The organism is Bacillus sp. DHT2 (assembly GCF_026241455.1).
GTDB classification, from domain to species: domain Bacteria; phylum Bacillota; class Bacilli; order Bacillales; family Bacillaceae_G; genus Bacillus_A; species Bacillus_A pseudomycoides.
On the sequence record NZ_JAPHWH010000015.1, the window covers coordinates 57,672 to 101,576 of the forward strand.

At 32.7% G+C, this 43,905-nt stretch carries 44 protein-coding genes and 7 pseudogenes; 24 read left to right on the forward strand and 27 right to left on the reverse strand.

All coding sequences use genetic code 11. The features are described 5' to 3' along the window. The first annotated feature begins 72 nt into the window (after positions 1-72). Positions 73-270, forward strand: a complete 198-nt coding sequence (locus ORL93_RS25820) for a DUF3955 domain-containing protein (RefSeq protein WP_016113424.1) — start codon at positions 73-75, stop codon at positions 268-270. Positions 271-565: 295 nt separating this feature from the next. Here ORL93_RS25820 and ORL93_RS25825 read toward each other — a convergent pair. Then, positions 566-655, reverse strand: a pseudogene (locus ORL93_RS25825) (AAA family ATPase); the annotation flags it as partial. Positions 656-719: 64 nt separating this feature from the next. Between ORL93_RS25825 and ORL93_RS25830 the strand changes: the two are divergent. Continuing rightward, positions 720-1,049 carry a recombinase family protein gene (locus tag ORL93_RS25830; protein WP_265959779.1) on the forward strand — a complete coding sequence of 110 codons (330 nt, stop codon included), beginning with the start codon at positions 720-722 and terminating at the stop codon, positions 1,047-1,049. Positions 1,050-1,218: 169 nt separating this feature from the next. On the opposite strand, the gene ORL93_RS25835 is transcribed toward ORL93_RS25830, so the two are convergent. Both ORL93_RS25835 and ORL93_RS25840 read right to left on the reverse strand, forming a co-directional pair. Then, positions 1,219-1,806, reverse strand: a complete 588-nt coding sequence (locus tag ORL93_RS25835; RefSeq protein ID WP_265959780.1) for a hypothetical protein — start codon at positions 1,804-1,806, stop codon at positions 1,219-1,221. A gap of 365 nt (positions 1,807-2,171) precedes the next feature. Beyond that, positions 2,172-2,384: an alpha/beta-type small acid-soluble spore protein gene (locus tag ORL93_RS25840; protein ID WP_265959781.1), complete on the reverse strand. Its 213-nt coding sequence runs from the start codon at positions 2,382-2,384 to the stop codon at positions 2,172-2,174. Positions 2,385-2,664: 280 nt separating this feature from the next. Between ORL93_RS25840 and ORL93_RS25845 the strand changes: the two genes are divergently transcribed. Then, the gene (locus tag ORL93_RS25845) at positions 2,665-3,159 is read left to right on the forward strand and encodes a YndM family protein (RefSeq protein ID WP_265959782.1); all 495 of its coding nucleotides are present in this window, start codon (positions 2,665-2,667) and stop codon (positions 3,157-3,159) included. Positions 3,160-3,186: 27 nt separating this feature from the next. Here the strand turns inward: ORL93_RS25845 and ORL93_RS25850 are convergent, their stop codons facing one another. Next, entirely contained in the window at positions 3,187-3,702 is a 516-nt protein-coding gene (locus tag ORL93_RS25850; protein WP_265959783.1) for a DUF3231 family protein, read from the reverse strand. A gap of 349 nt (positions 3,703-4,051) precedes the next feature. Then, entirely contained in the window at positions 4,052-4,264 is a 213-nt protein-coding gene (locus ORL93_RS25855) for an alpha/beta-type small acid-soluble spore protein (RefSeq protein ID WP_026591505.1), read from the reverse strand. Between the two features lie 284 nt (positions 4,265-4,548). Between ORL93_RS25855 and ORL93_RS25860 the strand changes: the two genes are divergently transcribed. The 4 genes from ORL93_RS25860 (at position 4,549) to ORL93_RS25875 (ending at position 7,802) form a co-directional block, all read left to right on the forward strand. Further along, the gene (locus ORL93_RS25860) at positions 4,549-4,710 is read left to right on the forward strand and encodes a spore coat protein (RefSeq protein WP_373926189.1); all 162 of its coding nucleotides are present in this window, start codon (positions 4,549-4,551) and stop codon (positions 4,708-4,710) included. Positions 4,711-4,769: 59 nt separating this feature from the next. Continuing rightward, positions 4,770-4,982 (forward strand): spore coat protein, encoded by a 213-nt coding sequence (locus ORL93_RS25865; protein WP_265959785.1) that lies wholly within the window; start codon positions 4,770-4,772, stop codon positions 4,980-4,982. Positions 4,983-5,165: 183 nt separating this feature from the next. Next, positions 5,166-6,020, forward strand: a complete 855-nt coding sequence (locus ORL93_RS25870) for a manganese catalase family protein (protein ID WP_265959786.1) — start codon at positions 5,166-5,168, stop codon at positions 6,018-6,020. An 81-nt stretch (positions 6,021-6,101) separates the two neighbouring features. Continuing rightward, positions 6,102-7,802, forward strand: a complete 1,701-nt coding sequence (locus ORL93_RS25875) for a ribonuclease J (RefSeq protein ID WP_483298360.1) — start codon at positions 6,102-6,104, stop codon at positions 7,800-7,802. Between the two features lie 101 nt (positions 7,803-7,903). Here the strand turns inward: ORL93_RS25875 and ORL93_RS25880 are convergent. The 5 genes and pseudogenes from ORL93_RS25880 to ORL93_RS25900 all read right to left on the reverse strand — a co-directional run. Then, a pseudogene (locus tag ORL93_RS25880) lies at positions 7,904-8,292 on the reverse strand (IS200/IS605 family element RNA-guided endonuclease TnpB); the annotation flags it as partial. A gap of 141 nt (positions 8,293-8,433) precedes the next feature. Next, on the reverse strand, positions 8,434-9,567 hold the full coding sequence (locus ORL93_RS25885; RefSeq protein ID WP_265959788.1) for a zinc-dependent alcohol dehydrogenase: 1,134 nt from the start codon (positions 9,565-9,567) through the stop codon (positions 8,434-8,436). A 347-nt stretch (positions 9,568-9,914) separates the two neighbouring features. Then, positions 9,915-10,760, reverse strand: a complete 846-nt coding sequence (locus ORL93_RS25890) for an MBL fold metallo-hydrolase (protein WP_373926190.1) — start codon at positions 10,758-10,760, stop codon at positions 9,915-9,917. A gap of 516 nt (positions 10,761-11,276) precedes the next feature. Beyond that, positions 11,277-11,645: pseudogene (locus ORL93_RS25895) on the reverse strand (DUF3888 domain-containing protein). A 461-nt stretch (positions 11,646-12,106) separates the two neighbouring features. Beyond that, positions 12,107-12,814 carry an IS6 family transposase gene (locus tag ORL93_RS25900; protein ID WP_040118712.1) on the reverse strand — a complete coding sequence of 236 codons (708 nt, stop codon included), beginning with the start codon at positions 12,812-12,814 and terminating at the stop codon, positions 12,107-12,109. A gap of 472 nt (positions 12,815-13,286) precedes the next feature. Between ORL93_RS25900 and ORL93_RS25905 the strand changes: the two genes are divergently transcribed. Beyond that, positions 13,287-13,514, forward strand: coding sequence for a helix-turn-helix domain-containing protein (locus tag ORL93_RS25905; protein WP_000454673.1), 228 nt, complete (start codon positions 13,287-13,289; stop codon positions 13,512-13,514). Between the two features lie 78 nt (positions 13,515-13,592). On the opposite strand, the gene ORL93_RS25910 is transcribed toward ORL93_RS25905, so the two are convergent. The 4 genes from ORL93_RS25910 to ORL93_RS25925 form a co-directional block, all read right to left on the reverse strand. Continuing rightward, entirely contained in the window at positions 13,593-14,210 is a 618-nt protein-coding gene (locus ORL93_RS25910) for a replication-relaxation family protein (protein ID WP_098217089.1), read from the reverse strand. Next, positions 14,149-15,330, reverse strand: coding sequence for an FtsK/SpoIIIE domain-containing protein (locus ORL93_RS25915; RefSeq protein ID WP_265959792.1), 1,182 nt, complete (start codon positions 15,328-15,330; stop codon positions 14,149-14,151). The genes ORL93_RS25910 and ORL93_RS25915 overlap by 62 nt, the downstream gene beginning before the upstream one ends. A 100-nt stretch (positions 15,331-15,430) precedes the next feature. Beyond that, positions 15,431-15,616 (reverse strand): hypothetical protein, encoded by a 186-nt coding sequence (locus ORL93_RS25920; protein WP_018783426.1) that lies wholly within the window; start codon positions 15,614-15,616, stop codon positions 15,431-15,433. 1 nt (position 15,617) lies between these two features. Then, a complete protein-coding gene (locus ORL93_RS25925; protein ID WP_040118717.1) occupies positions 15,618-15,914 on the reverse strand; it encodes a phage protein in 297 nt (98 codons plus the stop codon). 164 nt (positions 15,915-16,078) lie between these two features. Here ORL93_RS25925 and ORL93_RS25930 point away from each other — a divergent pair, with 164 nt between their 5' ends. Both ORL93_RS25930 and ORL93_RS25935 read left to right on the forward strand, forming a co-directional pair. Further along, on the forward strand, positions 16,079-16,453 hold the full coding sequence (locus ORL93_RS25930) for a hypothetical protein (protein ID WP_265959793.1): 375 nt from the start codon (positions 16,079-16,081) through the stop codon (positions 16,451-16,453). A gap of 121 nt (positions 16,454-16,574) precedes the next feature. Then, positions 16,575-16,733, forward strand: a complete 159-nt coding sequence (locus ORL93_RS25935) for a hypothetical protein (protein ID WP_018783429.1) — start codon at positions 16,575-16,577, stop codon at positions 16,731-16,733. Positions 16,734-16,942: 209 nt separating this feature from the next. On the opposite strand, the gene ORL93_RS25940 is transcribed toward ORL93_RS25935, so the two are convergent. After that, a complete protein-coding gene (locus ORL93_RS25940) occupies positions 16,943-17,347 on the reverse strand; it encodes a hypothetical protein (RefSeq protein ID WP_265959794.1) in 405 nt (134 codons plus the stop codon). A 1,220-nt stretch (positions 17,348-18,567) separates the two neighbouring features. Beyond that, positions 18,568-20,268, reverse strand: a complete 1,701-nt coding sequence (locus ORL93_RS25945; RefSeq protein WP_265959795.1) for a hypothetical protein — start codon at positions 20,266-20,268, stop codon at positions 18,568-18,570. 1,219 nt (positions 20,269-21,487) lie between these two features. On the opposite strand from ORL93_RS25945, the gene ORL93_RS25950 reads away from it, so the two are divergent. The 5 genes from ORL93_RS25950 (at position 21,488) to ORL93_RS25970 (ending at position 26,065) form a co-directional block, all read left to right on the forward strand. Next, positions 21,488-23,212, forward strand: a complete 1,725-nt coding sequence (locus ORL93_RS25950; RefSeq protein ID WP_265959797.1) for a helix-turn-helix domain-containing protein — start codon at positions 21,488-21,490, stop codon at positions 23,210-23,212. A gap of 878 nt (positions 23,213-24,090) precedes the next feature. Beyond that, entirely contained in the window at positions 24,091-24,453 is a 363-nt protein-coding gene (locus ORL93_RS25955; RefSeq protein WP_098927639.1) for a DUF3796 domain-containing protein, read from the forward strand. After that, positions 24,443-24,643, forward strand: coding sequence for a helix-turn-helix transcriptional regulator (locus ORL93_RS25960; RefSeq protein ID WP_018783661.1), 201 nt, complete (start codon positions 24,443-24,445; stop codon positions 24,641-24,643). The genes ORL93_RS25955 and ORL93_RS25960 overlap by 11 nt, the downstream gene beginning before the upstream one ends. A gap of 247 nt (positions 24,644-24,890) precedes the next feature. After that, positions 24,891-25,325: a GNAT family N-acetyltransferase gene (locus ORL93_RS25965; protein ID WP_033797907.1), complete on the forward strand. Its 435-nt coding sequence runs from the start codon at positions 24,891-24,893 to the stop codon at positions 25,323-25,325. Between the two features lie 182 nt (positions 25,326-25,507). Next, positions 25,508-26,065, forward strand: a complete 558-nt coding sequence (locus ORL93_RS25970) for an AAA family ATPase (RefSeq protein WP_265959801.1) — start codon at positions 25,508-25,510, stop codon at positions 26,063-26,065. 357 nt (positions 26,066-26,422) lie between these two features. On the opposite strand, the gene ORL93_RS25975 is transcribed toward ORL93_RS25970, so the two are convergent. Both ORL93_RS25975 and ORL93_RS25980 read right to left on the reverse strand, forming a co-directional pair. Beyond that, complete coding sequence (locus tag ORL93_RS25975) at positions 26,423-26,914, reverse strand: DinB family protein (protein WP_018783434.1); 492 nt, start codon at positions 26,912-26,914, stop codon at positions 26,423-26,425. A 128-nt stretch (positions 26,915-27,042) separates the two neighbouring features. Continuing rightward, positions 27,043-27,642, reverse strand: a pseudogene (locus ORL93_RS25980) (IS1595 family transposase); the annotation flags it as partial. 198 nt (positions 27,643-27,840) lie between these two features. Here ORL93_RS25980 and ORL93_RS25985 point away from each other — a divergent pair. Then, the gene (locus ORL93_RS25985; protein ID WP_265959802.1) at positions 27,841-28,311 is read left to right on the forward strand and encodes a DinB family protein; all 471 of its coding nucleotides are present in this window, start codon (positions 27,841-27,843) and stop codon (positions 28,309-28,311) included. Between the two features lie 587 nt (positions 28,312-28,898). Here ORL93_RS25985 and ORL93_RS25990 read toward each other — a convergent pair. Then, positions 28,899-29,141: pseudogene (locus tag ORL93_RS25990) on the reverse strand (hypothetical protein). A 506-nt stretch (positions 29,142-29,647) separates the two neighbouring features. Between ORL93_RS25990 and ORL93_RS25995 the strand changes: the two are divergent. Beyond that, entirely contained in the window at positions 29,648-30,013 is a 366-nt protein-coding gene (locus tag ORL93_RS25995) for a hypothetical protein (RefSeq protein ID WP_265959804.1), read from the forward strand. A gap of 313 nt (positions 30,014-30,326) precedes the next feature. Here the strand turns inward: ORL93_RS25995 and ORL93_RS26000 are convergent, their stop codons facing one another. Both ORL93_RS26000 and ORL93_RS26005 read right to left on the reverse strand, forming a co-directional pair. Beyond that, positions 30,327-30,614 carry a hypothetical protein gene (locus tag ORL93_RS26000; protein WP_006097652.1) on the reverse strand — a complete coding sequence of 96 codons (288 nt, stop codon included), beginning with the start codon at positions 30,612-30,614 and terminating at the stop codon, positions 30,327-30,329. A 1-nt stretch (position 30,615) separates the two neighbouring features. After that, positions 30,616-31,437, reverse strand: a complete 822-nt coding sequence (locus ORL93_RS26005) for a ParA family protein (RefSeq protein ID WP_018767649.1) — start codon at positions 31,435-31,437, stop codon at positions 30,616-30,618. A 736-nt stretch (positions 31,438-32,173) separates the two neighbouring features. Between ORL93_RS26005 and ORL93_RS26010 the strand changes: the two are divergent. Further along, positions 32,174-32,385, forward strand: a pseudogene (locus ORL93_RS26010) (glycosyltransferase family 2 protein); the annotation flags it as partial. Positions 32,386-32,966: 581 nt separating this feature from the next. Here the strand turns inward: ORL93_RS26010 and ORL93_RS26015 are convergent. From ORL93_RS26015 to ORL93_RS26025, 3 genes are all read right to left on the reverse strand, one after another. After that, positions 32,967-33,323: a hypothetical protein gene (locus tag ORL93_RS26015; RefSeq protein ID WP_098101935.1), complete on the reverse strand. Its 357-nt coding sequence runs from the start codon at positions 33,321-33,323 to the stop codon at positions 32,967-32,969. A gap of 20 nt (positions 33,324-33,343) precedes the next feature. Beyond that, positions 33,344-34,567 carry a ParM/StbA family protein gene (locus tag ORL93_RS26020; RefSeq protein WP_006096920.1) on the reverse strand — a complete coding sequence of 408 codons (1,224 nt, stop codon included), beginning with the start codon at positions 34,565-34,567 and terminating at the stop codon, positions 33,344-33,346. 199 nt (positions 34,568-34,766) lie between these two features. After that, positions 34,767-34,934: a hypothetical protein gene (locus ORL93_RS26025; RefSeq protein ID WP_265959805.1), complete on the reverse strand. Its 168-nt coding sequence runs from the start codon at positions 34,932-34,934 to the stop codon at positions 34,767-34,769. Between the two features lie 60 nt (positions 34,935-34,994). Here ORL93_RS26025 and ORL93_RS26030 point away from each other — a divergent pair, with 60 nt between their 5' ends. Continuing rightward, complete coding sequence (locus ORL93_RS26030; RefSeq protein WP_006096919.1) at positions 34,995-35,573, forward strand: DUF3967 domain-containing protein; 579 nt, start codon at positions 34,995-34,997, stop codon at positions 35,571-35,573. Between the two features lie 252 nt (positions 35,574-35,825). On the opposite strand, the gene ORL93_RS26035 is transcribed toward ORL93_RS26030, so the two are convergent. Next, on the reverse strand, positions 35,826-36,593 hold the full coding sequence (locus tag ORL93_RS26035) for a MerR family transcriptional regulator (RefSeq protein WP_098641496.1): 768 nt from the start codon (positions 36,591-36,593) through the stop codon (positions 35,826-35,828). After that, positions 36,568-37,494: a DUF2268 domain-containing putative Zn-dependent protease gene (locus ORL93_RS26040; protein ID WP_098641495.1), complete on the reverse strand. Its 927-nt coding sequence runs from the start codon at positions 37,492-37,494 to the stop codon at positions 36,568-36,570. Before ORL93_RS26040 ends, ORL93_RS26035 begins: the two co-directional genes overlap by 26 nt. A 242-nt stretch (positions 37,495-37,736) precedes the next feature. Here ORL93_RS26040 and ORL93_RS26045 point away from each other — a divergent pair, with 242 nt between their 5' ends. Continuing rightward, complete coding sequence (locus tag ORL93_RS26045; protein WP_180231204.1) at positions 37,737-37,904, forward strand: hypothetical protein; 168 nt, start codon at positions 37,737-37,739, stop codon at positions 37,902-37,904. Positions 37,905-38,458: 554 nt separating this feature from the next. On the opposite strand, the pseudogene ORL93_RS26050 reads toward ORL93_RS26045, so the two are convergent. Then, positions 38,459-39,103: pseudogene (locus ORL93_RS26050) on the reverse strand (Replicase RepFR55); the annotation flags it as partial. 4 nt (positions 39,104-39,107) lie between these two features. Between ORL93_RS26050 and ORL93_RS26055 the strand changes: the two are divergent. From ORL93_RS26055 to ORL93_RS26070, 4 genes are all read left to right on the forward strand, one after another. Continuing rightward, positions 39,108-41,063 (forward strand): pLS20_p028 family conjugation system transmembrane protein, encoded by a 1,956-nt coding sequence (locus ORL93_RS26055; RefSeq protein WP_369124021.1) that lies wholly within the window; start codon positions 39,108-39,110, stop codon positions 41,061-41,063. Positions 41,064-41,159: 96 nt separating this feature from the next. Next, positions 41,160-41,450 (forward strand): DUF5592 family protein, encoded by a 291-nt coding sequence (locus ORL93_RS26060; protein WP_078212175.1) that lies wholly within the window; start codon positions 41,160-41,162, stop codon positions 41,448-41,450. Between the two features lie 13 nt (positions 41,451-41,463). Further along, positions 41,464-42,321, forward strand: a complete 858-nt coding sequence (locus ORL93_RS26065) for a hypothetical protein (RefSeq protein ID WP_265959809.1) — start codon at positions 41,464-41,466, stop codon at positions 42,319-42,321. A gap of 9 nt (positions 42,322-42,330) precedes the next feature. Further along, a partial coding sequence (locus ORL93_RS26070; protein WP_265959810.1) for a VirB4 family type IV secretion system protein occupies positions 42,331-43,905 on the forward strand: 1,575 nt, incomplete at its 3' end.

Here is a 43,905-nt window from a genome sequence, read left to right on the forward strand (position 1 = left end):
GTAGCTCCAACCTTACTAACCTATAAATCACTTATTTTGTATCAAACAATCCTTACATACGGAGGTTTTAAAATGAAAAAATATATTTTAACTTTAATACCATTTATCCTAGGGATAGGGTGTTTAGTTAGTTATAATACGATCGGATCTAAAGTTGCATCAGATGGTACTCTTGTGGAACCATTCTATTTACTACCAATGGGTTATTCATTTTTAGCTATCGGTATAATTAGTCTTTTTGTAAGTAAAATTAAAAAAGTTAATAAATAGATTAAAAAAAGAGCCTTAATAAGGCTCTTTTTTTAATCTCGTGAAAAGTTATTTTTTATGGTTTTCCCATTGTATTTGGGTGTAAGGCAGTGATTGGGTTAAAGCGAAGCAAAAAACTAACCCCTTATAGTGTCATAATTGATTACAATTTCTTTTAAAACAAATGTAAACTTTTGAATATTCGTTTATATTCATTTTTGTAACTTTAGGAGATAATTTGCGTAGTTTTTAAATGCTAAATTGCATATAGATTAAAAAAGGGAAGTCTGTAAAATTGAAGACTTCCCTTTTTATATTATTCATTTTCACCGATCACTAAAGAATCCCTCGCTACTTCGATGACTTCTGTAGTGATCTTATCTAAATGATTAATTTCCATTATCCGTTACACTCTTATGTGTCTATTTTGGGTGTAAAATAACTGTTGCGAAAATGGAGGATTTTTGAGAATGAAAGTTGCTTATGCGAGGGTCAGTTCTATAGATCAAAACCTAGATCGACAAATTGTGGAATTTAAAAATCACGGTGCGGAAAAAGAACGAACAGAAAGTAAACGACGACAGGCACAAGGAATAAAAATTGCGAAAGAAAAAGGAGTCTATCAAGGGCGACCAATCCTTTATGGACCGGATGCACGAGATCCTCAGAAACAAGCCGTCTATTATCAAATCGTACAAATGTTAAATTCAGGATTACCTATAAAAAAGATTGCTGAAAAAAACGGTGTAACAAGGCCAACGGTATATCGTATCCAAAAAGAACTTAAGAAAGGAATCTAATCTTTTCTCGAGCTTTTTATATAGTTGTAGATTGAAAAATTGTTTTTTATCCATAAAAGCCCCTGTAGTAGAATTGAAGGGGCTTTCCATTCACATAATTAGTATTATTAATTGAAAACTCAATATCTAATCCTCAATTTGAATCTAGGGAGGATAAACGATCAAATGTTTATTTCAAAGGAGTTAATTTTTCTTCTTGATTTGTTACTTCAATAGAAATAGGAGGAAGTTTCTTATCCCCAATTAAAACATACAAATTCCATTTGCCACTCTTAGGGAATTTCATACTTATAGCTTGATGTGAAATAATTTTAAAATTGTCTTTATTATCAGAATTACTTAATGGTAATAAGGATAAGTCAGTTTTTTCGTAGAAAGCATGGATAGATTGATTATATTGGCTCATATGCTTTATGTCTGCAATTTGAATTTCTTGTTTTGTATTTGGATGAATAGCGGTAATTTTAAGCGGTTCATTAGATATTTGCTTTGCAGTTCCCCATAAAAACCAATCATAGGTGTTGCTTTGGTTTACAACTATAGGTTTCTTAATAAAACCTACCTGGTTTTCGATGCCATACAAATCATAAATCCAATGTATATCTTCTTCATGCTCTTTAATTTTAAAGGATGATACATTTTTATTCTCTTGTAAGGCTTCAGTTTTTCCATTCCATCCAATGATACCTGTAACAAATATACCTATACTAATACAGCCTATAACAATATAAGATTTGTATTTAACCAGTAAAACCACCCCTTCCTAATTATGGATATATATTACATAAAAGGTGTGAACTTACTGTGAATTTCGAACTGATTGTTCACATAAATTCCTCTCTCAGAACTGTCTTATTTGTCATATGAAATATTTGGCCTAGTACATTTATTTATGGAACATATATGCAATTTATCATTAAAAAATCACGCAAATTATCGCCTAAAGTTACAGAACCGATAAGGTAATAAACTTACTTTGTTTTTACAATATAAACAAATATACAATGCACAAAATATATTCTAAATTATGGTTTCAATCTTTTTCGTTATTCATATATCTTAATTATATACAAATGGGGAGAGATGATTTATCTCTCCCTAAAATCCATTTGCTATATTAAGTTAGCGAGTAACTCCACCGCCAAGTTGTTGTTCAGCTAATGCTACTAGACGTTTTGTGATTTCACCACCAACAGATCCATTTGAACGAGCTGTTGCGTCTGCGCCAAGTTGCACACCAAATTCTTGTGCGATTTCATATTTCATTTGATCAAGAGCTTGTTCAGCCCCGCGTACTAACAATTGATTGCTGCTCCCACTGTTATTGTTCGACATACTATGTCACCTCCTTTACTCTTTAATATGCAAAAAAGCTTTCGAAAATATATAATCCTTTTTTTGGTATTACTTTTTATTGTTTTAATACATAATTCATACTTATATTTCACAAAATAGTATTGTGTAGGAGAGCAAAAAAATTTCTTGCCATATGGGTATCATGTAATGATAAGACCTCCAGAACACGATGAAATGGGTTGTGCTTTATGAAGGCGCAACCTGTTTTTATTTAGAAGTTGTATTCCTACATGAAAGTTAAAAAACAGGAGGAACATTCATGAAACATATCGTTGCCTTATTAATTAAATATACCGCTATTAGTGCCGTATTATTGATGATATTAGGTATATTCCAGGACGTTTCGATTCCTAGAATATTACTGATTTCATTACTAATTACAGGGACAGCCTACTTAATAGGAGATTTATTTATCCTACCTAAATACGGGAATATGATTGCTACAATTGCTGATTTTGGATTGAGTTTTTTAGGGATTTGGGTATTAACCCATTTTTTAACAGATATAGATTCAACTCGTAATATTGGTTTTTCTGCATTTTGGTCTGCTTTGCTTATTAGTGTGGTAGAAATATTCTTTCATATCTATATGAAAAAAGCTGTTTTACATGAAGATGAAGATTCAAGAGAATCAACTAATATGCATCACGATAGATATGCTATGGAGATTTCACATGAATATTTAAACCGTTCTGAAATAGAAAAAGTAAGATCCATTCAAAAGGAAAACGCTACAAAGAATAAAATGAAATAAAAAAGTGGCTTTCAGCCACTTTTTTTATTAAGCTTGTTCAGTATTTTTAACATGTAATGGCGGAGGAACTACCCAGCCTTTTTTCTTACTTAGACGTAGTAAAGTTACCCCAGCTTGTGCTTTTTTCATATGGAATTGTCCAAAAAGCATTCCTACATCTTCTCGAAGACATTTTCCCATTACTTGACTACAAGTTACTAATCCTGCCGCAAGACCTACAGAAACAGCTGCTGCAATTTCAGCATCATTGATACGTGCTCCAGGAGGAATATCTTCAATAGATGCAACCGGTCTTTCTGGAGGTGCTGGTGGTAAAGCCACTCCATTTACTTTTAAAAGAGCTTTTAGTTCTTCTATTTCAGAAGTCATATCATTCTCAATAAGACTTTCTAAGAACTTCTTTAAATCTTCATCACCCGTATGATTCATAAATACTTGATGACCTGCAACTGCTCCCTGTGCCGCAAGAAGATAACTCCAAATATCAAATACTTCTCCATAATGTAAAGGTTCATTTTGAGGATTTCCACTTAATACACCCATTTTAAGATGCCTCCCTTTTATAAATATCATAGTCAATATGCTTTTCAGTATTGAAAATAAATTTTTAAGTATATTTGTTCCTAAAAAGGACTTTTTAACATTCATGGGAAACACCTTCCCCATAAGATATGTGTTTGTAATCGAGAAAAGAATTTTTCAAATAAAATACTCAAAGATTATTATTTGAAATTATCAACAATCTTTGAGTACAAATGCATTCATTATGAGAGTTTATTAATACATTTTATATAGACAACATGGAAAGATGTGTTTGTTAACTACTGTAATCTGCTATGCTTCCAATAATTAACACTATCGCTTAACCTAATTTTTTCTATTTTGGGTGAAGTTAACGAGTGAATCCACCACCAAGTTGTTGTTCAGCCATTGCTACTAAACGTTTAGTGATTTCACCACCAACAGAACCGTTTGCACGAGCTGTTGTATCTGCACCAAGTTGTACACCGAACTCTTGCGCAATTTCATATTTCATTTGATCAAGTGCACTTTCAGCACCTTGAACTAATAATTCATTACGATTTCCACTCTTATTGTTTGCCATATTGTATCACCTCCTATGTTTTTAATATGTTACGAAACATAGAAAAATATAAATTCCTTTTTATGGTATTTTATTCCACTTGAATTTGAAGTATAAGTTTTCTCATTATCCTTAAAATATGGTTGAGAGAGCCAAGAAGAGGAACAGTTCTAACATCTTTTCATAACAAGGTTTGTTTGAAATGATTGTGTTATTCCTCCTTCTCCTCTTCTTTTCTCTTGCTTGAATTCATATGGAAAAGGAGTAATAAGTAAATAGAATCTAATATAAAGAGTGTTCATGAAGTGAATGAGTTACATGAAATGTTAACATTTAAAAATGTATGTATGACAAAGTCAGCTGTTATGACTGGCGTAGCTCAAGATCCAGCTCTACAAAGTTTATTACAACAAGATGTGAACATGTCTATGAAACATTACCAAGACTTGAAGAACTTACTACCTTAATAAAAAGAAGGTAAAATAAATGAATAAATTTATACAAAATATGGGCAGGTATAGGACCTGTGACTGAGCAGGTTATCGCAACGGACTTATTACTTGTATCTAAAACAGCTGTAAGGAACTATGCTTATGCGATTATGGAAGTTACTTTCAATCAAACTCGTGAAGTATTACGTCAACCTTTACAGGATGCAATTGATACACATAAGCAAGTAAGTCAATATATGATTGATAAAGGGTATTATCATCTAATGTACAAGAACAACTGCAAGTAGATTTAATGACTACACAAACAGCTCTAAACGTAGCACAAAATCAACAACACCCTCTTTAAAAACTAAAAAATATACGGAATTCTATCTGATACATAAGAACATAAAAAAGGTATAGGAATAAATTACCTTGATTCAGGAGATTTTATAAATTGTTGCTTATCTTAAAAAAGAGAGGTATTTTCTATGTATTATTATAAAGAAGAATTGATTAATATTATTAAACCAGACAAACCAGATCCGACAGCTGCGAAGGTCTTACAAGAAATACTTGGCGGACATTTTGGTGAAATGCGTACAATGATGCAATATTTCTTTCAAAGTTCAAATTTTAGAGGAAAAGCGAAGCAATATCGTGATTTGCTTCGAGGGGTTTTTCTTGAGGAAATTAGTCATGTAGAGCTCGTTCAGAATACAATTAATCAATTATTAAATGGATCTGGTGAGCCTACGCCAGGTAATGCTGGTATGGATAAAGCACCGCTTGATAAGGCGGTTAAACATGCAAATCCTCACCATTTTATTGTAGGTGCTCAAAGCTCATTGCCAGTAGATGCAGCCGGTAACCCATGGAACGGATCGTGGGTATACAGTCATGGAAATCTAATTAGTGATTTAATGGATAACCTAGTTCTTGAATCAACTGGTGTACTTCAAAAGACAAGGATTTATGAAATGAGCTCAAATCAAACTTTTCGTGAAACACTTGCCTTTTTAATTGTGCGTGACAATGCACATCAAAATGCATTTGCGAAAGCATTAGAAACTTTAGGCGTTGAATGGGGAAAACTTTTCCCAGTACCAAACTATGATATCAATAAGTATCCTGAGTGTAGAAAGTACGTAGAAATGGGATTTCATAATGCTCAATTTAATTTCAGGTTAGATGAAACAAGAATCGGAGAGATTTTCCAAGGTGAATCACCAAGTAGAAACAAAGGAATGTTAAGTGTAACGGAGCCACCAAAAGGTTTTCCTGTACCAGAACTTCCTGAAATGCCAAATGAGCATAGTCCGGGATTAAAAGATATGGAGCTTTGAGATTATTATGACCAACCATTTATAAATGGTTGGTCATAAATCTAAATTAGAAAAACTCTATATGCATTCAAATAAGTTTGGATGTTTTCAAAAAGGAGGATATTCATTTTGAGTATAGTACAAAATACACTATCCATTTTTGCTTTAGGTGGGGTTAATGAAATAGGAAAAAATATGTATGCCATACAATATTCAGACGATATTGTGATTATTGATTGCGGTTCTAAGTTTCCAGATGAAAGTTTATTAGGAATAGATTTGATAATACCGGATATTACATATTTGCAAGAAAATAAGGATAAAATTCGAGGTTTAGTCGTTACACATGGACACGAAGACCACATTGGAGGTATTCCGTATCTATTAAAACAATTAAATGTCCCAATTTATGCAACGAAATTAACCCTAGGATTAATCGAAATCAAATTAAAAGAACATAGACTTCAAAATCTAACACAGTTATTTGTTATTGATTCTGAGTCATTAATTGAGTTTGGACAAATAAATCTAACATTTTTTAAAACCAATCATAGTATTCCTGATTGCCTTGGAATTGCTTTTCATACCCCAGAAGGTACAGTAGTTCATACAGGCGACTTCAAATTTGATTTAACTCCTATTAATAATCAATATCCAGATATTCATAAAATGGCTAAAATCGGATGCAATGGTGTTTTAGCTTTACTCTCGGAAAGCACGAATGCTGAACGTCCTGGATTTACTCCTTCAGAACAATCAGTAGGTGAGCGAATTGAAGAAGCGTTTAACAAGGCTCATAGAAAAGTTATTATCTCTACCTTTGCATCCAACGTGAATCGCGTACAGCAAATAGTAGATGCCGCTTTAAAAACTAATAGAAAGCTTGCTTTACTGGGGAGAAGCATGGTAAATGTAGTTTCTGTTGCCTTAGAACAAGGTTACTTAGATATTCCTGAAGGAATGTTAATTGAAGCAAATGAAATCAACCGAATGGATCCCCAAAAAGTAGCTATTCTTTGTACTGGTAGTCAAGGTGAACCTATGGCAGCTCTAGCTCGTTTAGCCAGTGGAAGATATCGACAAGTAGATATCTTACCTGATGATACTGTCATTTTATCTGCAACTCCTATACCAGGAAATGAACGAAATGTTTCAAGAATTATAGATAATTTATTTTGCTTGGGAGCTAAAGTCATTTATGGATTAGGAAGTTCAACAGGAATGCATGTCTCTGGACATGCATATCAAGAGGAATTAAAATTAATGCTTACTTTAATGAAACCTAAATATTTTATTCCTATTCATGGCGAATTTAGAATGTTACATCATCATAGCCTGTTAGCAGAGTCCGTGGGTGTTAAGAAAGAAAACATCTATATCATTAGCAATGGTGAAGTTGTCGATATTAAGAATCAGATTGCTCATCAAACTAGAAGAATACCTGCTGGTAATATATATGTAGATGGATTAGGAATTGGTGATGTAGGAAATGTTATATTACGTGATCGTAAACAACTTTCTGAGGATGGTATGCTTGTAATTGTTATTACTCTTAGTAAAACAGATGAGAACATAATTTCTGGTCCAGACATCATTTCTCGTGGATTTATATATGTTCGCGATTCAGAAGACTTTTTAGAGAAAATCAATCAACTAACTGTTGAAACGATTAATAATTTAAAAAAGACTAATATTAGCCAATGGAATGTTTTAAAAAGAGAATTAAAGGAAACACTGGGCCACTTTATATATTCACATACAAAAAGAAAACCAATGATTCTTCCCATCATAATTGAAGTTTAAAATGATGATTTTCTGTGCCGATTAAGTAAGAGGATAACAGATTTTGCGATACTTTCATCCCGTGCCTAAAGGTAGATTAAAGTCATGCAGGGGCTTTCTTGTATCGCAAAATCTTTTAGTCCAATGTCAGTTCTACAAGCGAATTCAGTTTTAGGCATTTGTTGTACTTTTGTTACGATAAGGATAGATACAAAATATGTACCACTCGGTTACGTCGAATCGTTGTATGCAAGATACGCCCTTTTACTTCACGATTTTTGGCAAAGCGAACCAAGCCCAGTTTAAGTAATTTCATTTTGTTGTCTATAATAGCAATATTTCCGTTCATTTTCTTGGTTGTGTAAGATTACACTTTATTCTTTTTAGACTTGAATCGTGGAATAGCATCCGTCAGATTTTTCGATGTTGATTGAAGAGCAATACTATCGACTTCTTTTAACCAAATTGTATCCGGTTGTTTCTTTAATTGAGCTAGCCGGGTAGGACATGTGTTAATGATTTAAACTATATATTCATATTAAAAATTCATTCAGTATTTATTTTTCAAAGTAAAAAAGATAAGATCTTGGAATTGAATCTTATCTTCAGCATAAAGAATAATTAAAAAGGATTAATGAGAAAGGACGGATTTTTAAGGTTTCAGAATAACTTTTATACAATTATCCTCACGATTATTAAAAATTTGATAACCATAACTCGCTTCTTCAAGAGGGAGTTTGTGTGTAATAATCTCCTTTGGATCAAATTCATTTTTTGTTATTTTTTCAAACAATTCGGGCATAAAATGAATGACCGGGGCTTGTCCCATTCTAAGGTTAATATTCCTAATCCAAAATGCACCGAGTGGAAATGCATTATAGTTGCCACCATAAACACCTGTCATTTGAACCGTTCCATATTTTCGTACGGCTTTTGTAGCAATTTGTATAGGACCGAGGGTTCCCCCTTGTAATTTTAATTTTTGTTCAACAAACTCCAAAGGAGATTTCTTTCCATCCATACCTACACAATCGATGACGACATCCGCTCCACCATGCGTAATTTCTTTTAAATGTTCTCCCATATCCGGGTATTTTGTAAACTCAAATACCTCAACATTGTTAATCTTTTGTGCATAATTCATTCGATAATCCAAATAATCAACTGCAATTACACGCTTGGCACCTTTCATCCAAGCAAATTTTTGTGTCATTAGCCCAACAGGTCCACAACCAAGCACGATAACAGTATCGCCTGATTTTACACCTGAATTTATTACACTCCAATAGGCTGTTGGTAAAACATCGGATAAAAAAAGTAGTGACTCATCATCAAGCTCGCATGATTCTGGTATAACAAAGGGAGTAAAGTTACCAAAAGGAACTTTTAAATATTCAGCTTGACCACCTGGATGGTTACCAAATTTCTCTGTATAACCAAAGTATCCACCGGAATCATAATGAGGATTTGAGTTATCACATTGACTTTCCATTTCATGTTGGCAATAAAAACAATGCCCGCAAGCAACATTAAAGGGGATGACAACACGATCTCCTTTTTTTACTTTAGTGACATCAGGACCCACCTCTTCAACAATTCCCATTGGTTCATGACCGATAATGTATCCTGGGGGTAAAGGCATATTACCTTGATATAAATGTAAATCGGATCCGCAAATAGCAGTTGAAGTAATCTTTACAATAATATCATCTTTTTTTTCTAATCTCGCATCATCAACTTGTTTAACCTGTACTTGATTTGGCCCTTGATAGGTTACAGCTTTCATATTCACGTGCCTCCTTTTTTAACATTTTCTCAAAATATCTTTTATATTTATTTATAATATAGAAATCATTTTCCTAGTTATTAAAGAGAGAACAGAATTGAATCAGGGGGAATACATAACCCTGTTATGAAAAGCTTTCATATTGCCTTCTCTTCCCTATGTCTTCTAGCTATATTTTAAGAAGAAAATCAATATTTATACATGTTAAAGTGAACTTAATTCCGATAAAAAGGAATATTTCATCATCTCTCCTTTTTATAAAACTTTAATTTATTAATGAATAAAATAGTTCTATTGTAAATTAAGTAAGAAATTTAGACCTCTAATGTTTCATATAAGGATTATTGTTAAATATATCTTCCGTAATCAGGAATAGCTACTCTATCAAAATTCTTTACTAAACGATGCAATTCATTTCTTAATTCTTCTCCAAACATAGGTAGACCGTGCCCTGTCACTACAAATTTAGGATTTAACTTCTCAAGTATTTTTACAGACTCCCAGGCGTTCTCCCAGTCGGTAGTAAGATATCTTGGTGGACCATTTAATTCTTTTTGTTGAATCAATACTTTATACAATGAATCTTGTCTTACGGTAACAAAAGCATCTCCAGCGATTAAAAAATTATCCCTATTTCGAAACAGAGATATATGTCCAGGAGTATGCCCTGGAGTATGTACCCAGCTCCATCCAGGCATATGGGGAACACTACCATCCGGAGGCAACTCATGTATACAGTTACCTAAATCAATACCCTCATTTGGAAACAAAGGGGCAATTTTTGCTACAAATCCACCCTCCACAGAGCCATCTGGATCTGGATAGTCTTTTTCACCATTTAAATAGGGGATTTCTAACTCATGTGCATAAACTGGAACATCCCATTTTTTTACTAATTCAATTACAGAACCAACATGATCAAAATGACCATGAGTCAATATAATTGCTTTGGGTTTACTATGTTTACCAAATTTCTCCTCCGCAAAATTTATGATGAGATTCATCGATTTTGGCATTCCCGTATCAATTAGAACCCATTCGTTTGGCTTTGTAGATTCATCAACAAAACATACATTAACAATTTTTATACATAAACAATAGATGTTGGATGCAACTTCGATGCTACTTCCATTGCCAAAAGAAGTTAAAGGTAAAATTGTTTCATCTAAATTACTTTTCAATTCTTGATTCAATTTTTCATTCATAAGAGCAGACTCCTTTTTACATTATGCTCTTTAGTATGTAGAATTACTAAAATAATATTACCTTCAAGCTGATTATCAACGCATGCTTTTGTATAGACTTATTCTATTTCTTTGTATTCTAATTTTACAGAATTGAATTTTGAGCATAAAAATAGAAATACTATCCGTCTTGTTTAGGAGAAAAATAATAGAGGAGGATTTTAATATAGAAAAATTAAATCTATCCCCCTTCTAGGGGTCACTATATCATTCTGGGAAAATTGTACGCTAAGGACTGAAAATCCTTACTATGACAGCGTTCATAGAGGATGATTATGTGTTTAGAAAGATAAAAACAACAGATTAAATGAACATTGAATTATTTACACACTTTATGAACAAGATTATAGCTAAAAAATGTTGATATTCTTGAGTTTTAGCCTCTGTTCATAAACATAAGGTTTTCTGAACAAATATCTCTTAACGTACATAAAAAAACAGTGAGTTTATACTTCACTGTTTTTTCTATTCTTGCTGTTGTTTCACTTCTTTAACTTTTACCCCACTGGGATCAATATTAAAAGTAATTGTTACTTTGTAACTCGGAGGATTATGAGCATTTACATAAGTATGGTATTCAACTGTGACAAGAAAATTAAAAGTTCCTTTTGGATATCGCTCAACTTTTATAACTTTTGTCTCTGTTAAACTATATTGATGATATGTTCCAAGTTGCTTTCTAATAACTTGACTTGCATATGGAGCCAATAAAGTATTATATTAATCATAAAAATCCTTATTACACACATTGGTTGCTTTCCCTTTCAATGGGGATATAAAAAAAAATGTTATTATAATTCCACAAAATATTATGGATAATTTATGTTTTAGCATAAAGTCCTCTCCAACCTATGTTATAGGATAAGAGTTAGGATATGCTGAAAAATAGTAGTTATTCATTTTAATTTAACGTACAGGAAACCGCTCAAATGTGTCTAAATTGTGTCTAAACGTACAAAATTCCCAAAATGATATGGTGAGGCCATGCCCATCAACTTAAGAATTTTATAATGCCCCAAAACAATAAAATGTACATTTTCATCTTGGGATGTTAATCTTCTCGTCTTGGAGTATTTGCTTTCCTTAGCTTGCTGATGATAGGTCTGTACTCCTAGTAGAAAAGCGTCTTTTTACTTATAATCGGATATATAACTTAATCAATTAACAAGGAGAATGGAAGATGATACAAAGTATTAACCACATTTGTTTTTCAGTTGCAAATCTAGAGAAAGCGGTTCTGGTGCAAAAAACATTTGATAGAGATATAGAACCTACATGGCCTATTCAATGACAGATTATGATGCAATTCCAAATAACTTATGTATGAACCCAACTTCATTTTGAGCAGACTTCACCTGTAGGTTAAGTTGTCCTTTTTTCATCATATGCATGGCTTCAACGCCGCTCAATATAGAAGTGGCTGTTTCATACGATTTGAATCCTAACATAGAACGTACACGTTTCTTAATGAAACGGTGATCCTGTTCCACTATATTATTGAGATATTTAACTTGCCTTATTTGTATGCCTTCAGGCATATGTTTCTCTTCTTTTAACTCTTGAATCGCTACGGGATAGGCCGGGTTCTTGTCTACTGTTATAACACGAGGTTTACAAATATGAGAAGCAGCCAAGGCTTTCTTGAAAAAGCGCTTGGCTGCTTGTTTATCTCTTGATTTACTTAGATAAAAATCAATGGTATTCCCTTCTGAATCAACGGCACGATATACATACATCCATTGCCCTTTCACTTTAATATAAGTTTCATCGACTCTCCATGAATCATTTGTTGTTTTAAGATGATGTCGTACTTTCTCTTCTAATTGAGGTCCATATTGATGAACCCATCGCATAATCGTTGTGTGAGCCATGGATAAGCCTCGTTCCTCCATCATTTCCACCAGGTTACGGAAGCTCAAATTGTACCGTAGGTACCATCTTACTGTTAATAAGATTAGTTCCGGCTGATAATGCTTCCATTTGAACAAATTTTCCTTTTCCATATCGATCACACACCTTTTTCTAGAGTAATACTATCAGTATGTCCAAGGTTAGGAGATTACTTGCATGTATCTTGAATTTCTTGCACCGGAACCTGAATCTCTATAAAGTATGAGAAGCGACAATTAAAATTAAATTTCGATAATCATAATCTTTTTTTTAAGTTTTTTATTTTTGTAGTTATTTAATTAGACTATTATAAAAAGCTCAAACCCCTTGGTATCAAAAGGGTTTGAGCTTTTATTTTTTCTGTAATATCAGTTGCAACAAGTTGCCATTAGAATAGTGTATCAGCAACTTGTAGCTATTACTATGAATGCTAGATTCCCCGAAATTATTACATATATTTTTAAATTATTAGTTTCTATATCTTATGCTTACATATTTCTATACATTCCTTTAAAGTGAAACTGTTTTAACAATGGGACTTTTGGACAAACTATTACTACAAAATCCTATCTAGAGGTGAAGAAATTGGAATGGTTTGTTATAAAGCCCAGGAGTAAGCTAGGCAAATTTTTAGATCGTCATGATTTAACGCAAGAAGAAGTTTCAAAGGTTAGTGGTGTAAGTAAAAGTACATTAAGTCGCCTTTGTAAAGGGAATGCCTTTCATCCTTCATTTAAAAATCAAAACAAGCTTATTAATGCATTACGAAGGTTAACAGGTAAAAACATCAATCATACAGATTTCTGGACTTAATAAGGGCTACTAAACTATGTAGTCCTTTTTAACAATTTAGTTGCCAAAAATCTATATTTTTTGTAATTCAGTTGCAAACTACAAAACTTCTTTTAAAAGGAATGTACGTACATACACATTATATTTTATTCCATAACTTTCTAACTTTTGTTCACGATAGTCTGATATTGTAAAAAATAAAATATTTGGTACGATATCCCTTTGTTTTTTATATAGCCTTGCAATTAAACTATAATACTGTATTTTTTCTTCATTATTCTTCATATGTTGCAGCCTATCAATTTCAACAAAATGTGGTACTTGATCTACTAAATAATAAGCATCTGGTACAATTATTTTCTCTTCATTTTGATATCTAAATTTTATAACTTGTTCTGTTTTCCAATCTGGAAATCCAAGCCACATCCAAGCTTCATTTCTTAAAAGTATATGTTCAAGTTGATGTTTCTTTTTTCGTTCATTTGGTTCTAATCCTAGCAAGGCACAACCTTTTTTGTTGAGATAATAAACATACTCCCGGTTATGCGAGGTAACATGGCAATATTGCCGTAGATCCTTCAAAATACGATTTGCATTTCGAATACTACCTAGAGCATGAATTGCTTGTAATTGCCTCCTAGAAGCGAATTCTAGCTTATTTAAACTCGATAAAATCTCGATCTGTCTGGCTCTCTGTTTGAGCTTCTGGTGTCTCATTTTGTTTCACCACCTTGTATTGCTTCAGTAATTCCCACATGTCCATATCCTTTAAATAAGGTACCTGAATTTCTTCTGTGCGATCCGTCTTAAATAATGCTCTTCCTGGAAGGGAAGGCAGATCTTCAAGACCTAGTTCATCCAAAGCAACTTGTGAAGCAACCGCTGTTGGTAATCGAAAACCTAGCTTTGCATCAGCATTTTGTTTGATTTGCCTTGGCAATGTGTCAGAGGTTGGATATTGAGTACAAAATATAAGCCGGAATCCTAAACCACCTCCGATTCTTGCGATTTCAGATAACATCTCCTGGCACATAAATAATAAATCCCGTTGTTTTTTAGGTAAACCTTGTGTCGGACAAAGATTCGCTCCTTCATCTACTATGATGAAGCAACGCTCTCTAATTGATGTGTCTATAACATTGGTAAAATAGGACTTTTTCATCATCTCAATCTGTTTTACCATCTTTTCACGTACTCTCACCAACATCTCTAACGCCTGTTCCGGGTTTTCAGCTACTTCTACTACTTGGGATAACTCTTTGTAAGGACTAAATTCTAGCCCTTCCTTCAGATCGATAATAAAAAAATTTACGTGTTGAGATTGTTGCAAAATTAAACTAGTCATCACATTTTTTAAGAATACTGTCTTTCCAAAACGAGTCATTCCACTTACACACATATGAGGTGTTTTCTCGAAATCATGATACACGTGTTTATCTAATGCTTTCCCCATCATAACTTTCCATGTGTGCTCTTTTAACAGCTCCTTAGACCAATTCCACATTTCAGGTATTCGTTGCTTAAATACTCGAATATGAAGCTCTCTTTGATGAAACGATATTTTAACAGGTTTATATAGTCCTTCTTCTAATACTTCAGCTAACTTTTTGATAAGTTGACTAGGTACGCCGAGCGGTAACTTGTAAACATAATTCATACTTATGTCATCTTCTACTTCTTTTATAAAAATGGGGTATTGTAATTCACCTTTATATTGAACACATACCTTTGTAATTTCAAAAAACATTGCAATTTTTTTCTTATCATTCGTTCCATTACTTTGGTAAAAATAAGCTACAGTTATAAAGGTTGCTGGTATTAACAAAAGTGATATCATATCCTCCATACCTCCTTTAGGTAGTTGAGCCTGTATGGAAGGTTAGAAAAAACAGATTAAGGCGCACTATTACAATTTTTTTCAACTACCAGATGTAATACTAACGTAGAAACACATCTAGTATATCCATTAGCACGTACCAAACACTCCCAATTAATAAGCATTTTAGCCCCGCACGTAGCAACCAATCTGGAAGGTAAAGACCTTTCTTTTTTAGTAACTTAATTCCCAAAACTGAAGCACCAGTAATGGCATAAACTACCCCTAGCTCTCCAATGATCGTCACTTTAGTCCCATCCCTTCGGTTTAATAGATAAGTTCCCTTTACGATCCCTGTATAGTTGGTAATCATCTAATAACTCATTCCAACTTACAGCATGTTCATCACCATATAGATCTTCTTCAATTTTTTGACTTAAATAATAATATCCTCGGTACTGTCGGTCTAAATAAACTTCATGTCGTTGCATATGCTCTTGTATAGCGCATATGTTTTCTTCACTTTTAGTACTTTTATACATTTGATTCAATGTTCGAGAGGAATAAAGATACGGTGTACTATACAACATTTGATATTGATTCATATGTCTCACCATCCATATAAAATTCTAAGTACACTAATACATATGAGTGCTATCCATATTATTGAATTTGTACAAAAAATATAATATCTACTCACAAAGGACAGTTATGTATATACGAAGAATGTATGTTGCAACAGGGAAAAAGAGGAAAGAGGTGACGTTGCTTGTTAAAGTCAAAAAAATTCATCATTCCGTTATTAATATTTACCTTGTTGGCTATATTCGTTATCGAAAAAAGAAGAGTTATTTTTCAAGAAGAGAACCCCATACCATTAGCCATAGGAATGTCAAAAATGATTTTTCAAGGGAAAGAAATAGTTGAAATAGAACAAAACGAAGATCGATATTCAGATGTTTCTCTTTATTTAGTAAAACGTGAGAAAATGGAGCCCTTCATAAAGATGCTGGAGAAAGATGGTTGGACATTCGTTGAGCAATTAGAATATCAAAATGCTTTAATTTTTGAAAAGGGGAATCAGACTCAAAGTATTTCTTATAGATACTATACAAGATATTACACGATACTCGACTCTTATTAAGATGAGGTGTACAGTCTTCAAACGAAGAAGACTATGCTATAATATGAAAAGATAATTGTAAAGTTAGGGTGGAGGCTATCACTCCTTCTTTCTATTTTGGAAAGGAAGGGGGTGAAAAGCCATGGAAGTACTTCTTGAATTTCTAAAAGAAATTATAAAGGGGATCGTTCGTGAAACGATTGCACACCTCTTTAAGAAAAACATTTTAGAACACAAGAAATCCACCCTATCATCTCGCCGTCGGAAGCGTAAAAAGGGTGGATTTCGTAAGAAAAAATAAGCTATGATAGCCACCACCTTGACGGTAGCAGTTATCCAAAGAGGAGCACATGTTGGTAGCATGTTGCTCTCTTTTTTATTGTATGGCTTTATTGACTGAAGTATACCTTAGTTTGTATCTACATTATAGCATGTACAATGAGATTTGCAATTTCCAAGTTATTTAGCATTACCAGTATTTTTTTAAATCACTATTCTTATTTTGGTAGTCTACATAGACATACTTTTAACTTTTTCAAAAAATTCTTTTAAGCGCACAAATCCCTCTTCATCTCCACGTGTTGAAAAAACCTCTCGTTCTTCGTGAGAAACAACGATAACTGGAATTGTTTTAAAAAGAGCAAATGGTTGTCTTGTTTCTTTAATTTTATTAATTTGATGGTAAGGTATTTGTAATGAAATAGGAAGCTTACCGAATAATTCACTATAAAATAGCAGCTGTCGTTCCGTATAAGCTAAAATGCCTCTCACAGGAGTGGGATTCCCATTTGGTACTCCTACTAAGCCAGACATACCATTTTGCATTTCATAATAAGTTGTAATCGTGCCTTGTATATTCTCATTTGTAGACATTTTTTCTTGAAATTCTTGCATTGCATGTTCTTTTAAACTCATATCAACATCTCCTTAAATTAAGACTTATTTTTGATGTTTTACTAGAAAAGAAGTACTAAATACTAATAAAAAAGCTAGCATGGCCATGAAAGGAATTGTTATGAATTTCAAAAATACAAAATCAATTGCTGAGCAGTTTTCATATAAACAACTAAAGGAGCTCTTAATGTTTTTTCGTTTTTTTAATATATAGGTATTAGGATTCAGTTGACATATTCCTGAAAAATAAACGCCCTATTTTCATAAAGAACTTATAAAATATAATAACATATGAATTTAATAATGTTTTATTCGTTTTTTTCTCTGTTTTTTTATACTTAACATCATAATTTACTTATCACTATGTTCAGTTGAAATTTAAATCAATTTTTTAAGGAATGAGGTTTCTATCGAAAAACGATATATTTAATTTTATTGGGAATAGACTTCTTTTGATTCTAAAGTTGTCCTTTTGTAAGCATATTTTCGTAAGTAATAAAATCTTATATAAATATAAATCTTATATATATTAAAAATATAAAGATAAAACTTATATAGGGCTAGTAAATATGAGTCTACCTCTACTGTAACAAGGGATTTGGGCATACCATCGCACAAAAAATCATAAATAGCAGAATCTAACAACGCAAAATTAGCTATTAGTACGGTATAAAACCTACAAATAATCATAAATAATATCATGTATTTCTACATAAAAAATGAAACAAATTGATGCATTGTTAAATATATTTATTCAAGTAATAAATTTTCAATTTATCCACCGTATGTCCACAATTTCTTAATATTTACTCACAAAACATTCACAATATAGGTTAACTAATCAACATAATTAGAATTTGTCACATGACTCACATAAATATTGATGATTTTTGATAGGTGAAGTACTAAAACCCCTTTATTTCAATAATAATTACATAATATTATTCACATTAGGTTCTATTTATCTACATACCAACGAGATTTAATGTTTTTCTTATGATTTTTTGTAGGTATTTGTATGCATTTTAGATAAAAATAACGTGTTTATTTAAACATAGATGTGGAAAATTAGTTAATTGCAGTACAGTTTTGTATAGGAATGTATAAAAAAAGACTCTACTATGAATAGAATCGAGTAAAGGTGTCTATGAGGAGAAATTAGTGAAGGGCTTTTAAATAATGGAACCAACACGAATAGCCCTCTATTTATATTTTTTTCAAAAATAGAGAGCGGAGTATCGTTAATTTTTTTCCATTACCTCAAGTACTTGTTCGGCCGTTGTTACATGAATACCAGCGCGTATTAATTGTTCAAATGCACGCATAAATGTAATCAAATTGAACTCATCCGGTACTTCAATAACGCGAAGCTTTTCTTTAGGTAGTCGATCTATCTTTTCAATGAACAATTCGCGAACATCACTCGGAATAAAGCGTTCTTTATGTCCTCTTGCTTTTAGAAGTTCACGTATTTCTATTTCTAAAGCCATATAAGCATTTAGATTTGTACCTTGTTCATAGGCGTACTTTCTAAACAACGTTTCTTCTTGATACTTTAGATAGTTGCGGTGATACGATTCCTCTGTAACAGGTACAGCAAATTTGGATTTTAGTAACTCATATGTTTTACGGAACAACTTTTTGATGTTTCGTAGAGAGTACATAGAGAAATGCAATCCAAAATCAAATACAGCTTGCTCTTTATGTTCTTTTGGAACATGTTGTCCTATAAGAGGGTAAATACCTTCTTTTGCTGCTGTATCAAGAATTTGATATTGTGATGTTTGATTCAATAGTTTTTTCAGCGTATACACTAACTTACTTGGATACTCTTCATTACGATCTATCATGTCACGTAAGCTACGAATGACACTTCGAATTTGTCGATGACAAGTATACTTAAGTACATGAATAAATTTATTCATGTCTTGTGCAAATTCACCGATATTCAGTTCTTGTAGCACAGATTCAATAAAACGAGCTTTTCGTGCATACGTAACCTTAGGTGTGAATGGATCACGATACTGTATTTCTCCAGCTTCCTTTGTACATAAGAAATCTGTATGTAAGGATAGATATAAAGTCGTATATCTTTTTGTATTTTTAACCCCTTTTTGTAGCTTGCAAATTTTGAATAGGGGAGTCCCTGTACATGGTAATGCAGTTGTTAATTCTGTCATAACCGCACGGATTTGATGTGGGTATTTCTTATGTAAAAAGCGATACATTCCGCCAAAGTGAGTTGTATTTCCTCTTTCATCCTGCTTGTTTAAGGAACGTTTAAGAGTCGTTTCGCTGTGCTGTTGCATAGCAATGTCCAAGAATAGTTTCTTAGCCGCGACTGAAAGCGCAAAGAAAGCTTTGGTAAATACGACTGGGCTAATATACACATAGGAATTTGCCTTTTCAGTTTCTGCGTTCATAAAATGAGTTAGCTTAATGGTATAGCGGCCATCTAATTCATTTTCTAGTGTAATAATGTTATGTAAACTTAATTTCTTTAATGCAATATAGAATTGAGAATGCTGTATATAAGCAAATTCCTCTTTATACTGCTTGTAATCTTCCCACATCATATGTACTGTTACATTTGGAATGACCCCATTCGTGTAACATTTCTTGTGTAGATATAAGAAGACTTCTAAATCTGCATTTGTAATGCCATATAATTTATGTTTTCGTCCCATTGTTTCTGAAATAGCAAATAGTGTACGACGTGAAAAAGATGGTTTCGCCTGGGCCACAAAGCCATCTACATCAGCAATGCGTTCTTCATATGTCATATGATCCAGAATATCCTCAAGGTATGTATCTTTATAGCTGTAGTATTTTTCTTCAAAAGCTTCAACAAGCTTCTGCCAAGACTTCAATGTTACTAGAACTGCATTTGTATCTTGTCCATTTAGACTACGTTGATTACGAATAATAAATGATTGTCCCATCTTTTTCACCTCCTACATATAAATCCAAAAATATATGCCAAAACACTATAAAATATACCAATTATGATTATATCAAATCGAAATTTAATGAAATATGCCCCTTTAAGAGAAAAAATGAAAAGATGAAATGCGCGTTAATCCCTTGTATATCAAGGGATTTGAAGGTTTATCGATTTTTTTTTATGGACATCATACCGCTACAGATTTTCATCTTTCTAGAACATCGATAAATCATTAGAAAAAACCTCATAAACATTGATATAACAATGTTTATGAGGTTTTTTTATAAATACGAAAGGGACATCATATAGCTGTAAGTTTTCATGTTTTCAGATATAAAATTATTTATAGAATAGCCTTTAAACGTTGGTATTAAAGCGTTTGAACTCAAAATTTCAAATTTTATAAGGGACATCATATAGCTAAATCCTTTTCATCTTTTTATAAAAAAAGGGACATCATACCGCTACAGGTTTTCATGTTATATAAATAGCCGAAAATACGAACAAAAGGCAGTGAATGTATGATGTCAAAGGGTTTATAGAACATTCACGTCATTCAAAAGGGACATCATATAGCTATGAGTTTTCATGTTTTTAGATATGAAATTATTCATAGAATAGTCTTTAAGCGTTGATATTAAAGGATTCAATCTCGAAATTTTAAATAGTAAAAGGGACATCATATAACTAAGACCTTTTCATCTTTGTATGAAAGAAGGACATCATACCGCTACAGATTTTCATATTATATAAATAGTTGAAAATGCGAACAAAAGGTAGTGAATGTATAATATCAAAGGAGTTATAGAACATTTTCATTATTCAAAAGGGACATCATATAGCTCGAAATTTTCATGTTCCATATTGGAATTACAAAAGAACCCCTTTTATATCAAGCTTTAGCCCTCTTTTTTAACATTTTTGTGCAGTTAAATGGGCAATGATATAGCTACAGATTTTCACGTTTATGAAAAAAGTTAGGATATTACATTAGCCTTGGAATTAAGTTGTATTTGGATTTTACAAATTAAATTGGTCTTGTATAATCATTTACAGGGATAGGTATGAATACTAAGACCCTGTAAAGGTGTAACGTAGAAAATTTAAAATAGAATATTCTAATTACCTTTCTTGTTATTTAGAAAGGGACATCATATAGCTAAGTATTTTCACGTTTAGATAACATTTATTAAATTTATGTAAGGAGCAAAATATATATGGAAGACGTTCTACAATTGTTTAGAGATGCATTATCAATAACAGAACCACTTTATAAACAGAACGAGCAATTGTGGCATAAATGGAATTCTTACTATGTAGACGTTGAAGCAGATAATAGTAAAATTGTAACTTCAGAATACCTTTCTCCATCATTCTCAATGCTTGTACAGTGGGTGAAGCAGCAACAAGGAAAGGGCATTTCAGCTTTAGATATATTCAAAAACATAGATGCTTACAAAGTAAAAATTCATGAGACAATAGATGTCTTTATAGCCCAAGAGTTTCGTAATGAAGAAACAGTTAATACAATAACACATACACCAGTGATTGAACCTACTGCGAATATAGCGCATGAAAATTATTTAGAAGTAAATAATTCCGCCGTTTATTATAAGTTAAGAGATGGGATAGCAAAGAATCAATTTGAGGAAGATGAAAATACAAAATTAAAATCATATCCCATTGAAGCGAAAGATAGTAATGGAGTAGCACAGCTTTCATCTCATAAAGACGAAGATTTAAGGTTAACAAATATTGAAGAGGCCGCAAGATGGAACACATTAGTAGATGGTGTAATGAGTAATATGGATGATTTAACAGCGGACGTATTAGATACCATCACAATTCAATGGCTAAATGAAGCAAATTCACCTGATGAATTTATTGATTTTTCATATGAACAAGTTTTAGAAATGTGCAGTATTTCAAAAGCAAAAGCAAATGGTGTTGAATATTATAGAGTGGAAGATAAGATTAAGGTAGCTAAACGTATAGCAGCTCTAGCAAGTATTTTTATATACTTAAACGATGAGAATGAAGTAGTTGTACTAAATGATCGCGCTGAAACAGGTAAACATTATGAGGTCAAGCGTGAAGTCATTAAACGGTTATTTGTATTAGATTCTGTAGTGCTTTGGAGGGATAAAAATACAAATGAATACATGGGTATAGAATCGTGCCGAATTAAACCGGGCAGTTTCTTATCCAGTTATCTATATGGATCTAATAGCACTACAGCACTATTATCAAAAAAGGCCCTTGAATATAATAGCTATAGACACAAATATCATAAAAGATTAATTCGTTATTTGACATGGCAGTGGAGAATTCGTCAAATGTTTTCTAACTTAAAAAGGCCATATTCTATAGGGGGAGATAAAGGGTTATTAGCAGTAATGGGCATTAACCAAAAGCAAAAGCCTAACCGTATTCGTGATCAATTAGAAAATGTTTTAAGTGATTTAGAAAAAGAAGGTGTAATTTCTCATTGGGGATATGATAAGGAGTTAGATGAGGATCAATTGACGAAGAAGAATTGGTTTAAAAAATATTATTCACAGTTAGGAATAGTAATACTACCACCTAATGAATTAATTCGTTCAATGGAAAACTTAGCAAAGAAGAAGGATACTGATGTAATTCATTCAACGGAAAGCCTAGCAAAGAAGCAGACTATTGATGTAATTCATAGGGATAATCAGCCAGTAAAAACTGAAGAAATGCCCTTAGATATAAATAGAAATGAACAGTTAATTCGGGATAAAATAGAATTTATGCATCGGAGAAAGAACATAACTATGCGGGAGCTCTCAGCAGAGATAGGCATATCACAGCCCACTCTTTCAAGATTCTATAATAAAAAAACAAAGCGTCTCTCTGGAACTGCGAGAGACAAATTAAATCAATGGTATAAAAGACAAATGATCATCGATAAAATGTAAATTTAAGCTAAAAATTAGTATTGAAAAGAGTCCTAGAAATAGGACTCTTTTTAATGTAGTTATTGAATTTTCCGGTTTTAAAACGAAATATAGAAATATCCCTTTTTAGAAATAGGGATATTTCTATATTCTAAGTCTTTGTTAATAATTTGAATTTCTTTTCCTCCTGTAGATTCACTTGTTTTTGCTCGTTATTAGGTAAATAAACAGGAGTATCTTCGCTATTTTTGATATTAGAAGTAGGGATATATAGAAATATCTACTTATAGAAATAGGGATATTTCTATAAGTTGTATAGAAGATTATAGCAGTGATATGTGGTACATGTAATAGAGTTATAGAATTAACGGATAATGCCTAAACCATTGATGTCAAAAGAGATTAATTACAATGAAAATGAAACTAAAGAATATTCCTGATTTTGAATAGATCCAAAGAATGGCGCTACTAGCTCAAAAACAATGGGGTGTTACTATTAATTAGTGGCGTAGTGTTATTGTAGCTAAGTACAAGGAAAATATTAAACAGTTAGCTGTAGAGATAAAACGATTGACTCAAATCCATATTGGATGCTAAAAATTTGCAGCCTTATCCGTTTAGGATATTAATAAAAAATTATTTAAATGGAAAAAAGGATGTGTGGTGGGAGAGTACATTAAACTTAGAAATTAATTCATCAAACAGGAATTAGAAATTCTTTCACAATAAGGTGTTGTAGATTTGAAATAAAGTTGTACTGTTTATAAAAAAGATATACCGTTTTGAATAAAGTCATACCGTTTATAAAAAAGTTGCACTGCTTTCAGTCCTTTTTATTTTCAAGTTAATGTGATATATTCATAACATAAAGAGCGAAATATATCGCATAGGAGGTTTATATGAAAAATAAATTATCTTATTTGGGATTTCTCGGTTTTTTTGGCTTTTTAAGCCCGTTCTCATTTTTAGGTGATTATTCATCGTTTGTAGGTTATTTTTTCGGTTTCTTTTTCTTCTTTTTGTATGCAAAGGTTGTGCCTGATGAACTCTTTATACAGCATGTTCGTATCGCCGCTACAAGAGCATTTTTCGTAGCACTCATACTGGGCATTATAGTAACACTAAGCGTTTTGATATTGGAAAACTTAGATATAATTAGATTCCTTGTTACAATTTCGCTTTTCATACCATTTGGTACATTCCTAATTAGTCTTGAAATATTTGAACATAGAGAAAAGAAAGGGATGCAAGATGCCAATTAAGACTCGAATGAAAGAATATAGGGTAAGGCTAAATATGTCTCAAGAAGATTTAGCTAACAAAGTAGGTGTTAGAAGGGAAACAATTGGTAATCTCGAAAATGGAAAATATAACCCTTCATTCAAACTTACTTATGATATTGCGAAGGTTTTAAAAGCACCTATTGAAGTTCTGTTTTGGTTTGAAGAATAGGTTAGGTATAAGTAAACAGTTATAATAGATATGTTCATGAGTTTTGAGCAATCTTTTTTATAAAACTAAATTCAGATTTCTAACAAAAGACTCCATTTTGATTAATCTTTTTTCAAAATGGAGTCTTCTTATTTACCATATAATATGGGTTTGTCGAGCTTTTTTGATTAAACTTTATTTCAAATCAACAGGTGTCGTTTGGACGTTAAATATTGCCCCAACTATTAATTAAGAAGGTGATCTCGAAGTGATCAATATAACCTCTAACACAATTACCCCAGAGGTAAGTGAACTTTTATCATACGCCACTTCCGAAGCGAAAATTGTTAATATATATGAGAAATATGTTAAATTCTCAGATCATGTTTTATACGGATTTGAGTATGGAAAACTGATCGTCGGTTGTATAGGTATAAAGCTTTTAGGGCGAGATAAAATTGAAATAGCACACATTGCAGTTTCTCCAAATGTAAGAGGGAATCGTATTGGAAGCAAAATGATTGAGTTCATTTGTAACGAACATTCACCTAGAATTCTTTATGCTGAAACTGATAATGATGCTGTGGATTTTTATAAAAAATTTGGTTTCAAGATAACAAATCTTGGTGAGAAATATCCTGGTGTTGAGAGATTTTTATGCGAATATGAAATTACTCAACAAAAGGGCGCCATTCTTAAATAAGAAGGCGTCTTCTTCTATTGGGCCATTTAACAGCATAACTTTTTCAGGTAAACAAATTAAAAACGTTAATGTGAAATGTATTTACTGAACAACCTAAAATTTTTCAGATAGTATGAAGTTTGTGAAAAAGGGTACTTGAAATTACTGGTATAATAATAAAAAATCATTAATGGAGGAAGTCTATGAAATTTGTACTTATATTTGGTCCGCAAGCAGTTGGTAAAATGACAGTAGGGCAAGAGTTAGCTAAAGTAACTGGATTGAAACTATTTCATAACCATATGACCATTGAATTACTTGAGCCCTTATTCAGCTTTAGCCCGGAAATGTGGAGGTTGTCAACTTTATTTAGAAAAGAAATATTCAAGGCAGTGGCTGAGAGTGAACTGGAAGGTTTGATCTTTACATATGTGTGGGCTTTTGATCAACAAGAGGATTGGGACTTCGTAGACCAGACATGTGAAATCTTTGAATCCCAGGGTGCCACTATATATTTTGTGGAATTAGAAGCCGATATGGACGAGAGGCTGGAACGAAATAAAAGTCCGCATCGACTTGAGCATAAACCTACCAAAAGAAACGTTGATTGGTCGGAGAATGAACTAAGGGAATCAATGGAAAAATACAGATTGAACTCCCATAAAGGTGAAATTAAAAATGAGAACTACATAAAAATTAATAATACAAATTCGAGTGCTGCAGAAGTAGCTGAAATAGTGTCAAAAAGGTTTGAATTATAAAATCACGTGAATGATCTTCAATTATCGGGCGCTTTAATGGAGGAAATATCATAGAAATGATCAAACTTTTTTATAAAAATCTCATACTTAGTTAAAAAGAGTAACTCCATTTTGATCAATCTTTTTTTCAAAATGGAGTTTTTGTTGTTGCTGTTAAATAAAGATTGGTGACTTCATTTTTATCAAACTTTATTCCAAAGCAACACAATCTTTATTCTAAAGCTACAATTAAAGGCTTTGTTAAATAGTATTGTTGTTTTTCAGGTATAAAATATAGGAACGTCCGATTTGGACGTTCCCGTTCTTAGTCCATTAAAGCCCCCTATAATGAAATAACTGTAAAGCTAATGAAGCTTTTTAAAAGCTGCGTTTCCCTGCCCAAGCTCCTTGCATTTTACTTAGGAATACAATTTGCCCAATATGATATGCGTCGTGCAATGCTAAACTCTTCAGTTCAAGCACTAATGATCTTTCTCCAGGGATCTGTCTATACAAATCTTCTTGTTCTGATTTTGCTAGTATTTTTTCAAGTTCACGATGAACATAAAAGTACTCTTGTTTTGTTTCCTTCCAATTTTGAAACGTCTCAGTTGGTAATCGAAATGTAGATTTATTATCTTCTGCCTGTGGCTCATTCGCTGTTTCACCAAGAAATCGCACCAGAAGTCTCTTTTTATAGAAAAGTAAATGACAAACTAATTCCCAAATGGAATTCATTGCCCCCTCAACTGGTTTCCAAATTGCCTGTTCAAAAGTAATATCCTCTAGCACTTTTTCAAGTGGTGGAAACCAGTCTTCTTCATCTAAGCAGCTTGCCCATTGTTGTAACAATAGTGTCTTTACATCCATTTTCTATTCCCTCCAATTTAATCCCTTTAATAGATAATCCCTTTGGTCAAAATCCATTTGCGGCGTGTTGTAGATAGCTATTAAACTGGTCCTTTAACGGAACAATAAACGTTCTATTATTCTGAAAATTACGATAACTTTAGTTTATCATAAGTTGTGTTAACTGAGAAAGAACAACTGTCTAAAAACATTTTGGTTATCATAAAGTTATCTTTTATATGTTTGATGGTGTCTAAGAATTGGAACCAGCTCAAATAATGGTCTAGATATTTAGTCGCTACACTATTAAAACGCTTCATCCAGCTCTTTAAACGGCTGTGATAATTATTTACATTCTGGATGTGATAAATCCCTTTAAATCGCTCCCTACCATTTGCTTTCAAGCGATGATGCTCAATTCCTTTTTCTTTGGCATAAGTCATAAACACCCGCCAAGCATCCGTACACAGAACATTTTGTATTGATAGTTTGGAACCTAACGCTTCGTCCAAACTCTTTGTTATAATACGCCCTTTTCCTATTGTTTTGGAAAACGTTCTCTTTTGGCGGTCTTTGGCTACAAGAACGCATACTTGGTCCCTACTTATTCCTCTAAACTTTGAATTACCACCGCGTAACCTTGGTTTTCGACCTTGGATATTCCGTTTTCCTTTCTAGGAATAGAGGAAATAGGTTTCATCCATTTCTACTATGCCTTCGAAAAGTTCAAAATCCATCTGTTTCAATGCAAAATCAAGTGGTGTAGTTATTTCATTAAAGGGTGCTTTTCTGAAATAAGGAGAGCGTCTTTCTTCATGAAAAGGGCCAGTTTGTGGAATAAGATTAGCAGGGTAGTTAAAAAGCAGGAAGTTTACTTAAAAATGTAGAATCTCGATAGAGTTATAAGGATTTTTTTGAATCTTTAACTATTTAGGGGGGAGATTACTTTGAAACGAATTGACTTGCTTTTAAACGTACTAGATTCAACATTCGATAAAGAGAGTTGGTATGCACCGTTTAAACATGCTATAGAAGGACTTACAGCCGAACAGGCTATCTGGAAAACATCTGAAGAGGCAACTAATACCATTTGGGAGAACGTTAATCATCTCATTTATTATAAAGAGAGACTTGCTGCAAACTTAGAAGGCCGTGAATGGACACATAATCTCGACGGTGATGAAACCTTTTATCTTACCAATCAATCTAATGATGATAAGGAATGGAAGAAAGTCGTTGAACGTTCTGAAAATGCTCAACGTAATTTAAGACAGGTATTGAGTGCAATTTCCGAAAAAGAGTTTGAGCAAAATTCACTTGAGGAGAAATTACAGGACATCATGCTTCATGATGCTTATCATACAGGCCAAATTATTCAATTAAGGAAAATGCAGGGGTCATGGCCATCAAATCGTTGATTGAATGTTCTAGTTATTCCATTAAAGGGCGCGATTGTGGAGCAAACACAGATAGAAAATGATTAAACTTTTTTATAAAAAATTATTCACTAGCAACAAACAACCTAAGCATTTTGATCAAACTGTATTACAAACCAACAGTATCTTCGCTATTTTTGATAAAAAAAGTAGGGATATATAGAAATATCTACTTATGGAAATAGGGATATTTTTATATTACAGGAAAAGAGCACGGCGATGATATGTGGTAGATATAATAGAATTAACGAATAATGCCTAAACCATTGATATCAAAGGCGATTAACTAAAATGAAAATAAAGGATAATCCAGATTTTGAAGAGATAAAAAGAATGACGCTACTGGCTTATAAACAATGGAGGGGTTAATTGGCCCAGTGTTATTGTAGCTAACGAAGTACAAGGGAAATATTAAACAGTTAGCTTTAGAGATAAAACGATTGATGAAGGAATATCATGAGGAAGTTGCAGCGGTGAGAGAAAAGAAAAAGTCGCGGAGGAAGTTCTGGTGACTATATTTTTTAAAACACAAAATATAGAAATATCCCTATTTCTATGTAGGGATATTTCTATATCTCTTTTAATAATTTAAATTTACTTTTCTGTTCAAGAGTTAATTGATTTTCTACATAATGATGTATAAGTAAATCTATTATTTCATGAGCATATTTCTTATTAGTGAGCTTCATTAGTGCTCCAAGCTCTTCATGAGATTGGCTAGAAATTTTAATACTGCTCTGTTGGTTTTTAAATTCTTTTTTCTCTTACTTATTTTTAGGTGAAGAAACAGGAGTATCTTCGCTATTTTTGATAACAAAAGTAGGGATATATAGAAATAGGGATATTTATATGGTGCGGGAAAAGAACACAGCGATGATATGTGGTACATGTAATAGAATTAACGGATATTGCCTAAACCATCGATGTCAAAAGAGACTGACTACAATGAAAATGAAACTAAAAGGATACTACTGATTAGTGGCGTAGTGTTATTGTAGCCAAGTACAAGGAAAATATTAAACAGTTAGCTTTAGAGACAAAACGATTGATTAAGGTGTTAAATGACAAAAAAGCTGTTTAATTTACAATAAAGTCGTTTGAAAAATAATAAAGTTGTTTAATTCTTATTGGACTAACAGGCAGGTTAGTTGAAGAGTGTTAGTTAACTTGTGTTCAACAATTGGGCCGGATTGTTGAGAATTCCTCTCAAAGAGAGTTAGTTATTTATGTTAAAATATTGCGAGTGAAATCAGGTTCTTAACGATTTTATCAAGTATCAGGCAAAATAATTCAGTAACGAAGAAGGGACAGTACTAACATGGAAAACGTATCAAATGTAGATAAATTGGAAGCAATAAAATCTTTACAATCGACAATCAGTAAACTCGAAAATGCCTTGTCACAGATGACTCAGAAAGGCGCAAATACTACCTTAGTAAAGAAACGACTCAAAGCTGTTTGCATCGGCTTAGCAATGCTAGAAAACGTTTGGAATCAAAGGCCCCATCATTACACCCAGGAAGATTTAGAAGAAGCTCGCAATGTTCTTACTGGTTTGCTTCCATCAATTGAGAACATTTATGATAAGTCAAAGGCTGGTAGTCCCCAAAGAAAGCTTTTAGAAAGGAGAATAAAAGCGTTGAAACTAGCTATCCAAGTGATTGACAATTTTCCTAATAAATAACTTATCTAACTAAATAAAGTAACGAGTGCTTTAGTTGATTAAGAAAGGACATAACATATTAGTCATATAAAATATGTTATGTCCTTTAATTTATTTATCTTTTTTTAATTTAGGTCTTGATAATTTTTTTGTAGCAAGGCTCTTATATTTTTATATCGAAATTAAATAACTTTATTATCACTTTACATAAGGAATATCATGAGGAAGCTGCAGCGGCAAAAGAGAAGAAAAAGTCGAGGAGGAAGTTCTGGTGACGGTATTTTTTTAAACTACGAAAATATAGAAATATCCCTATTTCTTAATAGGGATATTTCTATATTTCTGTTAATAATTTAAATTTCTTTTTCTGTTCAGGAGTTAATTGATTTTCTACATAATGATGTATAAGTAAATCAATTATTTCATGAGCATATTTTTTATTAGTGAGTTTCATTAGTGCTCCAAGCTCTTCCTTAGATTGACTAGAAATTTTAATACTGCCCTGTTGGTTTTTAAATTTCTTTTTCTCCGGTGTTACAACTGAATCCTCGTTTGGGATATAAGGATCTGTTGGATTAAAATTGCTCTTTTTTCTGACTAATAATCCAGGAGTTTTTGCCATGCTATACACCAACCTTCAAACTTTCAAAAATATTGATACGAGACAATAATTCATCACTAATCTTTTCGTATAGTTCTATTACATTTAAATCATGTCTATCATTTTCAGTAATACCGTTTACATCAAACCTTTTAATACGTTCCATCTGTGGAACGATATTTTTAAATAGGTTTTCTTCACCAAAAATTTCACGAGCATTTTCCATAATGTATTCATCCACTTTACCATTATTTTTTAATAGCACTGGAAGAATACCTACAACTTCAATATCAAGATCATATTGCTCTTTTAATTTTATTAGTTGGTTAATGTAGTTTTCTGCACCTGTAAGAGAACGTTCTTGTGTTTGTAGAGTTATAAGAACATAATCAGAAGCTACAACTGCATTTTTTGTGACTTCAATTGACATAGGTGGAACATCGATAAATATGTAATCGTATTTATGTTTTATTTTCTCAAGTAATCCCTTAAAGTAGAAATCTTCTTCTGCTTCCGAAGAACAAGATTTATATAGAAATTTTGCGAAATCTTGAAAATCAACATAAGAAGGAATTAAATATAAATTTTCCATTATTTCAATTTCTAATCCATCTAAATTCCCATCTTGAATTCCTTTCATTAATGTTTTATTTAAAGTTACCTTTTCATCAGGATTAAGGATAGATTTTGTTAACATTAGAGATTTTGTTGCATTACTCTGCGGATCAAGGTCAACGAGTAAAGTTCGTTTCCCCTTTTTTGCGAATTCATAAGAGTTTAATACAGCATTAGTGGTTTTACCAACGCCCCCTTTGTAATTCCCAACAGTAATTGTAATAGCCATTTATACCACTCCATTTATTATTTGAAAAACCCATATATATCCCTATTTCTATAGTTTAGTAAAAGAATTATAGAAATAGGGAAGTATCTATTTATAGAAATAGGGATATTTCCCTATGTTATATAGAAGATTATAGCAGTGATATGTGGTACATGCAATAGAATCTGTCATTTATACCACTCCATTTATTATTTGAAAAAGTCTTTATATCCCTTTATCTCATGCCCATCAAGTTAAAAGAAGCAAATATCCCAAAATGAGAGAATTGACAACTCCAGGTGAACTGTACAAATTTTTTTGTTTGGGGTGTTATAAAAAAGAAACAACCATTTGTACTACTCAGCTATTTTTTCAAAAGATCCTCCAATATCGCTATTTTTACATTGTAAAGAAGGTTGTAGCGTTGATATTTGGAACATGTAAAAGAAACAACCATTTATACCACTCCAGTTACTTTTCAAAAACTCCCCTATATCCCATTTCTGTATGTTTAATAATAAAAAGTAGGGATATATAGAAATATCTAATTATGGAAATAGGGATATTTCTACATTGTAAAGAAGGTTATAACAATGATATGTGGTACATGCAATAGGAGCATAGAATTAATGGATAATACCTAAAGCATTGATTTCAAAAGAGACTAGTTGTCTTTCATTCTATAATTAACAACGATCATTAATAGTGTAGATTTGAAATAAAGTTTAATTGTTTATAAGACAGTTTAACCATTTATGTTGGAGGATTAGGCGCTTGCACACTTATTAGTCGAAAGGCCTTACAAGCTGGAGTTAAAATTTCCCCCCAATTAAAAATCTTTCTTTTTGGGGAGAAGATAGGCACTTTTGTATTAGAGCAGGTGCTTTAGGATTTGATTTATATATGGATACCCATCACCCTGCTTATCACATATACCGCAGTTCAGATATAAAGAGCATAGAAGTCTTTAAAAATAGTTCAATGAGTTAACCAATTCTATTGCAAAATTTTTTAACGTTAAAGAATCTGATTATAAATCAGATGGTGTTCTCTAAAAGATTTTGATTCCCCCTCCTTTGTACGAAGGTTAGCCAAAATATCGATTAAACATTAGGATACTATCTCCCTTTTTTTCTATTTCTATATTTATGATAACTAAAGTAAGGATATATAGAAATAGGGATACCTCCCTATTGTGAAGAAGGTTAAAGTAGAGATATGTGTTATATGTAATAGAATCGTTCACTAATCCTACTCCAGTTATGTTTAGAAAGTCCCCCTATATCTCTATTTCAATATTCGCGATAAAAAATAGGGATATAGGGAAATATCTAATTATAGAAATAGAGATATTTCTATATTGCAAAGAAGATTATAGCAGTGATAGAGGTGTTACATGTAATAGAATTATAGAAATAACGGACAATATCTAAACCATTGATTTCAAAAGAGAGTATTTATTTTTCATTCTATAATTAACAACGATTATTAATAGTGTGAATTTGAAATAAAAAGACCTTAGGATTATACCTAAAGGTCTTCTTTACTAATTAGAAATCAATCTCTTCGTTATCTTCTTCAGAAATACCACCAAGTACTTCCTTAGCATCAACAATTTTACCTTCTTGGAGTACAGGCTCTTCCATTTTTAAATCTTCTTGTTTCTGTATGGGAACAAATCCATTAGTAAGTAGAAGATCCAATTTATTTTCAACTGTATCTAAAAGATTTAATCTCTGTTCTACATGATCTAATTTCCGCAGTAGTTGCTCATAACGTTTTTCATTTTGTACCAGTTCAACAACAAATGCTGTTAATTGTCTACTATTAGCTTTTTCATTAAGAATTCCATATACATCTTCAGGCATATTATCAGCATGTAATGCCATTTTTCTATTTTTAGCCATTATCAGCACGTCCCTTTATTTTAGGCTAACTGTCCCTTCATTTCATCAATTACTTTTAATTCTAATGCAGTTAGATTAATTGTCCGTGAAGTTGGAGCAAATACTTCTTTGTCGCTATTTTGAATAATATCGTTCAAGAAGAAGTGATTGTTTTTAGCAGCCATTTCAGACATATGATTCAATAAAGCGAGACGGATGTATGGTTCTAAAACGGGTGCTTCGCCTCCAATATAAATGAATTTCAACACTGTATTCGTACTAGATGGGATGAATACATCAAGAATTTTAGCAACTAAAATTCTTGCATATTCTTTCAGTGCCTCTACAATTTCATTTGTAAAATCATATTCTTCACCAGTATTTTCATTCGATAGTACGTACTTTTGTACTTTATAATTATTGACTATAAATTTCTCTAATGTTCTTAGATCCTTAAAGTATTGAATCAATTTTTCTTTTCTAAAGCGTTCTAGATATCCTAAGAATGGCTCAATATCGATAACTTGGAAAGAATCTCTGTGCTTAGGTGTAGTAAGTCCTTTACCTAATCGCACAGCATCTGTAGAGCCGCCACCAATGTCAGTTAAAACTACTTCATAGTCATCAAATCTCTCAGATTCATATCGCTTTTCAATACTAATTACATTTGTATTCTGATCTTTTGAAACCATTTTATATTTTAAAGAATGTCTAGCAACTTCTGATTCATTTCTACATTTGGCTGAATTGACTCTAATAGTTAGTTCTTTCTCCATTCCTGGTGTTAACACTTTAACTTTATGTTCACCAATAAATCTTTCTTCCATTTTTTTATGAGCAATGCTAAATTTCTCTTCACGTTTTAAAAGCCAAATTGGAAGCATCATACTCATGTGTTCAATTTCAACTTCATTATCTTCTTGCTCAGCGTTAAGCGCATGATAATATGCAATTGCTCCTAAAAAGCTTACGTATGGGATAGGACTATTAATTTTATCGTGCATCTTATTTACATGTGAGTTTGCCAACTGATTATCTTCAGCTAATTGCCCAACTAAATAGAAAGACTCTTCACCTTCGATTTCAGTGGAAATTAGTAATCTATCTAGTAAATCTTCTGGTCTAGAAATACGATCAACAAGTAAATCCTCAGCTTGTTTCTTTGAAATTTTAACTACATTCGTTGCAAGTTCAATATAATAACCATCGACCATGAAATTATTAAAACTATTTCCGAAATCCGCTACTTTTCTTCCAATTTTCATTTATAATTCCTCCTTTATACATTAAGTACGACTTAAGTGCTACTTTTAATTATACTTTAACACATTTAATCAAAAATAAGAATACTTTAAATAATAAGTACGACTTGAATCGTACTTATTATTTAATTAACCTATATACTTAAAAAATTCAAAATAAACAAGGAAATACCTTCTTTCAAACGAATAAGACACATAATAGTTAGACGCCGACATGTCGGACATAAAAGATGATGAATAACAGTAAAACAACAACATGACCGGCATAAAAGATGATGAATAACAGTAAAACAACAACATGACCGGCATAAAAGATGATGAATAACAGTAAAACAACAACATGACCGACATAAATGATAATCAATAACAATGCAATGACAACATGTCGGACATCGATAACAACAAATAACGATGAGGGGAGGACGATGGAATGGATAGGGAAGAGCCTTATAGGAAAACATATTCCCTTGCAGATATAGCAAGAATGCTTGGGAAGCCACGGACAACCCTTCAGGCCTGGCGGGATCAATTCAAACCATATTTACCAACTGTCGCTGGGACGAAGGGGCGAACACTGAGATATGAACAGGAAGCATTAGAGTTGTTTAAATTAATTGCTAATATGAAAGATGCACAAGAGCCACCAGAAATAATAGAACAGATGTTAAAACAAAACGTAGATTATATTGTAGTAGAAGAGAGCGATGAAGACGACGAAATAACGAAGCCAATTATTCAAACGATGTATGAAAGTATGAAAGAGGTTTCTATATATTTTCAAGAACAAAAAGCCATGAACATGGAGCTTTTACAGCGCATAGATCATTTAGAACAAACTAATCATATGTTATTGAATAAGATTGATGAACAACAAAAGAATATTGATGGGAAAATAAATAACAGAGATCAGCAGCTATTAGAAGTGATTCGTGAAATACAAGAAACTAAGAAGTTAGTTGCCTCTAGTCAACAAGAAAAATCATGGTTCGCTAAATTATTTAAAAAATAACTTAAATAATACGTAAAAAAGTAGGGAAACTTGTATGTTTTTACAAGCTCCCCTACTTTTTTATGAATTTGATATTGTAGATTTGAAATAAAGTCGCCACGTTTCGAAAAAAGTTAAGATGGCGTCGAGAATAGAATAATTTTAGGCAACCTCATGGAGGTGTGCAGTGACAATAATGTTGTTTAAAAAGATAGTATGAAATTTTAATTAACACCATCTTTTATTTATATGTTGTATTATAAAATTATGAAATTAACGTTTCTGTTTATTGGTATAATGTACAATAGCGTTATACAAAAATTCAGCTAAGTCCTCATTACTAAATTGATTTATATAATTTTTGAATCGATTATCAAATTTATACGTATTTGCAATACATGTCAACATTTCAGAGTCACATACAATAGATTGTTCAAGATAACTTTTCCATTCTACAATTAATTTCTGTACCTCATCAGAAGAAGGGGATTGATTAATACAGGATGCAATTTTTCTAAATACTTTTTCCATGTTTAGTTCAAATTCAGAAAATAGGTTCGCTTTTTTACTAGGAGAGAGTTTTTTCAGTTTCGCCTCAAATTCTTTGTATTTTTCAGTTTCTCCATAGATGAATTTCGCTTCATGAGCATATTGTTCTTGTAATGGTGAAATGGATGAATTATTAAAAATATTTAAATTGTAGATATCCTTTCCTGATACATACTCATCCACCGTAGTAATAATTGTTTCTAAACGTTGTTTTTTTAACAATAAAGTTTGGTTATGCTTCTTTAATAATTGTTGCTGCTCTTCTCTCGTAAGTTTCAAAATATCCGCAATTTCCTTTAGGGAAAAGTCCATTTCCTTAAAAAACAAAATCGTTTGGAGTGTTGCTAAACTGTTCCTATCATAGATTCGATAACCATTTTCTGTTAAGTAAATTGGCTTTAATAAATTTATTTTATCATAATATTGTAAGGTTCTTTTTGTTATGCCTGTAATTTGGACAATATCTTTAACCGTTAATAATTGTTTCTTCATCCCAAAATCCTTTTATTTCATCTAATATTAGATTAGCAGGAGTTATTGTGGCTTCAAAGATATTTTTACCTGTTTTTTCCAAATAGTATTTAATTAAATAGTAACCACAGGCATAACCAGCAGCATAAGATATATTGACTGGCATATAGTTTTGAAGTTTTGCTAATTCATCACCATAAAGATACGGTGCAATTTTATCAAAGCCTGTTAATTGTAATTGTTCCTTGAGCACAGGTTTAATATGTCTATTAAGCATTTCCATAGTTGTTTTCGATACCCAAGGACCAAGTAGATCTTCTCCAAAAATAGAAGTAGCAAAGTTCTCTGCTAACCCTTCACTAACAATTAATTCACCTAAGGTAACAGTATAATCCCACTGAATAAATTGATATCGAACATTATGATTACATTCATGTGCTAAAGCAGCTTTCATTCGAGGTATTGTGTATTCATTTGGGACAAGTGTACACATAATATAGCCAGGGATACCTCCATCACCACTATATCCTTCATTTAACATTAACGAAGGGCTATTGGGATCCCCTAATAGAATCGTGAATAAGTAATCGGATACACGTAGGTTCACATCATGCTCTTTAAATAAATGAAGACTTTTCCTAACAGCTTCTGTACACTCAAACCAAAAAGAATCAGATGAAATCAAGTCTAATTCTGGTGTAATTTCATTTGTAATCTGAGTAGGAGAAATGCTCATTATATTATTCAATGTAATAACATCAAAACTATTTGGCTCCTCAGCTTTAAAAGGAACATGTTGAATTTTCCATTTCCCCATAAACGGAGCTAACATTTCTTGTCTGTATAGCTCAACCTTCTCCTCTTTTGGAGCTTGTGAAATTTTCCGATATATTTTATCCGAGCGTAATGATTTTATATTCATTTCTTTCACTCCTTATTTAATATAGTTAAAATTATGCACTATGACGTAGCGTTATAGTCAAGGGGGTTAACTAAAAATATAGTAGGAGGATGGGATTAGGTGTTTTTTGAAATATTAATAGGGCCCCTTCATTTGTAAGTACCTTAGCTTAGTTTGGATGTTGAACGTACTTAAAAATACCTTCAAAGCCGAATGGTGAACAACTTTATTGTAATTAATCTGTGGGCTAATCAGACTATATAATGAATGGTTGCAAAGTGACGTTAGGTGAATATAAACACGGGGATGTAATTGGTATGCGAGTGATTGTACCAGCACAAGATAATAGAAATGAATATCAAATTCTCGTCACAAATAGTAGGTTATCAAAAAAAGGGCTAGAAAAATTCTTATTTTCAATAGTGGAATAGAAAAGGGATATGTTTATGATTATATATTCGGACAAATAGCCATTATTTTTTGTTTAGATGGGGGAATATATGATTAAAAATTATTGGTACATTCAATATTAATGATCAAACTTTAATTCAAACTTACAATTATACATATAGTTTTATAAATATTATTAAAACCGTATTGCTAAATGAAGAAAATACCTATAATGTTGCTTTTTTAGGATAGAATACTATATTTATTAAGTCTTGTTTAAAAAATAAAACCATTATAAACATTAGAATCTATTTTAGAGATGCTAGGCTAAATATACCAAGCGATTCAAGATTTTATCTTAGTAAAATTCAAGGTTAATCTGTTAGTAAATAAGTGAATTTTTAGTTTTATGTAAGTGTAAATTTCATAGTAGAATAGTCTAGAAAATGAGAAAGAATCATAAGAACTGAGAGGTGTTTTGAGTTTCTTTGTGTCGAAAAAGGATAAGTTGCTTGGAGGTTATAAGAATACATGACAAAGAGCCTTGCTAATTACCGTTTTTTTGAGCAAGGCGGGGTTTTAGATGTTTTTTTAATTAGGAATTTAGAGCGCCCATTTTTTTGCTATTAAGCCAGTCTATAAGTGGAAGTTTGCTTTCGCATTTTTGTTCGTGTTCCATATTAGTTAAGGATTCTTTTACTTCGTAATCGTTACGCTCTTTTCTTTGTTTAGATTTTTCAGCGAACATTTTCATAAAATGAGCAGGATTACTTATTTCAGCTTGATTATATTCAAACCATTCAACGCATTTTTCAAAATCCCATCTTTGATAACGATCAATTTCTTTCGGCATTCTTAAGGCTATAGTATAAGCGTCCTGTTCGGTTAAATATGTTACTGGTTGACTTGTTATATAGCGATAGGCTTTTTTCTGATCTTCACTTAAATAACCATCTAAATCTTGGGATCTATCAGTAGTGTTTTTGGTATTAACATTTGGTTTTTCTATTTTTCCAAAATTTAAAATATCTATGCCATTAGATAAAATATTCTTTTCCTCATGCTTGGATTCAACAGCTTTTTTAAAGAGCCTCTTCTTTAAAAATTTAGTGAAAGTAGAACATACATCAATTGCTACAGCCCATTTCACCTTGAAATATTCAATGATTTTTAAGTAATTGTTATGTAGAGTTAAAATGTAAATTGAAGGGGCAATTTTACCATGTCTTCGTACTTTGATTGAAATTGGTGGATTTACGAACTATATTCTCCGTTCGATTGGTTGGATGATTATTTTAGGTTTATCGTATTTGGTAGATGCGTTAGAAGGAATTACAGATAAAATTTTGTTAGTCAAAACGTTATTTGCTTCAGAAGAAGTACAATCTTTTGTGCGAGACTTTCAACCTTTCTTTTATGTGTTATTTGCGTTTTCGCTCATTTATATAGGATACACTTTGATATTCAATCGGAAAACAAATCGTGAACAGATTGCGGTGAATATTTTTATCAGTATGAGTGTAATTGTGTTACTAAGTACGGCGATGATGCAAGCAGATAAATTTACAGATAAGGCAATTAAGGCAGTAGATCTCAAGGGGGCTGGAACTACAAGTGAAAAGATTATAAAAGATGGTCTTACAGATGTAGCACAGTTTGACATAGAAAAGTGGAAAACTACAAAACTGAAAGAGCCTAACAAAATTCCGCAAGAGAACATTAGACGAATTGATATTTTAGAGAAAATAGACAAGGATTTTAAAGTTGATAAAGATACAGATTTATCAGATGATGCAAAGAAAATTTTAGAAAAAAAAATGAGCATTGCACCAGATGGAAAAGAAGTACTGATAGACTTGAAAAATGGTTGGTTTGATTTTTGGCCAGATAAATATTACCGCTGGGACTGGGAGTTCTGGAAAATTGCTTCCTCATTATTTGTAATTGGTATGACATTACTATTTACAGCAATCAAACTTGGGAAATTGTGCTTTGAACTAGCTTTCAGCTACATTCTAGCAAACTTAGTTGCACCGGCAGATGTGGCAAATGGACAAAAAACAAAGCATATCTTGATGAATATTTTAAATGCATTTCTTATCATGATTATGATTTTCCTTTCATTAAAGCTCTATCTCATCGGTATGAACTATATTCATGAAAATGTAAATGGGATTACTTATGTAGTGGCATTAATTTGTTTAAGCCTTGCGGTTGTAGATGGTCCCGTTATTTGTGAACGTCTTTTTGGCATTGATGCAGGATTGAAAAATGGTTGGGGAGTCGTTGCTGGTGGATACGCACTTGGAAAAGGGCTTAGTAAAGCAACTGGTAATATCGCATCCAAAGCTGGTGGCATGCTCAAAAAGGGAGGAAGTGGAGCATTGCAAGCAGGTGCGGGTGCCGCCGGCGTCGCAAACGGATATAAAAATGCTGGAAAAACAAATGGTGGTGAACAAAAGGAGCAGAAGCAAGGAAAAGAACAACAAGGTAAAGAGAATGGAAAAGAAGGGAAAGAAAAGCAAAGCGATGCCGATGGAGGGGCAAATGGAACCGGTCATTCATCTATACAAGATGAAATGGGTCAATCAGGTTCTGGAACAGAAAAAAGTCAAGCGTCCCAAGGCGAGGCGGGTGGTGGCGCTACGTCTTTGCAAGATGAAATGAAATCGTCTGGTTTTGATAAAGAGGCTAAAAATGAAGGGCAGGGTTCTTCAGCGAATGTATCCGGCGGAACGCAATCTGGAGGTGGTGGAACATCAACAAGTGCATCAGGCGCATCAGGAAAATCTCAACCAGGTAGTAGCGGAGCACCATCAAGTACAACAGGCGGTTCTAAATCAGGTAGTAGCGGAGCGCCATCAAGTACAACAGGCGGAACTCAACCAAGCAGTAGCGGGGCGTCATCAAGCGTATCAGAACCGTCTCAACCAAGTCATAGCGGAACAACTTCAAGTGGTGAAAGCTCGTCTGGTTCATCTCGTCCGGTAGATACAGCACCAAATTCTACAGAGGATATTCCAGCACCGCAAAGAGAAAACCGTACAATTGGTCAATATGCGAAGGATCGTCTCTCTAACGCATTTCATAATTCTCCAACGGTTCAAAAGACAAGACGTTCTTATCAGCTTGGACAAAATACAGGGGAGAGTTTCCGAAACAAACGCCAAAATAAGAATGAAGGGCAAAATACAAATTAAAATCTACCCAAAAATCGTAGAAAAGATGCATAGGTTACAACACAGTAAGCATACATGGAATGCTTATTTTTTTCGCTTGAAAAGGAGGAAATGAAAATGGCAAACTATCGAATTCCAAAAGAAATACGAACGGAATTGAAAATTAACAAAGTGTTATATCTTTTTGATCTCTTGTTCATTATAGGGCTTGTGGTTTTCACTATGACGACTAAGCCCTTGGTTCATCCGATGTTACAAATTCCCTTTTATATTTTTATGTTGATTGTAGGTGTCCTTTTAATAGTTCGTCCCAATACAAACCCACAAAAGCGAATGTTTGAGGTGCTGTTTATTATGTTAGCTAGAAAACGTTCTACGTATTGTGCAATTGACCAGGAACAAGATTAAAGGAGGAAATGGCATGGCATTATTCAATGAAAAGGAAATGAATAGAGGAGTAGAAAAAAAGAGCGAAGCCAAACCGTCCCCGCAATTGCCAAAGCAAGAAAAAAAGCCAGGGGGAGTCGTGAAAATCAAAGGATTCCAGGAAAAGAAAGATGCACAACCAACGGTTGCTCCTTTGAGAGAAGAAGAAATGCCGGTAAAGAAAAAGAAGAAAAACTTGATGCAACATCTTGGAAAGAAGAAAGATGTTGTGAAAAAAACAGCGAAGATTGACGAGGATTCGGGAAGCAAAGGGAAGACGAAAAAAGAGAAAAAAAGAAAAAAATCCAAAAAGAAAGAGAAGCCACCTCATATCAAAAAGAGTATTGCTGAAGTGATTCCGATTATTGATATGACAGAATCAGGTGTCTTTGAATTTCGAGAAGAACAAGGATTTGTAGATATCTTACAGATCCAGGGTACAGATATTTATTCCATGAACGAGGAAGAATCAGAATATGCGATTTATCATCTTGCACACTATTATCAATCGTATCAAGAGTCCATCAAAATTGTATCGATGAACTTTCCGGTTTCAACAGAACGGCAACAACGTTTTCTACTTAAGAAAATTGAAACGTGCCAGAATCCGTTATATGAACGATTCCTCGTACAGAAATTGCAGGAACTACAGTATTTAGAATGGGGGCGCACAAACCGGGAATACTTTTTATTTGTGTATGGTGAGAACGAATTTGTTGTGAAAGAACGGGTGGAATCGTCAAAACGGTACTTGCAACGATGCATCCCATTGTTAGAGATGGAAGAGGAAAAGAAGATAGAAATTTTATATAAATTGCATAATCAAAATTCAAAAATTGGTACAAAAAAATAAGAAGAGGTGATGAATGTGTCTGTACTTAATTTTTTAAAGAGAAAGCAAAAGAAAGAAGAGAAAAAAGAAAAGAAACAAATCAGTAAGGAATTCGTTGCCCAAATTCAACCGCAAGGGGGAATAAAATTCCAAGAAGTATATGTTCAAGGTGGAGATGGATTACAATCTTGCATTCATGTATACGGGTATCAAACAACAGTAAATGACTTTTGGTTAGAACCTATTATGAATATGCCGAATGTCATTACAACGCTTGATATTATCAGTGATAGCCGAAAAATTGTGGTTGAATCGATTAATAAATCAATGGCAGAACAAAGCGTTCGACATGCGAACGCTAAAGATAATATTGAGCGTATTGAAGCGGAACAACAGTTTAATGAGTTAGAAACGTTATATCAACAAGTATCAAAAGGAGAGGTACTGAAGCGAGTACATTTACGCATTTATATTTCAGCGCGAACGATGGCAGAGCTAGAAAAACAAGCGAAAGAAGTCATGGAAACACTAGAATCTTATAATTTTAGAGGTGCCATATTCCTAAATGAACAAGAACATGAATGGGCATCTCTTACATCGAGTTTTGAGATGCAAAAGAAATATATCAATAAACGAAATGGCAAAGAAATACCGGCTCTTTCTTTAGCAGGAGGATTTCCATTTCACTTTACATTCCTAAATGATCCATATGGGATTTACTATGGCACGACCAAAACAAAGGGAAGTGTCATTTTTGATTTGTTCCATAAAGATAAACAACGAAAGAGTTATAACGGCGTTGTAATTGGAAAGATGGGTGTCGGCAAGTCTACCTTATTGAAAAAGATTATGAGTGATTATGCGATGAAGGGATATAAGATTCGAGGCTTTGATATTACAGGTGAGTTTGAAGATATTGTACAAGAATATAACGGGAAGCAAATCGCACTGGATGGGTCACAAGGACAAATTAATCCGCTTCAAGTGTATAAGACGGCTGAAACGGAAGAAGGTTCGTTTACCCAGCATTTATCTAAAATGAGTATCTTTTATCGCTTTATTGCGCCAGAAGCAAAAGATGATGAAATTAAGGAGTATGAGAATTTACTGCGTAAAATGTATGTAGCTAAGACATTATGGAGTGATGAATTGGGAGCTGTCAATCATATTACGAGTTTACCAGCAAATGAATATCCGATTTTCTCCGATTATTTACATTTTGTTCGTACAGAATTATATGAAGATATAAAGAAAGGAATCTACCGTTCTAATGTGAGTCCGACTCGTAAGGAACGGCTAGAACTGATTGAATTAAACCTTATTAATTTAGTAGACAATTATGGACATTTATATAACGGTATTTCCACGATAGAAGATTTCTCTAAAGAGCAAATCGTCTTTTTTTCATTGCGCCATCTCATGAGTTTAAAAGAAGAAATCTATCAAGCACAGATTTTCAGTGTGATGAACTTAATGTGGGATGAGATGCTAGAAAACGGAAAACCGCAGTGGAAAGCGTTTGATAGAAAGGAATTAAAATTTGAAGACGTAATGCGTTTTCTTATTATCATGGATGAAGCACATCATTTAATAAATACGAGTGAA

Coding starts and splice junctions, on each gene's coding strand:
- ORL93_RS25820 (WP_016113424.1), top strand. CDS start 73: ATGAAAAAATATATTTTAACTTTAATACCATTTATCCTAGGGATAGGG.
- ORL93_RS25830 (WP_265959779.1), top strand. CDS start 720: ATGAAAGTTGCTTATGCGAGGGTCAGTTCTATAGATCAAAACCTAGAT.
- ORL93_RS25840 (WP_265959781.1), bottom strand. CDS start 2,384: ATGTCGAACAATAACAGTGGGAGCAGCAATCAATTGTTAGTACGCGGG.
- ORL93_RS25845 (WP_265959782.1), top strand. CDS start 2,665: ATGAAACATATCGTTGCCTTATTAATTAAATATACCGCTATTAGTGCC.
- ORL93_RS25850 (WP_265959783.1), bottom strand. CDS start 3,702: ATGGGTGTATTAAGTGGAAATCCTCAAAATGAACCTTTACATTATGGA.
- ORL93_RS25855 (WP_026591505.1), bottom strand. CDS start 4,264: ATGGCAAACAATAAGAGTGGAAATCGTAATGAATTATTAGTTCAAGGT.
- ORL93_RS25870 (WP_265959786.1), top strand. CDS start 5,166: ATGTATTATTATAAAGAAGAATTGATTAATATTATTAAACCAGACAAA.
- ORL93_RS25875 (WP_483298360.1), top strand. CDS start 6,102: ATGTTTTCAAAAAGGAGGATATTCATTTTGAGTATAGTACAAAATACA.
- ORL93_RS25885 (WP_265959788.1), bottom strand. CDS start 9,567: ATGAAAGCTGTAACCTATCAAGGGCCAAATCAAGTACAGGTTAAACAA.
- ORL93_RS25900 (WP_040118712.1), bottom strand. CDS start 12,814: ATGGAAAAGGAAAATTTGTTCAAATGGAAGCATTATCAGCCGGAACTA.
- ORL93_RS25910 (WP_098217089.1), bottom strand. CDS start 14,210: ATGAGACACCAGAAGCTCAAACAGAGAGCCAGACAGATCGAGATTTTA.
- ORL93_RS25915 (WP_265959792.1), bottom strand. CDS start 15,330: ATGATATCACTTTTGTTAATACCAGCAACCTTTATAACTGTAGCTTAT.
- ORL93_RS25925 (WP_040118717.1), bottom strand. CDS start 15,914: ATGAATCAATATCAAATGTTGTATAGTACACCGTATCTTTATTCCTCT.
- ORL93_RS25935 (WP_018783429.1), top strand. CDS start 16,575: ATGGAAGTACTTCTTGAATTTCTAAAAGAAATTATAAAGGGGATCGTT.
- ORL93_RS25940 (WP_265959794.1), bottom strand. CDS start 17,347: ATGAGTTTAAAAGAACATGCAATGCAAGAATTTCAAGAAAAAATGTCT.
- ORL93_RS25945 (WP_265959795.1), bottom strand. CDS start 20,268: ATGGGACAATCATTTATTATTCGTAATCAACGTAGTCTAAATGGACAA.
- ORL93_RS25950 (WP_265959797.1), top strand. CDS start 21,488: ATGGAAGACGTTCTACAATTGTTTAGAGATGCATTATCAATAACAGAA.
- ORL93_RS25955 (WP_098927639.1), top strand. CDS start 24,091: ATGAAAAATAAATTATCTTATTTGGGATTTCTCGGTTTTTTTGGCTTT.
- ORL93_RS25960 (WP_018783661.1), top strand. CDS start 24,443: ATGCCAATTAAGACTCGAATGAAAGAATATAGGGTAAGGCTAAATATG.
- ORL93_RS25970 (WP_265959801.1), top strand. CDS start 25,508: ATGAAATTTGTACTTATATTTGGTCCGCAAGCAGTTGGTAAAATGACA.
- ORL93_RS25975 (WP_018783434.1), bottom strand. CDS start 26,914: ATGGATGTAAAGACACTATTGTTACAACAATGGGCAAGCTGCTTAGAT.
- ORL93_RS25995 (WP_265959804.1), top strand. CDS start 29,648: ATGGAAAACGTATCAAATGTAGATAAATTGGAAGCAATAAAATCTTTA.
- ORL93_RS26000 (WP_006097652.1), bottom strand. CDS start 30,614: ATGGCAAAAACTCCTGGATTATTAGTCAGAAAAAAGAGCAATTTTAAT.
- ORL93_RS26005 (WP_018767649.1), bottom strand. CDS start 31,437: ATGGCTATTACAATTACTGTTGGGAATTACAAAGGGGGCGTTGGTAAA.
- ORL93_RS26015 (WP_098101935.1), bottom strand. CDS start 33,323: ATGGCTAAAAATAGAAAAATGGCATTACATGCTGATAATATGCCTGAA.
- ORL93_RS26020 (WP_006096920.1), bottom strand. CDS start 34,567: ATGAAAATTGGAAGAAAAGTAGCGGATTTCGGAAATAGTTTTAATAAT.
- ORL93_RS26030 (WP_006096919.1), top strand. CDS start 34,995: ATGGATAGGGAAGAGCCTTATAGGAAAACATATTCCCTTGCAGATATA.
- ORL93_RS26035 (WP_098641496.1), bottom strand. CDS start 36,593: ATGAAGAAACAATTATTAACGGTTAAAGATATTGTCCAAATTACAGGC.
- ORL93_RS26040 (WP_098641495.1), bottom strand. CDS start 37,494: ATGAATATAAAATCATTACGCTCGGATAAAATATATCGGAAAATTTCA.
- ORL93_RS26045 (WP_180231204.1), top strand. CDS start 37,737: ATGAATGGTTGCAAAGTGACGTTAGGTGAATATAAACACGGGGATGTA.
- ORL93_RS26060 (WP_078212175.1), top strand. CDS start 41,160: ATGGCAAACTATCGAATTCCAAAAGAAATACGAACGGAATTGAAAATT.
- ORL93_RS26065 (WP_265959809.1), top strand. CDS start 41,464: ATGGCATTATTCAATGAAAAGGAAATGAATAGAGGAGTAGAAAAAAAG.